Annotated in this window: 42 protein-coding genes and 1 pseudogene (1 of these 43 running past the window's edge); 21 read left to right on the top strand and 22 right to left on the bottom strand. The window is 45.5% G+C overall.

Annotation, left to right across the window (positions count from 1 at the left end):
• Positions 1 to 224: 224 nt before the first annotated feature.
• The 4 genes from R7P74_RS16195 (at position 225) to R7P74_RS16180 (ending at position 3,873) form a co-directional block, all read left to right on the top strand.
• Complete coding sequence (locus R7P74_RS16195; RefSeq protein WP_318122972.1) at positions 225 to 2,678, top strand: S-type pyocin domain-containing protein; 2,454 nt, start codon at positions 225 to 227, stop codon at positions 2,676 to 2,678.
• A complete protein-coding gene (locus tag R7P74_RS16190; protein ID WP_225473908.1) occupies positions 2,678 to 2,923 on the top strand; it encodes a DUF7683 domain-containing protein in 246 nt (81 codons plus the stop codon). The genes R7P74_RS16195 and R7P74_RS16190 overlap by 1 nt, the downstream gene beginning before the upstream one ends.
• Positions 2,924 to 3,266: 343 nt before the next feature.
• Complete coding sequence (locus R7P74_RS16185) at positions 3,267 to 3,515, top strand: bacteriocin immunity protein (RefSeq protein ID WP_225473906.1); 249 nt, start codon at positions 3,267 to 3,269, stop codon at positions 3,513 to 3,515.
• Between the two features lie 127 nt (positions 3,516 to 3,642).
• Positions 3,643 to 3,873 (top strand): hypothetical protein, encoded by a 231-nt coding sequence (locus tag R7P74_RS16180; RefSeq protein ID WP_262634373.1) that lies wholly within the window; start codon positions 3,643 to 3,645, stop codon positions 3,871 to 3,873.
• Between the two features lie 185 nt (positions 3,874 to 4,058).
• Here R7P74_RS16180 and R7P74_RS16175 read toward each other — a convergent pair whose 3' ends face one another.
• From R7P74_RS16175 to R7P74_RS16160, 4 genes and pseudogenes are all read right to left on the bottom strand, one after another.
• On the bottom strand, positions 4,059 to 4,388 hold the full coding sequence (locus tag R7P74_RS16175; protein ID WP_225473902.1) for a hypothetical protein: 330 nt from the start codon (positions 4,386 to 4,388) through the stop codon (positions 4,059 to 4,061).
• On the bottom strand, positions 4,346 to 4,777 hold the full coding sequence (locus R7P74_RS16170) for a hypothetical protein (protein WP_225473901.1): 432 nt from the start codon (positions 4,775 to 4,777) through the stop codon (positions 4,346 to 4,348). The genes R7P74_RS16175 and R7P74_RS16170 overlap by 43 nt, the downstream gene beginning before the upstream one ends.
• 287 nt (positions 4,778 to 5,064) lie before the next feature.
• Positions 5,065 to 6,045: a porphobilinogen synthase gene (gene hemB, locus R7P74_RS16165; RefSeq protein WP_225473899.1), complete on the bottom strand. Its 981-nt coding sequence runs from the start codon at positions 6,043 to 6,045 to the stop codon at positions 5,065 to 5,067.
• A gap of 336 nt (positions 6,046 to 6,381) precedes the next feature.
• Positions 6,382 to 6,707, bottom strand: a pseudogene (locus R7P74_RS16160) (transposase); the annotation flags it as partial.
• Between the two features lie 395 nt (positions 6,708 to 7,102).
• Between R7P74_RS16160 and R7P74_RS16155 the strand changes: the two are divergent.
• Positions 7,103 to 8,707 (top strand): S8 family peptidase, encoded by a 1,605-nt coding sequence (locus R7P74_RS16155; RefSeq protein WP_318122971.1) that lies wholly within the window; start codon positions 7,103 to 7,105, stop codon positions 8,705 to 8,707.
• Positions 8,708 to 8,964: 257 nt separating this feature from the next.
• On the opposite strand, the gene fabG is transcribed toward R7P74_RS16155, so the two are convergent.
• From fabG to R7P74_RS16135, 4 genes are all read right to left on the bottom strand, one after another.
• Positions 8,965 to 9,684 (bottom strand): 3-oxoacyl-ACP reductase FabG, encoded by a 720-nt coding sequence (gene fabG / locus R7P74_RS16150; RefSeq protein WP_225473895.1) that lies wholly within the window; start codon positions 9,682 to 9,684, stop codon positions 8,965 to 8,967.
• Between the two features lie 299 nt (positions 9,685 to 9,983).
• Positions 9,984 to 10,778 carry a metal ABC transporter permease gene (locus R7P74_RS16145; protein ID WP_225473893.1) on the bottom strand — a complete coding sequence of 265 codons (795 nt, stop codon included), beginning with the start codon at positions 10,776 to 10,778 and terminating at the stop codon, positions 9,984 to 9,986.
• Positions 10,779 to 10,781: 3 nt separating this feature from the next.
• Positions 10,782 to 11,708, bottom strand: a complete 927-nt coding sequence (locus R7P74_RS16140; RefSeq protein ID WP_213866908.1) for a metal ABC transporter solute-binding protein, Zn/Mn family — start codon at positions 11,706 to 11,708, stop codon at positions 10,782 to 10,784.
• Positions 11,698 to 12,840: a hypothetical protein gene (locus tag R7P74_RS16135; protein ID WP_054577734.1), complete on the bottom strand. Its 1,143-nt coding sequence runs from the start codon at positions 12,838 to 12,840 to the stop codon at positions 11,698 to 11,700. Before R7P74_RS16135 ends, R7P74_RS16140 begins: the two co-directional genes overlap by 11 nt.
• A 208-nt stretch (positions 12,841 to 13,048) precedes the next feature.
• Here R7P74_RS16135 and R7P74_RS16130 point away from each other — a divergent pair, with 208 nt between their 5' ends.
• Positions 13,049 to 13,720 carry a cupin domain-containing protein gene (locus tag R7P74_RS16130; RefSeq protein ID WP_213961044.1) on the top strand — a complete coding sequence of 224 codons (672 nt, stop codon included), beginning with the start codon at positions 13,049 to 13,051 and terminating at the stop codon, positions 13,718 to 13,720.
• Positions 13,721 to 13,793: 73 nt separating this feature from the next.
• Here R7P74_RS16130 and R7P74_RS16125 read toward each other — a convergent pair whose 3' ends face one another.
• A complete protein-coding gene (locus R7P74_RS16125; protein WP_005373737.1) occupies positions 13,794 to 14,033 on the bottom strand; it encodes a YdcH family protein in 240 nt (79 codons plus the stop codon).
• A gap of 232 nt (positions 14,034 to 14,265) precedes the next feature.
• On the opposite strand from R7P74_RS16125, the gene R7P74_RS16120 reads away from it, so the two are divergent.
• On the top strand, positions 14,266 to 15,303 hold the full coding sequence (locus R7P74_RS16120) for a DUF4382 domain-containing protein (protein ID WP_225473891.1): 1,038 nt from the start codon (positions 14,266 to 14,268) through the stop codon (positions 15,301 to 15,303).
• An 80-nt stretch (positions 15,304 to 15,383) separates the two neighbouring features.
• On the opposite strand, the gene R7P74_RS16115 is transcribed toward R7P74_RS16120, so the two are convergent.
• Entirely contained in the window at positions 15,384 to 16,280 is an 897-nt protein-coding gene (locus R7P74_RS16115; protein WP_225473888.1) for a LysR family transcriptional regulator, read from the bottom strand.
• 80 nt (positions 16,281 to 16,360) lie between these two features.
• Positions 16,361 to 17,230 carry an AraC family transcriptional regulator gene (locus tag R7P74_RS16110; RefSeq protein ID WP_005387011.1) on the bottom strand — a complete coding sequence of 290 codons (870 nt, stop codon included), beginning with the start codon at positions 17,228 to 17,230 and terminating at the stop codon, positions 16,361 to 16,363.
• A gap of 124 nt (positions 17,231 to 17,354) precedes the next feature.
• On the opposite strand from R7P74_RS16110, the gene R7P74_RS16105 reads away from it, so the two are divergent.
• Together R7P74_RS16105 and R7P74_RS16100 are read left to right on the top strand one after the other, a co-directional pair.
• On the top strand, positions 17,355 to 18,503 hold the full coding sequence (locus tag R7P74_RS16105; RefSeq protein ID WP_206949421.1) for an aminotransferase-like domain-containing protein: 1,149 nt from the start codon (positions 17,355 to 17,357) through the stop codon (positions 18,501 to 18,503).
• Positions 18,504 to 18,912: 409 nt separating this feature from the next.
• Positions 18,913 to 19,941 carry a hypothetical protein gene (locus R7P74_RS16100; RefSeq protein ID WP_225473885.1) on the top strand — a complete coding sequence of 343 codons (1,029 nt, stop codon included), beginning with the start codon at positions 18,913 to 18,915 and terminating at the stop codon, positions 19,939 to 19,941.
• A gap of 79 nt (positions 19,942 to 20,020) precedes the next feature.
• On the opposite strand, the gene R7P74_RS16095 is transcribed toward R7P74_RS16100, so the two are convergent.
• Positions 20,021 to 20,347 (bottom strand): DUF4156 domain-containing protein, encoded by a 327-nt coding sequence (locus R7P74_RS16095; protein WP_025767966.1) that lies wholly within the window; start codon positions 20,345 to 20,347, stop codon positions 20,021 to 20,023.
• Positions 20,348 to 20,571: 224 nt separating this feature from the next.
• Between R7P74_RS16095 and R7P74_RS16090 the strand changes: the two genes are divergently transcribed.
• On the top strand, positions 20,572 to 21,282 hold the full coding sequence (locus R7P74_RS16090; protein ID WP_225473883.1) for a lipoate--protein ligase family protein: 711 nt from the start codon (positions 20,572 to 20,574) through the stop codon (positions 21,280 to 21,282).
• A gap of 52 nt (positions 21,283 to 21,334) precedes the next feature.
• On the opposite strand, the gene R7P74_RS16085 is transcribed toward R7P74_RS16090, so the two are convergent.
• From R7P74_RS16085 to R7P74_RS16075, 3 genes are read right to left on the bottom strand one after another with little or no spacing between them, the layout of a single operon-like run.
• The gene (locus R7P74_RS16085) at positions 21,335 to 22,372 is read right to left on the bottom strand and encodes an HlyD family secretion protein (RefSeq protein WP_225473881.1); all 1,038 of its coding nucleotides are present in this window, start codon (positions 22,370 to 22,372) and stop codon (positions 21,335 to 21,337) included.
• 1 nt (position 22,373) lies between these two features.
• Positions 22,374 to 23,690 (bottom strand): glycosyltransferase family 2 protein, encoded by a 1,317-nt coding sequence (locus tag R7P74_RS16080; protein WP_318122970.1) that lies wholly within the window; start codon positions 23,688 to 23,690, stop codon positions 22,374 to 22,376.
• The gene (locus R7P74_RS16075) at positions 23,677 to 25,032 is read right to left on the bottom strand and encodes a diguanylate cyclase domain-containing protein (RefSeq protein WP_225473879.1); all 1,356 of its coding nucleotides are present in this window, start codon (positions 25,030 to 25,032) and stop codon (positions 23,677 to 23,679) included. The genes R7P74_RS16080 and R7P74_RS16075 overlap by 14 nt, the downstream gene beginning before the upstream one ends.
• Before the next feature lie 718 nt (positions 25,033 to 25,750).
• Here R7P74_RS16075 and R7P74_RS16070 point away from each other — a divergent pair.
• The gene (locus tag R7P74_RS16070) at positions 25,751 to 27,319 is read left to right on the top strand and encodes a DEAD/DEAH box helicase (protein ID WP_225473877.1); all 1,569 of its coding nucleotides are present in this window, start codon (positions 25,751 to 25,753) and stop codon (positions 27,317 to 27,319) included.
• Between the two features lie 104 nt (positions 27,320 to 27,423).
• Here the strand turns inward: R7P74_RS16070 and R7P74_RS16065 are convergent, their stop codons facing one another.
• Positions 27,424 to 30,303 carry an amylo-alpha-1,6-glucosidase gene (locus R7P74_RS16065; protein ID WP_225473876.1) on the bottom strand — a complete coding sequence of 960 codons (2,880 nt, stop codon included), beginning with the start codon at positions 30,301 to 30,303 and terminating at the stop codon, positions 27,424 to 27,426.
• A 220-nt stretch (positions 30,304 to 30,523) separates the two neighbouring features.
• Between R7P74_RS16065 and R7P74_RS16060 the strand changes: the two genes are divergently transcribed.
• Positions 30,524 to 31,435 carry a LysR family transcriptional regulator gene (locus R7P74_RS16060; RefSeq protein ID WP_213866902.1) on the top strand — a complete coding sequence of 304 codons (912 nt, stop codon included), beginning with the start codon at positions 30,524 to 30,526 and terminating at the stop codon, positions 31,433 to 31,435.
• Here R7P74_RS16060 and R7P74_RS16055 read toward each other — a convergent pair.
• Complete coding sequence (locus R7P74_RS16055; RefSeq protein ID WP_213866901.1) at positions 31,388 to 32,323, bottom strand: LysR family transcriptional regulator; 936 nt, start codon at positions 32,321 to 32,323, stop codon at positions 31,388 to 31,390. The genes R7P74_RS16060 and R7P74_RS16055 overlap by 48 nt on opposite strands.
• Before the next feature lie 216 nt (positions 32,324 to 32,539).
• Here R7P74_RS16055 and grxB point away from each other — a divergent pair, with 216 nt between their 5' ends.
• Complete coding sequence (gene grxB / locus R7P74_RS16050; protein ID WP_029825713.1) at positions 32,540 to 33,169, top strand: glutaredoxin 2; 630 nt, start codon at positions 32,540 to 32,542, stop codon at positions 33,167 to 33,169.
• Positions 33,170 to 33,179: 10 nt separating this feature from the next.
• Positions 33,180 to 34,304: an alkene reductase gene (locus tag R7P74_RS16045; protein WP_225473874.1), complete on the top strand. Its 1,125-nt coding sequence runs from the start codon at positions 33,180 to 33,182 to the stop codon at positions 34,302 to 34,304.
• 82 nt (positions 34,305 to 34,386) lie between these two features.
• Here R7P74_RS16045 and R7P74_RS16040 read toward each other — a convergent pair whose 3' ends face one another.
• From R7P74_RS16040 to R7P74_RS16030, 3 genes are read right to left on the bottom strand one after another with little or no spacing between them, the layout of a single operon-like run.
• Positions 34,387 to 35,445, bottom strand: coding sequence for a zinc-binding dehydrogenase (locus tag R7P74_RS16040; RefSeq protein ID WP_225473871.1), 1,059 nt, complete (start codon positions 35,443 to 35,445; stop codon positions 34,387 to 34,389).
• A 4-nt stretch (positions 35,446 to 35,449) separates the two neighbouring features.
• Positions 35,450 to 35,962 carry a 2,4'-dihydroxyacetophenone dioxygenase family protein gene (locus tag R7P74_RS16035; protein WP_025509742.1) on the bottom strand — a complete coding sequence of 171 codons (513 nt, stop codon included), beginning with the start codon at positions 35,960 to 35,962 and terminating at the stop codon, positions 35,450 to 35,452.
• Between the two features lie 40 nt (positions 35,963 to 36,002).
• Complete coding sequence (locus tag R7P74_RS16030) at positions 36,003 to 36,764, bottom strand: SDR family NAD(P)-dependent oxidoreductase (RefSeq protein ID WP_225473869.1); 762 nt, start codon at positions 36,762 to 36,764, stop codon at positions 36,003 to 36,005.
• Positions 36,765 to 36,895: 131 nt separating this feature from the next.
• Here R7P74_RS16030 and R7P74_RS16025 point away from each other — a divergent pair, with 131 nt between their 5' ends.
• Positions 36,896 to 37,918 (top strand): helix-turn-helix domain-containing protein, encoded by a 1,023-nt coding sequence (locus R7P74_RS16025; RefSeq protein WP_054576148.1) that lies wholly within the window; start codon positions 36,896 to 36,898, stop codon positions 37,916 to 37,918.
• A 20-nt stretch (positions 37,919 to 37,938) separates the two neighbouring features.
• Here the strand turns inward: R7P74_RS16025 and ehuR are convergent, their stop codons facing one another.
• Positions 37,939 to 39,372 (bottom strand): MocR-like ectoine utilization transcription factor EhuR, encoded by a 1,434-nt coding sequence (gene ehuR / locus R7P74_RS16020; protein ID WP_081008262.1) that lies wholly within the window; start codon positions 39,370 to 39,372, stop codon positions 37,939 to 37,941.
• Positions 39,373 to 39,643: 271 nt separating this feature from the next.
• Here ehuR and doeA point away from each other — a divergent pair, with 271 nt between their 5' ends.
• The 6 genes from doeA (at position 39,644) to R7P74_RS15990 (ending at position 46,311) form a co-directional block, all read left to right on the top strand.
• Positions 39,644 to 40,831, top strand: a complete 1,188-nt coding sequence (doeA, locus tag R7P74_RS16015; RefSeq protein WP_005387041.1) for an ectoine hydrolase DoeA — start codon at positions 39,644 to 39,646, stop codon at positions 40,829 to 40,831.
• Positions 40,832 to 40,885: 54 nt separating this feature from the next.
• Complete coding sequence (doeB, locus tag R7P74_RS16010) at positions 40,886 to 41,893, top strand: N(2)-acetyl-L-2,4-diaminobutanoate deacetylase DoeB (protein WP_258634252.1); 1,008 nt, start codon at positions 40,886 to 40,888, stop codon at positions 41,891 to 41,893.
• A gap of 123 nt (positions 41,894 to 42,016) precedes the next feature.
• Positions 42,017 to 42,496 carry an Lrp/AsnC family transcriptional regulator gene (locus R7P74_RS16005; protein ID WP_005387046.1) on the top strand — a complete coding sequence of 160 codons (480 nt, stop codon included), beginning with the start codon at positions 42,017 to 42,019 and terminating at the stop codon, positions 42,494 to 42,496.
• Between the two features lie 155 nt (positions 42,497 to 42,651).
• Positions 42,652 to 44,172, top strand: a complete 1,521-nt coding sequence (locus R7P74_RS16000) for an NAD-dependent succinate-semialdehyde dehydrogenase (RefSeq protein WP_031781093.1) — start codon at positions 42,652 to 42,654, stop codon at positions 44,170 to 44,172.
• A 41-nt stretch (positions 44,173 to 44,213) separates the two neighbouring features.
• Positions 44,214 to 45,617, top strand: a complete 1,404-nt coding sequence (locus R7P74_RS15995; RefSeq protein ID WP_262634387.1) for an aspartate aminotransferase family protein — start codon at positions 44,214 to 44,216, stop codon at positions 45,615 to 45,617.
• 172 nt (positions 45,618 to 45,789) lie between these two features.
• Complete coding sequence (locus R7P74_RS15990) at positions 45,790 to 46,311, top strand: DUF2058 domain-containing protein (RefSeq protein ID WP_017633576.1); 522 nt, start codon at positions 45,790 to 45,792, stop codon at positions 46,309 to 46,311.
• 92 nt (positions 46,312 to 46,403) lie between these two features.
• Here the strand turns inward: R7P74_RS15990 and R7P74_RS15985 are convergent, their stop codons facing one another.
• Positions 46,404 to 46,655 carry the final stretch of a LysE family translocator gene (locus R7P74_RS15985; protein ID WP_017633575.1) on the bottom strand. 363 nt of this gene lie beyond the right edge of the window, so 252 of the gene's 615 nt are visible here — the last part of the coding sequence; its start codon lies beyond the right edge, outside the window; its stop codon occupies positions 46,404 to 46,406.

The raw sequence follows: 46,655 nt of genomic DNA, 5'->3' as shown, positions 1-46,655 counted from the left end.
ATGAGTAGTTTTACAGGCAAAGCCGAAACGGATGATAACCACCTACTGAAGTAGGTGGTTTAGGGCTGAAAACAAAAAATTGTATCGGCGTATACTTCTATCGTCCTACCTAGCTGATTTTTTCAGAAGAAAGTTAATGGCATGCTTACTGCTTATTTCCGTGATAACTAGTATTTACTTTAGGTATTTGTGTGTCCTATAAAGTCCTCCCTCTTTCGGAAGTGATGTCTCATGAATTTGGATTGATAGAGGGCAACTTCCATAATATTTCGAAAGCAGATATCGCCTCTGCTATTCCTTCACATCTTACTTTTGAACAGCTAAAACAGCATCTCTACGAAGGCAATCTCGCACTCGTGAGTGATACGCCTCAAACTCCCGCTCTGCTTAGTTACAACGACCCAATAGGTCCTAAAACTTGGCGGCTGAATTCTGAGGTTATCTCTGAGCTTTCGGATGATGCGGCTAATAATTTGTTAGCAATAACGAAAACCACCAGAGCAACGGGAGGTTACCGCTCTTGTATCGGGGAAACCTCGACGCCCGAACGAGTTTACACGCCGCCGCCAATCACAACCGCAAGTGAAGAGGAACTAATCAAGGAGTTTGAGTACAGCTTCGAAGTCGGATGCTCGGATACCACCATAAAGAAAATGGTGCACAGTGACTTTGCTTTAGCGAAAACTGAAAAAGAGAACGCGGTGACCCGTTGGGAGCAAGCCAATACCGAGCAAGGCACCCGCTACACAGCGTTATGTGTGTTTGATGAGCCAAAGCGTTTAAATATCCACATCGCTGATGACAATCTCGGACTGACACCATTGGAAGCCGTCACATTACAAAAAGCCGGCAGCCATAAAGCTGAGGAAGGTTTTATACCTGTTGTCCCTGCAGTGCGATTGGGTGAACGTTTAGGTTTGCCTACAGAAGGCTATTACTACCACTTTAATGATGGCGAACTTGTCCAAGAATACAAAATTCTTGGGGAAGAAAAGTGGGCGTTTTACGCTACGCAATCGACACAAGACAAGCTCAATGACGAGCGTGGTTTTACTAAAGACCAAAGCGCTATTTTGGTGTATTGGAAATTAGCCGATCAAATCATCGAAAATCAATACATCATTTATCTTGAGCGACAAATCACGCGTGAAGAGCTCGATAATCTCAGTGAAGATTGGCTGTGTGAAAACGGGATAAAGTTGGATATCCCCGCATTGTTTGATACGGTCAAACAGCCGGAAGAAGCGCGCTCAGAAGTTAACAACGATGAGACGCAAGCGGAACAAACCGCAGCGACGCACACCGTAACAGCAGGGGAAGACTGGCAAAGCATCGCTGAACTATATGGTATGGGAGCTAAAGCCTTGCTCTTGCTTAACCCAGTGTTTGAGGCCGACCCTCTGTCACTCGCGGTCGGTGATGAAATTACTGTTGCTGAGAAACAGCAACAACAAGCACCGGACAAAAAGAATACCTTTCCGCCGCTGCGCCCACAAACTTACAACCACATCCGCAACAGTCATTATCAGCACAGTGATCCATTGCTCGGGTTGACCAAATATAGAGCCATTAACACTGCCGATTGCATAGAAGGCGATGTGGTAATCCTCAATTTAAAAGACGCCACAAGCTTGCTCGTGTTCGCTAAATCCTGCACCAGACCAGAGGGATGTATTGAAATTGGCGACCAACAAGAGTCAATAAGTAACTTTGGTCCTTGGTCATTCTTCTTTGCACAAGCCAATGCAAACCCAGCTGCTGTCATACCCGCCATTCAAGCGACACAAGCACAAATGGCTATGGGCAGTTCCGCAGCTGTCGCCGGTTCCCCAGAGCAAATGCAGCAAACTCAAACCGCAGCGATGCAGTTAGATAAACTGGCCGGCACATTGAAAGACAAAATCGTCGAGGGCTACCGCTGGCAGGTCGAGGGCATTGGCGCTTTGTTTGCCATGCAGCAAAGCTTGTTTGGTGATAACACCCAATACACAGACCAAGATTTACGCCAAGTGACCACAGCGCAAAGCCGTGTTCGTGTCCACATTACCGAGCCCCAAGATGGCGAGTTTTATCCGCACGTACAGGGCTATCATGTAGATGACACACGAATCCCCATCAAATATGTGAAACAGGGGAACAATGGTCAGTTGTTCGTTGCGATTGAAGAGAACGGACCAACCATCTATTGGACACCAGAAGAAAACGGTGAAGCAAGTTGGCAAACTACCCCCGATCATAGTGATGGGTTTGAAAAAGACGATATACTGGTCACGCCAATCCACTCGGGTAGCGATGCGAACGTCACCGTTACGCCTGCGCCAGAAGAAAAAGACTGGCGTGATGCGATTTTAGTGTTCCCTGAAAGCTCAGGTATTGCTCCGCTCTATGTGGTTTACAACAAACCGAATAGCGATATTAAGTACATTCCAGCCCCTAAGGGGAGCCCACCATTACCCGTTTTCCCTGATGCAATTAAAGCAAAGAAAAAAACGTCAGTACAAGGTGGAGGGAAACTAAGAGAACGGTGGAAAGATAAAAAAGGACGAATCTACGAGTGGGATTCTCAGCATGGAAAAGTCGAAATTTATACGAAAAATGGTAAACATATCGGCGAGTTTGATCACATATCGGGAGAGCAAACAAAAGAAGCAGACCCGGCTAGAAAGGTAGAGAAATAATGAAAATTGTTATTGAAAAGTTCGACAAACAGACTGAGTTACTCGTTTCAGAGTTAGCCATTGAACAAGAACACCTCGATGGAATTGCTCAAGTATTAGGGTTAAAAGAAGATGATATTCAGTTCCTAACAAGTGGGGTTGGCGGATTTGATATTAGTGACGCGCAAGCTTTAGACATAGAGAAGTTGATTGATAAATACTTCTATGAACCAGAGTATGATTATCAGTTAGGTACTGCCGACTAAATATGAGAAAACCTCGGCTCCGATGAATCTATCACAAATAGTACAAAACAATAGGCATTTACATTTAGATCCTGACTTAACTATTTACATTGACAGTACATGGAATCCTGAATCCCATATTTTACTTTGCACAGAGCCAGAGGATGGAGGCTTACCGAAGGGGTATGACTACTTCTTAAAAGTATTTATACTGCAAGAATTACTTGAAGGTGTCCCTGAAATCACCGTCGAGCGAATCATCAAATATGCTCAAGTTAATGCTTAATATCAGCTCAAAACTCTCTTGTGACACTTTCAAAGCGGACATTTACTACTGTTGCTGAGATACATAAGGTTCAATAATATGAAGCTTGTGATTAAAGATGCCTTACAAGACTACACCGAGGCGGAATTGTATCGCTTCTTAGAAGAATTTTTCGAAGATACCGACACTAACGATTTAGATGATGAAGCTTATGACTTGCATATATCAAATCTATCCGCTCATTTTTCAGAGTTAGTATCTCACCCTGATGGTAATGCTGTGATCTTCCACCCTTCCCCAGGTAGAGATGACTCTCCTGACGGTGTTATTTTAGAAATAAAAGAGTAGTATACTAATCAAGGAAAACCTTGCTTAAAAGAGTAAAAAGCAAAAGGAGTCACGATGACGCCTTTTCTTATTCACACGATTCAATCTGTTCTAAAAACAGTTCAAAGTCCTCTTGTGTCAGAACCTTATGGCTGTTCTCGGTGAACATAACATTTTGTCCATTGCGATTGAAGATAACGGACCAACCATCAATTGGACGCCAGAAGAAAACGGTGAAGCAAGTTGGCAAACTACTCCCGATTCAAGTCAATTTATACCTGAGAACCTTAAAAAGATGATGGATGGCAAAGCTCCTCAAGCAAGGTTTAAGGGTGCCGTTGGGGGAAGACGTTCTTTCGAAATGCACCATTTTGAATAAATACAACATGGCGGTTCTGTATACGATGTAGACAACTTAAGAACCCCCCCCCCGTAATACAACACGAGGATTAACAACGAACAGAATTAGAAGAATGGATTACTTTTAGTAAGGCAAAACCCAATTAACAGGATATGAATGAGTATTTACTCTGTCTTATAATGGGGAAAAAATAAGCTATTTTGTTACAGCCCATCAATTAAGTAATTTGGAAAATGACCGATATCCCATGGCTTTTCATTCTTTGCTTCGAAGTCATTCATGACGCTCTCGAGCAAAGTATCACATAGTTTAGCCAAAAATTGAGTAGGGTAAATAAGTTCTAGTTGACCGCCATTCTCAAGTTTATTCCAGAAAATGTAATGTACGTTTTCTTGTTCCTTCGGAAATAGAGGCAAGCCTTTAGCAGCATACTGTTGGTGTAATAGTCCATTTCTCATACCGTATAGTAAATTTGCGTAAGTGAAATGACTTAGTGTTTTTTTATGATGTTTTTTTCTCCATTGTCCGGCCATAATACCGCTATTTCAATTTTGGTCGGAGCTAAATCTAGAAAAATCATACCATCCTGGTTGCTTCTCCAATCATCGATTAAAAATGCCAAGTGTTGTGTTAGTTTGGGCAAGCCTGGTGAGATGTCCAAAAAACGATGTAGATGCATTGGGCATATTTTTTCAGCTTCGAGCCAATTGCCATGTTCTATGATTACACGAGTAAAGCGTTCTCGAGTGTCAACATTACTACCATATCGTGTAGCCCCTAATGCATCTATAAAGGATGAGTACAATACAGCCTGCATTACGGGGAGGTTGTCCGGATGTGCTTGAATCTCATGTATATCAGTTAATCGTACTTGCAGAAAGTAGCGAACTTCTGTAATACGGTCTTGAATTGCCGCTACCATAGCTACCTCTTTAATCGGCATTAGAGTGATATATAGTTGCATATTAAGTGTATTAGATTAATTGAGTCAAAAGAGAACTTTCGCAAATGTTGCAACCATGAGTTCTAACACACTTAGGGGCAGAAATGTTTCAGCCAGAACGGGCTGAAACCTTAAAGCTTTAAACACTTGGGAATATGCCAAATCTGAAAGTTGAATAATGTGGACGAAGAGCATTCCTTTAGTCCACAGTCCTGTTGCGGCAGAGAACTTATGTTACTTATTAAAATTCATAGTCAAATATTCAGCTAAACTTCTTCACTTAACCATTTCGCATACTGCTTGGTGTAGTAGCTGACAATTAAATCTGCTCCCGCTCGTTTTAGCCCAATAAAAGTTTCGTTCACCACTAACTTTTCATCTAGAGCACCAGCCAGAGCCGCAAATTTAATACTCGCATACTCTCCACCTACTTGATAAGCTGCTAACGGTAAATGAGTCTCTTGTCTTAAGCGGGAAAGCACATCTAAATAAGGTGTACCTGGTTTGACCATAAGGATATCAGCACCTTCAGCTTCATCAAGTGAAGCTTCGAGTAAAGCTTGTCGACCGTTGGCATAGTCAAGTTGATAGTCTTTCCTATCACCATTGAGTTCACAATCTACTGCCGTTCTAAATGGCCCGTAAAAGGAAGAAGCAAACTTAGCTGAATGTGCCAAAATTGCCACGTCATGATAACCGGCAGCATCAAGACCCAGACGAATCGCTTTTACTTGACCATCCATCATTGCTGAAGGGGCTAACATGTCAGCACCCGCTCGAGCTGCTGCTAAAGCTTGCTTGACCAAGTTTTCAACCGTAAGATCGTTACACACTTTACTACTCTTTATTGCTCCACAATGTCCATGATCAGTATATTCACAGAAACAAATATCTGGAATGACCATCATATCTGGCACAGCAGACTTTATTATTTTAATCATACGTGCAAGTAAACCATGATCATTCCATGTGTCGCTTCCTTGCGCATCTTTAGTATGAGATATACCAAAAGGCATCACATAGCGTATACCTAAAGCATAAAGTTCTCGGACCTCATCCGCTAAATGAGACTCTGGGATTCTGCTTATGTTAGGTAGAGTAGAAATTGGCACAGCTCGCTCTATATGTTCCTCGACAAATATAGGATGAATTAAATCACCTAGCTGCACATAATTTTCTCTTAATAAATCTCGCATAGCTTCGGAACTGCGGAGGCGTCTAAGGCGTCGTATTGGGGCCGTATTCAAAATATCATATCCTAATTTAAGTTACTCGATGAAAAGATTCGTTAGTCAGATCTTATGATTTCTCTTTAGCAACAAATCACTTTTTGATCTAAAAATGCAGTTTTTTCACTCTGCTCTTCAATACAAAATCAGTCAATAGTTATTTAAGAAATGAGGTGGCAGCCCGTAACGCAATACTTTTCTATATTTAGGATTCGTATAACTTAAGGTATGGAAAACATATGCCCTCAAAGTTTAAAAGAGTATTTGCACCAAATGATTTTGGGGCAAAAGTGTGTTTCAGTTCTTAAATGGGGAAGTGTTTTCCTCATATTCCTCAACCAATACAGCTAGCCTTTCAAGTTTACAAATTAGTCTTATATTTGCTTTATCGAAAGGCATTGAGGTTACTTACCTTGGCGAGATTTTTTAAAGTACTCAATACCGTGTTGTAAGCGAAATTCAACACTTTTACTGTTTCCCTAACGCCAGAACTATTCGTTGACATATCGACAATTTTTTCTTTTTCATCTGGCTTGCAGGCTTCGTAAACTTAATCGAGCTGAAAGCTCTTTAGACACTCGATACATCTGGAGCGAGGAAAGCCAGAATGCCCTTTTCCATGTTCACGAACGGGCTCTAGTTTTATTATAGAAACGACATTGAACTTGGATAGTAACCATGAGTTAAAAAACATCAGAAATCAGGTGGCTATATTAACATCTATCAACCGATTTGAGTTATGACCAATAAAAGGATAATTAGGTTTTTATTGCGTAAATCATCGGTAAGATGAAGTCATATAACAGGCAATATGTCAGGTGTGTAGAATTATTCTATTTTAGGGATTTTGCTCTAAGTCTAAATGAATCTTTGCATTTCAATTTCAATAAAGCTTGGTTATTGATCATGTTTCTGAGTATGCGAATTATTATCGGTTATGCATATGATTGCTCATTGTCTAGTTTGACTTGTGTAACGTCACTTCAGCACGTACTACGCTGATTGTCTGTGTTTTCGTGTTGACAGTTTGGTACTAGGTAAAAATCAACAAGACTATGATTTCAAGGAATATTTTATGTTAAAGAAACTACTAAGTTGTTGTATCACCTCCGCGCTCTGTTTTCATTCTTCTCTCGCTTTTTCGCAATCCAATGAGATTGTGTACAGTACAGAGTTACAACAAGCTCCGGACATATTACCAGCCACATTAATGCTCGCACCGGACGAGATCGCCATTGCAGATCGCTACATAGTGGTATTTCAACAACCACAAATGATGGCGAGCAACTCACCGGAACTCGAGCAATTCACGCAACAATCCGTAGACCGCATGTCTGGTTTGTATTCGATACAAGTGGAGTCGGTTTTTGACCACTCGATAAGTGGATTTGTCGCTAACTTGAGTCCTGAGCAACTAAAAGATCTGCGTTCTGATCCTCGTGTGGACTACATTGAGCAAGACAGAATCCTATCGCTTGACCCAATAGTCTCGGAAGACGCAAATCAAACCAATGCCATTTGGGGACTAGACCGAATCGACCAACGAAACTTGCCACTCGATAACAACTACAGTGCCAACTTTGATGGGACTGGGGTAACGGCTTATGTTATCGATACTGGTGTGAATAACGCGCATGTTGAGCTCGGTGGTCGCTCAGTTTCAGGGTATGACTTTGTCGATAACGATGCAGATGCAAGTGACTGTAATGGACACGGCACACACGTAGCTGGCACCATTGGCGGCAGCTTGTATGGTGTTGCAAAAAACGTCAACCTTGTCGGCGTGAGAGTATTGAGCTGTACCGGATCGGGTTCTACTTCTGGTGTTATTGCCGGTGTGGACTGGGTGGCTGCGAACGCTTCCGGACCTTCAGTCGCCAACATGAGTTTAGGCGGCGGTCAATCCGTCGCTCTGGATAGTGCGGTGCAAAGTGCGGTTCAGTCAGGTGTCAGCTTTATGCTTGCAGCAGGTAACTCCAACTCCGATGCGTGTAACTATTCTCCAGCACGCGTTGCTTCCGGAGTAACTGTCGGATCGACCACTAGCACGGATGCACGTTCGAGTTTTTCAAACTGGGGCAGTTGTGTGGACGTGTTTGCGCCAGGTTCACAAATCAAATCCGCATGGTATGACGGTGGCTACAAAACCATTAGTGGCACTTCGATGGCGACGCCACATGTGGCGGGTGTAGCAGCATTATATCTTCAAGAAAACCGTTCACTGTCTCCAAGCCAAGTAGAGGCCTTGATCGTTAGCCGCGCAACTAGCGGAAAAGTGACGGACACAAGAGGCAGCGTGAACAAGCTACTTTATAGCTTAACGGATGCAGATTGTGGCCAAGACTGTGGTGGCCCAGATCCAACACCGGACCCAGAAGGCAAATTAACCTCGGGCGTGCCAGTAAGTGGTTTAAGTGGTTCAACTGGTCAAGTAGCGTATTACTATGTTGATGTAGAAGCTGGGCAGCGCTTAACCGTACAAATGTATGGTGGCAGTGGCGATGCGGATTTGTATCTCCGTTTTGGAGCAAAACCAGCACTGAATGCATGGGACTGCCGACCTTTCAAATACGGTAACAATGAAACATGTACGGTCAGTGCGACGCAAAGTGGAAGTTATCACGTCATGATTCAAGGTTACTCAAACTATAGCGGTGTCAGCATTCAAGCGAGCTACTAGTTATTCTTCTCTTTACTAAAAGAGAACAAAGCCCGCTTTTCGGTGGGCTTTTCTTTTGGGAATACGGTGCTTTAGGGAATGCAGTGTTTAAGAGGAGACGCTATTCAAACGTATTGGCCTTTTGCTTCAAAAACTCAACTCGAAGCGGCATCGAAGCTTTCTATTAGTTAGTAGTACTCGCATAAGTCGGGTTCCTCAAACAAAAAAGCCCTTTACATAAGTAAAAGGCATTTTTAATTTAGTTTTTGATTAACGAGCTATAATACCAACCCACCGTCAATCTTGAGCACTTGGCCTGTGATGTAGGCGCTCTTGTCTGAGGTTAGGAAAGAGACGCCATTGGCAATATCTTGCACTGAGCCCATGCGCCCTAAAGGGGTTTTGCCTTCCATCATTTGAATGACTTTCTCTGGCAGGTTCTTGGTCATGTCGGTGGCGATAAAGCCTGGAGCGACACAGTTGACGCGTATCTGTGCACCCTTTCTTGAAAGTTCTTTCGCCCAGCCTTTGCTCATTGAGATGACGCCGCCTTTACTTGCGCCATAGTTGCTCTGGCCGATGTTACCATCCGTTCCCACTATAGAAGAAATGCTAACAATACTGCCTGTGCCCTGCTCTAGCATGACAGGAGCAACACGTTGGGTGAGTAAGAACACCGCTTTTAGGTTCACGTCGATCACGCTGTCCCAGTCTTGCTCTAACATATCTGGCAACAATGCATCTCGAGTGATGCCCGCGTTGTTAACCAGAGCATCGATTCTTCCGTGCTGCTCTACAACACTTTCTACTACTTCACTGACGGCTTCGGCATCACACAAGTTGACTTGATAACTGCTTAGCTGCGCCGACTGGCTCCATTCCACGGGCGATATATCTAGCCCGACAACATGGAATCCATCCTCCAGTAATTGTTCACAAATCGCTTGGCCAATACCACGAGCCGCACCAGTGATTACTGCTACTTTTTCCGGTTTCATCTTGGTCTTCCTTAAATGTTGAGATTACAAATTCGCTTGTATCCCTAGCGTTTTTGTTTTTATGCCTAATCGCGTTACAGCTGCGCTTCTCATACGCAGGGTCTTTTATATCTTATAAAAACTATAGAAACAGTCTGGGAGTCGGATGTGAACTAATCAAGGCAACTTGATGACTATGGCAAGATCAACGTAAGAAAGTGTGTTGGAAGGCGCAAAGTTACACGATTGGAGGACTTGGATAGAAAAGTATTGGTCTGATTAATCAAATACTACTTCATCAGACCAATATTACTTGTCTCTTAATCTCTTACAAAAGCTGGTTTTGTTATTTTCACCAGAAAAGGCTGAAGCAAGAGATTAAACAACATGCCAGCAATAAACAGGGTGATCACAATACTCGCACCACTCGGTAAGTCATAGCGAGCCGATGCGGCAATACCCGATAAGATCCCAACAATACCAATGCTGATACCGGCGACAAAGAATCGAGTTCCCTTCAATGCTGCCGCACATAAAGCTGGAATCACCAACAAAGCAAATTCTAAATAAATGCCGGTTAACTTGACCGTAATGGGCATCAGAATAGCAAAGATCAGATAAAAACCACTACCGCGCATAAACGCAGGTTTTAACCAAACTAATAGCAACATCGCAGCGGTAATGAGTGCCAAAGGCCAAACGTCTGCCCAAGTCGCCCATAACAGTTGCCCACTAAGAATGCCTTGAATAAAATCTCCGCCGTGTGGGTCTTTGCTCACCAGCAGGATCGCCAGCGATGCAGACACGACAAACAAGCTGCCGATCATGGGCTCTAAATGCTGCTGGTATCGTTTCTCCATTAAGGCGATCAAACCGCAAAGCATCAAAGACATCACCCAAGGGCCAATCATTTCGCCAAAGAATGAGCCTGAGAACAGCGCGTATTGGCTCAACCAGTAGTGGCTTAGTGCTGCCCCCAATGCCGCGACTTGCGCCACCGCCAAATCTATAAAGATGATCTGACGATTAAGAACTTGTTGCCCCAGAACGATGTTGCCAACTAACGCAATTAAACCACACAAAACCGCAGGTAAAAGCCATGCATAATCCGCCATGGCTTAGATCTTCACAGGAACGGGCGGCACTAACACATCCAGTAAATCATCAATGACCTGATCGTACATCTCATCCAAGCTTTCACCCTCAGAAACGGTCAATGGCAGTTGAATCACAGGTTTGTCAGTATGATCTTGCAACCAGTTCGCTGGACGCTGATCCTGATGGGAGGAGTAAACAATCGCATCAAAACTGTCAGCATCTAACTTGGTAAGCGATTGCAGGTGAGATGTGGTCGGTGAAATGCCCGGTTTAGGTTCGAGATCGGCAATCTGCTTCATTCCGAGCCAATCGTACAAATAACGATACGTCGCGTGATAACCGACAACTTGCTTACCCTTTAAAGCAGCCCCTTTCTCATTCCATTCTTTAAGCTTTTTACGCCAATGAGCACGAAACTTCATACCATTCACTTGGTAACTTTGTGCGTTGTCGGGATCAATCGCTTTTAGGCGCTCCGTGACTTTACGAGATAATGGAATCATGTCATTTGCCGCAAATTGAACATGTGGGTTACCGTGAGCGTGTATATCTCCCATGCTACGGTCAACGTGAGCATGAGTATCTAACATGCGCACGAAGTCCGTCGCGTAGATCATGCTCGGCGCACCATTTTGCACCGCCGCATTGCTGCTACGAACTTGCAGCATAGGTAACCACCCCACTTCTAGTTCTGCACCCGAGCACATTGCCATGTCCGCTTGGCGCATCTTCGCAATCAAAGAAGGACGAGCTTGTACGTAATGTGGGTCTTGCTTAGCCGTTGTCGCTGAATAAATACTGGCATCTGGCGCGTGGCTTTCAAGAAAGGCTTTCCATTCTGGCTCACAAACGAAAATGTTGAGAGCCAAAGCAGGCGAAGAGATGATGGCAGCTCCTGCTGCCATCATCACCAAACTGCATTTATTCAATGTTAGCTTAGAACGCATGAGCACCGTGCGCTCCAAATGTCATCACGTATTGCAGAGTGAACACGTTGTCTGTCTCGCTGTCTTGGTTATCAATGCGAGTGTATTGCGCACGGATAGTACCGAAATGAGAAGAATCCCATGCGATCATCGCATCCATTTCTTTATCATTCAGCTCAGTGAAATGCATGTGGTCGCCGTGTGCATGACCATCGTAGCTTTCTGCTTCGCCGTAACGTAGACCTGCTGACCAGCTTGGGTTGAAGCGATAAACACCCGAAACATAGTAAGCGCTTAAGTTGTCTGGTGACTCTGCATCGTTTTTATATTTGCTGTCTACCACACCGTCTAGCAGCATGTATTCAGCCGATAGCGTGAAGTTGCTGTATTTGTAATTACCGTCTGGTGCCCATTTCCAAACAAAATCAGCCCCGTAAAGGTTCGCACCTGTCACTGCTGCGCCATGATGGTGATCGTGATCATGCTCTTCTTCATGACCGTGGTCGTGATCTTCGAACTCTTTAACCTTGCCGTTTTCGTTGCGCAGGTAACTTAAACCAAACTGCCAACTTGAAGATTCGGAGAAGTCATTCCCAAGCTTCAGCGTCGTGGTGTACACGCCAACTTCAGAACCATCTTCGACAGAAGACATTTTGCTACCACTAAGCGCTTCTACACCAAATTTTACGTAAAGGTCGGTTGGCAACACGATGTTTGCACGTACACCATCATCGTAGTAGTGCGAGCCAAGGAAAGTACGATAAGCAATTGGACGCTCGACAAAGCTATCGGTGTGCATGTGTTGGTTATTCAGATAACCAAAGTCAGATAGGAATCGGCCAGCGCGCACATTTACACCATATGGCAATGCCAAAGTTTCGATGAATGCCTCTTCAAGCTCTAATTCTGTCTCATCACCGTGACTTTCAAGAACCGCGGTCAATGCGCCGTAAAACTTGTCGTCGATATTCGATGAGAAGTTTAATTCCGTATGGCCTAGACCAAAGCCTTCTTCGCGCTCAGAATTATGACGTTGGCCATCTTGGTAGTAGCCATCAACAACAACACCAATCTGTGGGTTCGATAGTGTGTCGGCAAAAACAGGGGATGCAAAAATGCTACCGATCACGAGAGACACCAATTTCTTATTCACTACTTTTTCCTTTTTGTTATATTATAACATTTAATTTTGCGATGTTATAATATAACAATTCTCATTACACAAGCAGAAATTTAAATTAGGCTCCGATTTCATGTTCGTACTCAATCCATGAATTAGGCTATCAACAAATGAATCAATTGATGTTTTTTAAACGTATACTAATGAGAATTAGTAATTAAATAAGTAACGGAATTTCAATATGTTGAATATGGATTTTTCAAAAAGAATCGTGATAGATACTGCTCAACAGGAATGGATCGCCAGCCCTTCCAAAGGTGTGTGGCGCAAACCTTTGGAAAGAGAAGCCAAAGAATCAGGGCACACCACCAGCGTAGTGAAGTATGAGCCAAACTCGCACTTTTCGACTCATCCTCACCCTCAAGGAGAAGAAATATTAGTGCTCGAAGGAGTGTTCTCTGACGAAGATGGTGACTACCCTGCTGGAACCTACTTGCGTAACCCTCCTGGAAGTAAACATGCGCCCTATAGCAAAGAAGGCTGTGTGATTTTAGTTAAACTAAATCAATTCAATTCTGATGATCTTGAAACAGTTCGCATCAACACGAACGAAGCGAATTGGTTACCTGGCATCGGTGGGCTGAAAGTCATGCCATTGCATGATTTTGAGCACGAACATGTCGCGTTGGTTAAATGGCCAAAAGGTGAGAAATTTCAACCACACCGTCACTTTGGTGGTGAAGAAATTTTCGTATTGTCAGGCGAGTTTAGAGACGAGCTAGGTACCTATCCCGCTCTCTCTTGGATCCGAAGCCCACATATGAGCGAGCATTTTCCTTTTGTAGAGCAAGAAACGATCATTTGGGTAAAAACTGGTCACCTGCCGCTCCAAGCTCCTGCTCAGCACTCCTAATGTTTGCACACTTGGCATCGTCCATTGGAACTAAAATCGGCCCGCTATTTACGAGCCGATGATCATTTCGTCACTAAGAACCCATTATTCGCGAGTGGAGCCAGTCTTTGAGCTCAGCCCGGTTATGTTTTAACACGTTCATTTCGTGATCATCAATCGGGCTTCCTTGAAGTTCTAGTACGCGGATTTCCTTATCTAAAGCATTGTAGTTTTTAACGGTTTCAGCAAATGATGCATCGTTTTCGGTAAGCTGGGTAATGGTATCCAAATGTTCTGGGAATTCATGAGTTAATGAGTGATTTTCACCTAACATAGAGACCTCTTGGCTAGAGTTGTTGATGTATTTATCCGCTCATTTTTTGAGCGACACATTTCTAACCATAGCACTTCAAATAGCACAATATCGTCGATTTGAGCACACTTTTACTGAACTTCTTAGTCATGGTTTATCACTCTTTTAACCGCGCGACTCCGCTCGTTATTATTCTGTGTTTTATCAATAATCGACTACATTTAATACACTTCTCATAAAAAGGTACATCTAAATGAACAGCATGAAAATTGGCTTGATCAGTGCGTCAATAACAGTTGCGTTGATTGGCTGTAATTCAGACAGTGACTCTGTCAGCACAATGACTCCGGTTACCTTGTCTGTATCAGATGCCCCTATTGATGACGTATCAGAAGTGGTTATCGCATACAACAAAGTGGCATTTCTCCCTTTGGATGGTGGTACACCACAAGTTTTCGATGTGTATAAAACCGACGAAGACGGAAATTTCGTTGACGAAAATGGTAATCCTCTGCTCGATAATGAAGATCCAATACCATTAAGCGTTAACTTACTCGACTTCCAGGGCAGTAACGCTCAAGAGTTAGTGGACGACGAGCTGATACCCACTGGCAATTACAAACTCTGCGTGTTTGCGAATGATGGCGATCATCCGGATTATCCATCCTATGTTGTTGATGAAGCGACCGGCAATCAAATACCACTGACCGTAAAAGGTAATGGGGCTTGTCCGCAGGGGGTCGGAAAAGATCCGAATTCTGGGGTACTGTTCTTTAATGATACCTTCGCAGTCAACCCTGACAACAACGAATTTGTGGTGGAGTTTGACCTGCGTCGTGGCTTAAAAGACGGAACTGGGCAAAACGAGGGCTACAGTATTCAGCGCACCTCAGTCACTTTAATTAACACGGTTACAAGGGGTGAAATTCAGGGAGATATCGCAACATTAACCTACCAAAACTGCGAAACGGATACCCCAAGCGCAAATGGGTATGCACACGCGGTCTACCTATATGAAGGAAATATCGCCGAAGAGAACATGGGGCCATTTGCAGGCGCAGAAGGCCAAATAATGCCAATCGCAGCGGCGAACGTAGTGGAAGACATTGATGAAGCAAATTACGAATATGAATTTGGCTTTGTAGAGCCCGGTACGTACTCCGTCGGCTATACCTGTACCGCAAATGACGATTCTGTAGATGGTATTGTTGCAGGTGAAACCTTTAGCATTTATCAATCTACCAGCGGAATTAGCGTCTTTGTTGGTACCGATACAAACGCAGACTTTTAATCTCTCTAACACTGCAGACCCTGCATGGGTCTGCTTTTTTTGCTATTCCAACTGAGCACGGATCATGGTCTTTGTGACTTTTAAACCTCTTCCCAATAAGGTGGCGTGCCATAGTATTCAGCAAAGTAATCAATAAAAGCACGCACCTTAGGCGCAATTAAACGAGAGCTTGGGTACACAGCCCAAATCCCAGCATCCATCGCTAAAGGGTGATCTTCGAGTACTTCCACTAGCTGACCACTTTGTAATTCTTGATAAACACTCCAAACCGAGTTGATAGAAATACCTAACCCGTTTACCGTCGCGTCTCTCATCGCATCACCATTATCGGTTTTAAAACGACCAGAAGTTCTTACATTGAACATTCCATCTTTTGTATTGAATGACCAATTATTCATTCCAACTAAGTTAATACATTCATGATTCGTCAAGTCTTGGGGCTTGTTAGGTCTCCCAAATTGTTCAATATAATCTGGTGATGCAACGATAATACGACGATCTGGCGCAAGCTTTCTTGCGACCAATGAAGAATCTTTCAACTCAGCGACACGAATGGCGACATCAAAACCTCCCTCAACCAGATCAATAATGTAATCAGAAAATCGGCAGTCCACGGTTAACCCTGGGTAACGCGCCATAAAACCTTTTAATGCGGGCACAATATGTAAGCGACCAAAAGTTGCAGAGGCGGTTATACGTAATACTCCCGTTGGCGCACTCTGCCCTGATCCAACAGCTCCCCTTGCTGCCTCCACTGTTGCAAGGACCTCCTCCGCGTGAGGTAAAAAAGCCTGCCCTTCTTCAGTTAAGGAAACTTTGCGTGTGGTGCGATGAACTAAACGAACTCCTAAGCTGTCCTCAAGTTTGTTGATGTGCGCACTAGCGACAGCAGGAGAAAGTCCAAGCTCCTGACCAGCCATGCTGATGTTGTGTGTCGAAGCCAAACGGACAAATAGCTTTACATGATCGATGTTCATTTAATTTTCAATTATTTGTAAAAAATCATCATATAGAGCTTAGCATTTTATTCCTTACGGATAGTAAATAAAGACTCCAATTAGAAAAAGCTGATAGGCAGATAGAAGTCCAGCTCAAACGCCTCATCATGGCTAAGGAAATGGTTTTTATGATAGTGAACATAAGCGGGAGTAGAACGCTGCTTAAAGCCTGAATTCGGCAACCACTTCTCTAACACCATACTCAATTGAGGAAGAAGCTCTCCATATACCCCTGTTAAGCGAAAAACAGCATGCAAACCACCCGGAATCGTCATTTGATTCACGACACCGCGTACTTTGAGCGGCTTATCAATCGCCATACAAGCCACATAACGACACTTGTCGAGCTCAACCCAGGCGGGGTTGGAGTGATGCAAACCGTATTGAACCGAAAAGTCCCGATTCTCAGAGCTTGCCCACGCCTTCAAAATCAGCCACGCATTGCGAATGGAACGGCTATAACCCTCATGCCGCACATAAGCCGCAAAGCGTTGTGGAACCTCCATAATTTTAGGTTCTGGCAACTCGCGTTTAGCAACCCGATGATAACCCGCAGCCACTTCCGGATCTTTTAGATACGGCTTTTCTGCGACTTGTAAATCATGCTTTCGCCACGCACCAGGAGACATAGCGAACGTTGCTTTAAACGCTCGGCTAAAAGAAGACACCGAGCTAAAGCCGCACTTGTTAGCAATGTCTAACACCGATGAGCTGGTATCAAACATCAGTTGATTGGCGGCGTATTCCATTCTTGTGCGACGGATATATTGATGGACAGACTCCCCTACCACATCTTTAAAAATACGATGGAAGTGCTGTTCAGAATAGGCTGCTACATCTGCTAGCTCTTTAGCCGATAAATCTCTGCTAATGTCCTGGTGAATGTAAAACAGCACGTCATTGATTCTGGAAACTTGTTGATGGCTCACGGAGTAAACTTTCGCTTAAATAGCATAAACAGACATGTTTAACAGCATAAATGGACACACCAAGCTTGGCAATTTACCTATACTATTTCTGACATAAAAAAGACAATTACGAGAAGCACAGCACATGGAAATCGCACAGTCATTACAACAAACTAAGTCATCCTACATCCGAGAGATCCTCGCAGCAGCGAGCGATAAGAACGTTATTTCTCTTGCAGGTGGCTTGCCGGACGAAAAAACCTTCCCGATCGACTTAATGAAACCGACTCTCGAAAACCTCGCGAATATGCCAGAGGTGTTTCAATATGGCGCAACAGCAGGCTACGCCCCGCTACTTAACTTTTTGACCGATTATTACCAGCTGCCAGAATCTCATTTGGCGATGATCACAACGGGCTCTCAGCAAGGGCTAGATTTGATTGCGCGTGCGTACGTGAATCCGGGCGATAAAGTGGTGATGGAAGCACCGAGCTACCTTGGTGCTATGCAAGTATTCGGTCTAGTGCAAGCCAACATCGTGACCGTTTCACAAACCGAGTGTGGCCCAAACCTTGAAGAACTCGAACAATGCTTTGCCACGCAGCAACCAAAAATGTTCTACGCCGTACCCGATTTTCACAACCCAACGGGCGTATGCTGGGCGCTAGAGACTCGCCAAAAAGTTGCCGAGCTTTGTATACAATACGACGTGGCGTTCATTGAAGACGCACCATACCGCGAGCTGCGTTTTTCTGGTGAAGCACTGCCGCTAGTTTCGGACTTCTGCCCACAGCACTCCATCGTATTGCGCTCTTTCTCCAAAATAGCTTCACCAGGCTTGCGTATTGGTGTAGTTACGGGCAAAAACAGCTACCTTGAGCCACTCATCAAAATTAAACAAGGTGCCGATCTGCACTCTAGTATTCCTATGCAAGCTTTGCTGCATGGTCTACTGCAACATGACAACTTCGAAACGCACATTTCAACCATCTGTGCGCTTTACAAATCACGTTACGATGTCATGTTTGCTGAACTGCAAAAACAGCTGCCAGAAAGTTGCGTACTCAAACCCGTCGATGGTGGTATGTTCGTTTGGGTCGAGATTCCAGAATGCGACACCTTCGAACTGGCGAAAAACCTTCTCGCAAACTGGGTTGCCGTAGTGCCGAGCCCGGTCTTTTATCCAGAAGGTTCAAAGGTAAAAGCCGCTCTGCGTCTTAACTTTACCAATGCTACACCAGAAGAACTGACGACAGCTGTCTCTCGACTCGCGGATGTCCTCAACACGTTGTAATTGAGCGCGAGTGTAAGAACCTGCCTTTGAGATTCGAAAAAGTCTCAAAGGCAGCATCAAAAAAGTTCCCCAAAAAATTTATATTTTTCCTTCAAATCAACTCTCTACAGTAAGTGCCTGTTTTCTCTTGAACCTCTCACTCATATAAAAATGAGAACTCAATCACGTATTTGATGGTTAGAAAAGTTACGTCTATCTTTCAGTCAAAGACATCAACTTCGCAGCGTTAATGCTCTCAATTTCAGACACTTTATCTATCGTGGCTTAGCGGTTGATAAACGACTAAAAAAGCATCTGTGGGCATACCCACTACGAAGGGTTGACCAGAACCATTCTGAATGTCGCGAGCCAATCTTTTGATTGGCAATTACGTCAGCGAATCGCACCAAATGACAGAGGGGTTATCAGGATGAATACTCGAACCACGACAGGACTCGTCACCATCGGCTGGTCCGTTACACTTTCACTTTTTACCGCATTCGCCGTGTATGCCAATACGTCGCCAAACTGTAGTGACGTATTAGCGGGCAACACAAGCGCCGCATCGCAAAAAATGATGGTTTTATTGGGCGAAGACATCACCAAATCCAACCGTATAACTACGGTGATTCCAGCCGAAAACAATCCATTTGTGACCGAAGAACTGGTTTCGGTTTCTAACGACGTATCGCCAAACGGTCGTCTTTCACAAAAGAGTTTGGAAGAGATTCGGAAAGTCCGCTCAAATCTAGAGAAAGCAGCACAGGAAGTAAGCCGATTACAGGGCACTTTTGAAGTGGCTTTCATCAGTTTGATTGATGGTTACTGCCAATTTTCTAATCATAAACGTACTCAACATGCCAAAATCGACTTTGACCATTTGGAAGGCCTCACTTTGTATTCAATCCCCGCTTTAATAGCAATGGTCGATCAGTCGTACTACATGGCAAAGAATCGAATCGCTAATGAGCAGAAACAGTTAAGCGACATTGAAAAAGAGAAACAGCGGCAGAAACAACAAGCAACCGCGGCAGCAGCCGCTCGTTACCAAGACGGTAACGTACTCGTAAGAGTCGAGAACTTTGATGGCGCTAATGTGACATTTTCCGTTACTAACATTGGATCACAAGGATCATTACAACCAAATTTCAACACGTCTAATGCCTATCGCACAGAAAGTGGAGAATTAATCTACAATTCAGAATCTTTACTACACCTGGCGGATACTGCAGGTAACACACTTGAAACAATGGGTATCGCTGAGCTCTCATCACAAGGTGGAAGTGACATATCGATCTCTCCTGGAGAAACCCGAAAATTCGTTACTAGCATTGCTTCAGAAGTCGCGCCACATACACAGTTGAGCTTAGAGTTTCCAGCCAAAGTACTTAATACCGAGCGAGACTTTACGTTGTCGTTTTCTGATACATCAGCGGTGGCGACAGCAAACGTCAATTAACGCAAAGTCTCCAGTATTTGTAGAGCGCATCAAAGACAGGCGAGCAGCGCCTGTCTTTCAATTATGATCAAGCCAATAGCTACTGTTTGCACTTGTAAGCATTTGCAAACATCGTCACTGACGTAGAAAAGCTCAACGGTTGATATAAGTACAAGGTATCTGCGCCTAAATCCGCCGCCTTGATGCGCATTTGGTTTAGCGTCCCCCAAACCATGTCTTTATCGGCGTGAAGCCAATAGTCGTAAAAGTGTCCTTCTGAGCCGATCACGGTACCCATTAGTTCACAGTTTTCAATCGCATTCACATTGTCCCAAAGCACCTGTACTTGCTCAGATTCTTGAGTTGGGAACGTCACACATCCCGTTAATGATGCCGCTAACGCGAGAGTCATCACTCGCTTTTTCATACTTATATCGCCAAAAATTTTCATAGATGGCAGATTTTATGAATGGCTGATGTGATGACTAGCAAAAACTTTTTATCGCGTGTTCAAGCAAACTTAATGGACAACGGAAAAGACTCAAAAGGTGATCATGCAACTAGCGAGCAAAAACCTAATCACTCAAACCTAGCAATAAAGCTGTATCTGAGATACAACAGTAATGATTAAATAGCCGCGAGGGATAGAGTTTGGTTGCTAAAAATAAGCTAATTCGCTACACAGCTACGGAAGTCGCTGATGCATTTGACAAAGAAGATGAGCTCATTAAACAAGTTCAGTCCAACCAACTCTCGCAAGTGCTATTGCTTTGGCAAGTAAAAAGTCCAACGCTCGTGCTTCCCGCGGGTAAGAAATGGCCAGTGTCTAATGAGTTAGAACATGCGTTAAATACGTCTGGCTGGAAGCTCTTTTCTCGTAAAACCGGTGGTGCCCCAGTCCCTCAGGTGCCAGGTATTATCAATCTATCCCACATTTACCACTGGCCAGAAGGCGAGCCTTACAACATCAAAAAAGCGTATCTCGATTTATGTGCGATATTAACGGTTTTCTTTAAACAGCTCGGCGTGAAAGTGGATGTTCATGCTACGCCTTATTCCTACTGCGATGGCGAGTACAACCTCAACATTGGCGGGCAAAAAGTCGTGGGAACCGCGCAGCGTGTTTTACTTAAAAAAGGCGGCGGACAAGTGGTATTGTCACAAGCATGCATTCTGATTGATGCCGACGTCGAGAAGATTGTCGAACCAGTACGAATGTGTAATCAGCTTTGCGGTCACAGCGATGATATTCGTGGTGATGTCCACACACCACTCTTCTATCATATATCCGACCGCCCATCGGTAGATTCGCTCTTTCAGCAATTGACGAGTGCGTTTTTAACGCATGCAAAAGCGGAGTAAAAATCAGTGTAAACAAAAAGGGAGCAAAAGCTCCTTTTTTTGTTTAACGATATTAAAAGCGAACTTCGACTTCTACGCCTTCAATCCAACGGCTTTTTTCTAGAGCTTCATCAAAACTCAGCGTCACCTTCAAATACGCAGGTTGACCTTCGAATGGGCTTTGCAGTTCAGAAGGCAATTTGTTCACAACCTCAACTGGCTTCGATACCGTCGCTCTAAACTTTCGACCATCAGGAAATACAACTTTCGCTTTAGTATCCATCTTACTGTATTGGAGATATTTAGGGTTTAAGAAAGCGGTTATCTCCGGCGTAACATTGCGAGCGATCGTAAGTAAGGGAGTATTTTCAGAGACATTTTGCCCTTCGTGTACATGAACATCGAGCACTCGCCCTTTCATAGGAGAACGAAAAGTTAAATTTTCTTGTTGCGCGCGTTTGACTACCAATTCACGCATTAATGATCGGTACTCTTGAGTTACCGGACCAGCAAGCTCCAGTTCTTCTAAATCGCGCATCGCATCTACGTAAGCAATTTTTTGACTACTCAATTGATTACTCAAAGAGTTATTTACACTAACAATTGCAGCATAATCGACCTCTGAAACCTGTCCCTTTTTTCTATACACGTCATATTTTTTTTGAATTTCTTGTACTTTTTTCAAGCCCTCTTCAGAACTTGCAATCGCATTTTTATACAGTTCATCCGTACTCTGAACCTGATTTTTAGACAATTTAATCAACTCTTCTTTTATAAAATCAATCTCCTTGTTCAGAGCATTGTCTTTTAACAGCAAGAGCGCTTGGTCCTGAGCTACTTCCGTACCAACATTGAGCGGAATAGGGCCAACAATCGCTGAGCGAGTTGCGGTTACCGTTAATGGGTAAGAAGTAATTATCGCTGGCGCTGTCACTAACACCTGAGTTCGAAACAAGTAATATGCCATGAACAAGAGTGGACTGACTACAATGGCTAAAATCAGGTACCAACGAAGACGATAGCCGCCACGTTTTGCCTGTCCATAGACGACTTTCATACCGCTCTCAGACTGCGGTTTGTTTTTCTTATCTAAGTGAAAGTTAACTTTCATACTAAAACTTTTTACCTCGCTTCAATACCCACCAAGGTGCCATACTTGATTCTTCATGACTTCTCCTCACAACCTCGTTAACCATTGAGAAAGCGGTAATCAAACGCATGAAAAACTGGTAGACAGGGTAAAGAAATAACCATTTCGCTGACTTCAGATCCTCTTTTTTTCTCTCTGATACAAGCCCAATGTAGACAACAAAAATCAGAGCAGATAAGAAGAGGTAGACAAAATAGAGCATTAGCATCAACGCCAATACAAATTTAAGTGGATAGACAATCACCATGTACACGCTAAATATCACCACAAGCAGCGGCAATAAAACGTTTTGAATCACGCCATAAGCCAAAGTGAATAAGAAGTTTCCCCAACCAAGTAACCGTGGAGACAACCCTTCATTGTGTTTACGCAAAAACAAAAACAATAAATCGCCATCCCAACGCAACCGCTGCAATACCAAACCTTTCAACGTATCTCGTACATCAGTATGGCCGATGGAGTGCGTCGAAAAGGCCAATTTATTATCAGGGTAACGACGTTTGTATTGCTTCAAGCGCATGGTTAAGTCGAGATCTTCTGCGGTATGCGTATCCCAGCCCCCCACTTGCTTAAGCAGGTTCTTCCGAAACGCTCCGAAGGCGCCAGAAATGTTATTGAGCACTCCCCACGTCGCCATCCCCGTTTTACCGGCTTGCATCGACAGCATGTACTCCAAGGATTGCATTTTGGTCAACAAGTTGGCGTTATGGTTGCGAACTCTTAACGCACCACCGCTCGCAATCACATTTTTATCCGCAAACTGTTTCATCATGGTGAAGACCATGTCGTTATCGAATGACGTATCTCCATCCACGTTAATGACGATTTCACCACTAGCCATTGATAAGCCGGCATTCAGTGTTGAGACCCTGCCTCCTCGTTGCCATTTTGGCAACACGCGCACTTTACGATTACGAACGCCTGCATGCCTTTTCTCACCATTTAACGCGGCTTGATAGGTATCTTGGTTTTGTACCGCCCCATCAACCACAGCAAGTACTTCAATATGACCTGGGTAAACTTGCTCAACTAACGTATCGATAGTGATCCCAATCGCATCACCTTCACCATAACAAGTAATAACGAAACTCACTGAAGGAAACCGCTTTAATTCTCGGTCTTCTTGCGCATATGACCAACGAAATATCCCTGTTAGCACCAGCAAATATAGAGGTAGCTCGATAATGATCATGACGGGAAACAGTAATAGCCATAACTCTTCATTGTGAAGTAGCATGCCTCGAAGATAGTCGAGCAGAACGAGACTATCTTGCAGCATAAATCTCACCCATCAGCGATTCCATCCAAACAGAAACACCGTCTTCAATGATCGGATCGGGCAGGTCCCAAGCAAAGGCATCCAACTCAAACTCTTCGTCTTCAACTAGTTCACCCAGATCCGATAATTTTTGCTGTAAAATGGACAGGCTCGCGTTGGTCGTATTTGGCATTAGGACAAGCAAAACATCCTGTTTGTACTGACAACAGATATCGGTATCTCTAAACAAGCCGCTAAGACGACGCGTCAGTTGATCCATCAATGAGAACAATCTTGCATCGCCATATTGCTTACCGTATTCATCTATCGTCGGTAAATGCAGTCCAAGTAGAAGGTGCTGTTCTTTGTGTCTCAGCGCGACTTTATTTAACCATGCAAGCAAATTTTGGAAAAAGCTGACTTCCACTTTGCCTTTGATCGAGAGTTCAGGAGCTTGAATGGACTTACCGTGTTGGAAAATGTATTCACCCACTTCACCAAGTCGATATTGGTAAATTTTACGGACAACAAGCTCTTCAACCTTGATCTTTGAGTCACAACTTAAACATTGACTGATCGTCGCCGCTTCAACAAATAAACTGGAGCAACTATTACAAACGTGGTTTTCAAGCGGGCGATCATAATCAACGCCGATATGGCGCAGCTGAGTCAAACATTTGGGGCACTCGAGCTTTCCACGGCGCTGAAAGCTGTGTTGTTCACCAACATGGCCACAAGTGAAGCAGTGCAAAGAGCTTTGAGAGTCGATATCGATGCTGCTGCAATCCGGGCACACCTCTACATAATTCAAGTGCCCGCTATTACATTGAGAACAAACACGAATTCTGTCGATCAGTACTTCTGCTTCTAATACTCCGCGACCTTGCTCTGAGAGTACGTATCGATAAGTCGAATAAATATCAGGAAAGAACATATCGATAATTGGATACGAATAAACCGACATAGACTCTAAGCTTTTTAAAGCAGTCACTCTTCGCTGACGATTGACCCCAAGCCAACCAATCAAAGGGTCTAACACTTCCGGTTCATCAATGGCATCGAGCTTATTTTGAATAGATCGCCAAATTTTTATTGATTCTCTAACTTCAAATACACCGTCGGTAACGCATCGAGAATAAGGGGTTTCCACGGAGACATAAACCGCCCAAGACCAACGTCCTTTCTCCTGATAAAACGCTTTCAGCGCGGTATCTATTTGGTGTGAATCTTGATAAGCAATACACACCATGCCACCGAGTCCCGTTGCCACCTCATCAATATGATTAACCAAAACCATATCTTCAGCTAACTCACTGACAGGCTGTTCACCAACCCAGTAGAAATTGTTATTTATTGACGACATTTTATTAGTTCTCACAACCACAAAATTAATTCATAACATCAGAAATATAGAACTTGCAGTAACAAGGCACTCTAGGTAGACAAACCTTGCCACCGTTAAATACAACAATAGAACAAATATTTAGAGAGCTTTAACTCAGGCAGTAAAAGCAGAAAGATCTCTGAATAAAGTGTGAAGGAGTCTGTGAGTAGAGAAATCGGACAGCAAAGCGCATAGTACAACCTTTTGTTAGCAAGCTGGGATAATAGTGCGATTTGATGCAGAATTAGATCCTTGCATTCACATAAAGCTCATTGTTTTATATCAGTCGATTCCTTTCTGCTCAGCATTTAACCATACCGTCATGTATCAAATCTGAGACTTGGTAATACTTTACCAACTAATTTCCATTAAAATTGAGTGGCAAAACACTGAATAACATTCAATCATTCTGATTATTTATCAAATAAGTATTTTTAAGCCGTTTGAGTGATTAATAATCACCATTTTTCTCGCTGTTTTTTCCGAAAGAACACGTAACACATTCAAACTACAGAATGAATCTACGTCACTTTTCTATGCTCTTTTTTGTTCAAAAAATAAATGAGATCCAGTTCAAATATTTATCCATGACGGAATTAGTTGAAGCCTGCGCGTAAAAGCCTCAGAATGTCGCACTTTTCGCACCGATTTATTTTCGGCGCGTTGTTATCTAACTCTACAATTGAGAATCATACATATGGGTTTTACCTCGTTAGGTCTATCTGCTCCAATCCTTAAAGCTATTCAAGAGAAAGGCTACGACACCCCTTCGCCAATTCAGGCAAAAGCAATTCCTGCTATTTTGGAAGGGAAAGACGTAATGGCAGCAGCGCAGACTGGTACAGGTAAAACCGCAGGCTTTACGCTACCGATTCTTGAGCGTTTATCGAACGGCCCTCGCGTTCGTGCTAACCAAGTTCGTGCACTTATCCTGACGCCAACGCGTGAACTTGCGGCTCAGGTGCAAGAAAACGTGTTTATGTACAGCCGTCACCTTCCACTAAACAGTGCAGTTGTTTTTGGTGGTGTGAAGATCAACCCGCAAATGCAGCGTCTTCGCAAAGGTGCGGATGTGTTGGTCGCGACACCAGGGCGCCTGATGGATTTGTACAACCAAAATGCAGTGAAATTCGACCAACTGGAAGTGCTAGTGCTGGATGAAGCAGACCGTATGTTGGATATGGGCTTTATCCGTGACATTCGTAAGATCCTAGCTCTGCTACCAAAACAGCGTCAGAACCTACTTTTCTCGGCAACTTTCTCGGATGAAATCCGCGACCTTGCGAAAGGCTTGGTGAACAACCCGGTTGAGATTTCAGTGAACCCGGCGAACTCGACGGCGAGAACGGTTGAGCAAAGCATCTACCCTGCAGACGTGAAGAAAAAAGCACCGATGTTGGTTAAATTGATCAAAGACGGCGATTGGAAGCAAGTGCTGGTGTTTACGAAAACGAAACACGGCGCAAACCGTCTGGCGAAGTTCCTGATCGAACAAAATCTACCGGCTGCTGCCATCCACGGCAACAAGAGCCAAGGCGCACGTACCAAAGCACTGGCGGATTTCAAATCGGGTGAAATTCGTGTGTTGGTCGCGACGGACATTGCTGCGCGCGGTATCGATATTCCGCAATTACCGCAAGTGGTGAACTTTGAGCTACCGAAAGTGGCAGAAGACTACGTTCACCGTATTGGTCGTACTGGCCGCGCGGGCGAAGTAGGTAAAGCGATTTCACTGGTGTGTGCGCTAGAAGCATCTGAGTTGTTTGCGATTGAACGTTTGATTCAAGAAGTACTACCACGTAAAGAGTTGGAAGGTTTTGCGCCAACCAATGTGGTGCCAGAATCTAAACTGGATACTCGCCCAATCAAACCGAAAAAACCTAAGAAGCCGAAAAAACCAAAAGCGCCAAATGCTGCAAGTGAAAACGCCCCAGCAACCAATAAGAAAGCAGGCAATGGTGCAAACAAACCTAAGCGTCGCTTCAACGGTGGTAACAACGGCAACAAAAACAGCACCAACCAAGGCGGTGTGGGTAAGCCTAAAGGTAACCGTGAAGGCCAAGGTCGTGCACACAGCAAACCAGATGACCGTAAACCTAACGGCAACAAGCCAAATGGCAATAAACCGAGTGGAAATAAACCAAACGGTAATAAGAGTGGCAACGCTGGTAAACCGTCTGGTAACCGCAAGCCAAACAATGCTAAGCCTGCAGGAAACAAACCGTCAGGTCAGCGCCGTAAACCTCGTCCGCAGGCTGCAAACTAATCTGTAAACGGCCACCGATAGCAAATACAACAAAGCCGCTGATAATCTCAGCGGCTTTTTTTCTTAAAACACAGTTTTTTAGAATACAGCTTTGTTAAAACAGTCTACATTAAAGGTGTGATTCGAATATCTGCGATTTGCGCTTCGTTCTTTTCACCCTCAATACCACCAGCGTAGATGTAGGTTTCATTCGATTTGAGGTAACTCATATTGAAGTGGTCCTTCAGCGCGATCTGATAGGTTTTTCCCTGCTCCAACGCTACTTCAATTGGCGTTGAGTAACGCATACCTTGGTTTTCACCAATATGGCCCATCTGCAAGTAACCTTGGCCAACCACCTTACCTGCATCATCCAATACCTCTAACAATTTCACGGTGTTCGTGATGCCAGTATTAAGTTGCCCTAGGTTATTGTTGTACCAAGCATCGAACTGGTAAGTGCCCGTTACAGGGGCTGTAAACGACTCTGCACCTTTTACGATGCCACTGTCTTTACTCACCGTAACCACTGAGACATTATCTTTGAGTGGCTGATATTCGCCATCGAGTTTGATGCGGATCTCTTCACCGACACAAACTGGTTGGCTTGGGTTAGAACGGAAGCCTTTATCGTTAATGCTTTCAGCCAAATAACAAGCAAAACCTGTTGGCGTATCGGAATAAGATTGAGCAATCACGTTCTTTTGAATCAGCTCGCCATTGCGATACAAGTTCACGTTGTACTTACTCGTCACGTCAATCGAAACCGAATTATCAACGCTTTTTACCACCAATGTTGGCTCTTGCGGAGAATAAACGCGACTATCTTCACTTGCGTACGGTTTCACACCAGAAACTAAAGTAATGCTGCTATCTACATTCACAAGCGCGCCCAATGTCACGTGGAAATGCCCCTCATCGTCCATCGTGACATTTTCAACTGGGTAGTAACCTGTGTCATCTTTGCTTACTTCAGGCAAGTCAATCGTTACCGAGTAGTTCTTTCCTTTGAAGGCAAAGTTTTCCAACGTAATTTGTTCAGACTGAGCCAACAAGTTATTGCGCACCCAACTTGTGATAAACGGCTTCACTTCCAACTTACCCGTTTCGGTATGGATGCCGAATAGGGTCTCTACCACCATGTTCAAGTAGCCACCCACAGACCAAAGCTGACGCTGAGAGTTAATCACTGGGCCATCAAAGCTCGGATCTTCGCCATGATCACTATGGATGATGAATGACTTACCAGAAAGCCACTCTAAGTTCTCCATGTTGGATAAGTTGGTTGCCGTACCACGAACCAACGATTGAATGGCATTGTTCGCTGCTGCCACGTTTTGTGTTTGATGCGCGGCGCGCAAGCTGTACGCGGTAACAAATGGCCAAATTGCGCGGTTATGGTACACAGGCACGTCTGGTTGTTGAGGGAAATAAACCGGCACGCCAAACTCACTGTGTGGGTAATTGGCCATGATTTGTTTCGCCTGCGCATCACTTGCCACACCACTGATGATCGCAAGTGCTTCGCCCAACATGTCATATTTGTCGACCGCGATGTCTTTGCCATTATCAAACAAATAACTTACGTACATACCGCGTTCGGCATTCCAAAACTGCTCGTTGATAGCGGTTTTTAGCTGTGCAGCCCACTCGGTGTATTTGACCGCATTGGTTGAATCGTACTTCTCTGCCAACTTAGCCGCGAGCTGAATCGCGCGGTAGTGAACCACGTTTGTCGATAACGCTTTACTGCTACCAATCGCATTGACATCGTTTGGCGTCCACGTTGAATACGTTTGCTCACGCCAATCGAGGAAGGATTGCTCACCAGTGTATAAACCAGATTTCGCATCAAAAGCCGCCAGGCGATCGGCTTCAAGTGTATTACTGATAGCTTTATATGCGCGCTCAGCAAACTGGTTGTACTCTTCCCCATCCAATGCCGAAAGTAAGCGTTCTGCACCAAGCGCCCAAGTCGTGCGGTCGGTACTGATTGGCCAGCTGCCGCCAGTGCCCGTATCTTGCACAATCTGCTCGCCATCGTATTGCTGATCGGTCGTATCGCGGAAAGCGGACAATTTGAAATTCAAACCATTTTGCACCCGAGTTGGATTCATCAATGCAAGCGAAAGGTCTGCTGCGTACGCCAAATCACGCGTCCATACGTAATGCCACTTCGCGCCCGTCTCAAAAACTTCCGCTTTGATTGGGTTGTTGTAGTTGTAATTGCCGTCTTTGATTTCAGAAACGGCAAGCTGGTCTAGCTCTTTCATCGTCAACGCAAACAACGCATCAAACGCGACATCGCCCGACACCACTCGCGGCCCTGTTTGTTCATTAATCACTAAGCCTTGGTCGAGCGCATCACGCAATTCTGTCGTCGTTGAAATACCAAATTCACGCAGCTCAGCTTTAGGATCTTTCACCGAAAAAATCACGGTATCACTCGAGTCATCGTAATTGGCGAACAGTTTCACTTCTTTATTCTGATGCCCTTCATGCACCATTGCAGGGTCGAGAATCGCATCAGAGTAGTATTTTTCCGCTTCTTCTTGCGTTGCTTTCGTCACAGTCATTGTCGCGCGACTTTCATCGGCAAAGCTCACAGAAAACTTGTAATACCCTTTGTCTTCAAACGTGATCTCAGAGTTGCAATCATCGTTCATACACGCTTCATTCGTGTCCGGTTTTGGCAGGTACTCTTGAGCTTTATCGAACGCCGCGGGCTCCTCAAAATAGGTGTATTGGATCTGCCAACCCGGATCAGCAATCTTGAACTGATTGCTACCTCGAGCGACGCGCAGTACGGTTTCGTACTCGTTATTACCCAAATAGTTTAGCTTGGCATGCTCTGCCGTGCCCCAATCCCCATTTAAACCACGTAAATATAAGTCGGCTGAAATAATTGGTTTGTCGACCGGCACAGGCGCATCAGAGGAATCTGACCCACATCCAGCAAGACCAATATAAGACGCGACAGCAAGCGCAATAAAACTCGGTTTCATGTTCATCCCTTAGATTGTTGTTTTGGCGACAGTCTAAAGAACACCCTTTTGATGGGAAAATAGGAAGTCAGGAGCGAGCTATAGATAACATCTATACGTCAAACCCTAACAGTGATGTAGATCTATGAAATGCGCATAATTTCAATCAAATGAGATTACAGATTTGTGATTTATAAATGAAATTGTGCAAAATACCCCTCGTTCTTAGAGGGGAAAGAAAATGGACAAATCTCTGCAGCAATTTTTACTGGTTGCACGCTGCCAAAGCATCAGTGCTGCGGCAAGAATGGCAGGGTTAAGCCAGCCAACGGTAACAAGCAATTTAAAGAAGCTGGAAGAGAATCTCGGCGTGACGCTGTTTGAACGTCATCCTAATGGCATGGTGTTGACCGAATACGGACGCATCCTCTATCGCCATAGCAACGCGATGCAGCATGAATACAACCAAATGATGCAAAGCATTGATGAACGGAAACAGTACCAAGTCGGAAAAATTAAAATGGGTACTGGCGATGCGTGGTGGCCGCTGTTCGTCAAACAAGCACTCAATGACCATCTGACCAAGCAACCATCGGCATCTACGCACGTCGAATTTGGCAACCACTTAGGCTTGATGGATTCATTAATCAACGAACAGATTGAATTCTTCATCGGCCACGAGATTGTCGGCTTGTCGTCTAAATGCGATGTTACGTTTATTCCACTATTTCAAACGGTTGATGCCTATTTTGTTTCCCCAAGCCACCCACTTCTAGGGAAAGCCGTCACCGAAGAGATGCTGCACGAATACCCCGCTCTTTCGGTCACTTATGACGCTAAGAAATTCGCTCACGTCATCGATAACCCAATCCCGAAACAAAATGAACGCGAAAGGCAGCAACTGGATGACAGACCGACTTACGAAGTGGATTCTCTGCTCGCCAGCATTGATGTACTGAAAGAAAGCGTCGCGGTGATGTCTTATACTCGCCATCTGCAACCGTATTTGGAATCCTTTGGCTTACGATGCTTAACCATGGAAAAAGAACCAAACCCTGGCACCGTCGGGATTTATCGCCACCGCAGAGAAACCTCTGAATCGCATCTAGAGCTGATTGCTGGCATCACTCAGCGCGCTAAATTGCTCAACTAGAAAGTCCAAAAACAGGCGAACTCTTTTCGGTTGATATTGACGGCTTTGATAAATGACATGCAGATCCGCTTCAGCGCCTTGCGAGAAGGCGCTGAAGTTTTTCATATACCCATCCAAAACCGTTACTAAACGTTGCTGTTTGAGGTCTTGCTGAATATCTAAAATCGATTTCAACGCAATCCCCGCCCCCTCCAACGCCCATTGTCGAATCACTTCACCATCATCAGAAAAGCGCTTTGGCGTGACCATGATCGTTTGGTGAGACTCTTCATCTTTAAAGTGCCACGTTTTTAATTCTTCATTGCTACGCACCATGGCTAAGCAGCGATGATCCGCGAGATCTTGTGGACAGTTTGGGACACCTTGCTTCCCCAAATAATCAGGTGACGCACACAGCACACGTTGACTCGATGCCAGCTTGCGCGAAATGAGATTACTGTCCGCTAACTCGCCGTAACGAATCACCAAATCGAGCCCCGATTCAGCCAAGTTCGATAAATTGTCATTAAGATAAAGATAAGGCGTCATATCCGGATATTGCTCAGAAAAAGCCGACACCATCGGCGAAATAATTTGTTTGCCAATATCTCGTGGAGCTGAAATTTTCAACGTTCCGCGCACTTCCGAAATACCCGTTTGCAGCAAGTTTTCCGTCTCTTTCACACTATCAATGATGTTCAGACAAGCTTGATGGTACATTGCCCCTGCGTCCGTGAGTGATACGTGGCGTGTGCTTCGGTTGAGCAGCTTTACGCCATAGCGTTCTTCTATCGCTTGCAGCCTTGCCGTTACCGTCGCCGGAGACAAACCTAACTCCCTTCCCGCCGCTGCCAGACCTTGATGTTTAACGATGCTGACAAACAACGTCATATCCGAAAACTTATCCACCTTCGCGCCCTTATTATTTGGAAAAACTGAATAATCAATTCAGATATTACCCAATTATCAAATTAAGTCGAATCCATATACTGACCCTATCGACATTGTTTAGACCCAGAACGTTATGTGACAGGGCAAAGTTAAACGCCGTCACGCTGTATTCGGCGTCACTGTGTTCAACGCACAACAACACGCCCTGCCCAGCCAAGAGATAGGAAACAAAAAATGAAACTGTACATTTATGAACATTGCCCCTTTAGCGCCCGCGTCCGTTTTGTTGCAGGCATGCTGAATATTCAGCTCGACGTCATCAACATTGCTTATGACGACGAGAGCACTACCACAAACATCATCGGCGCAAAACAAGTTCCTCTTTTGATCAAAGACGATGGCGAAGCGATGGCGGAAAGCTTAGACATCATCAACTACTTCCTTGAATTGGCATCTTCCAATGAAAGCAGCCAACCCTCAGCACCGGTTTTAGACTGGCAAAAACAGGCGTTTTTACCGCTACAAAAAGTCGGGTATCCGCGTTGGTCAAACATGACGTTACCAGAATTTGCAACAGAAACAGCTAAACAAGCATGGCGTGCAAAAAAAGAAACCGAAGCGTTAAATTTTGAAGCCTTGATTAACGATACACCTGCGATTGCGAAAGAAGTCGCCGCTTTGATAGAACAAACCAAACCCTTGCTCAACCTAAGTTCAGAAAAGCAAACGTCACTGGTTGATCAAGCCATTATGTTTTCCATTCTACGCGGCTTTTTCAGTGCGCCCGAAGTGCAATGGGATCCAGCCGTACTTCACTGGATGGCAACCGCTCGTAAAGCGACCAACGTGCCAGTGCTTATCTAAGGAGCGCATCATGAAACAAAGAACAAATAAGCTGTTTGAACCAGCTCAACTGAAAGCGTTGTCACTACAAAACCGCATTGTCATGGCACCAATGACCCGCGCACGCACCACTCAGCCGGGCAACATCCCGAATGAGATGATGGCAACGTATTATCAACAGCGCGCTTCTGCCGGGCTGATCATTTCCGAAGCCACACAAATTTCGGACGATTCTCAAGGCTATTCGTTCACCCCTGGCGTTTACACCGATGCGCAAGTGGCGGGCTGGCAAGGTGTGACCCAAGCGGTCAAATCACAAGGCGCAGCGATGTTTTGTCAGCTATGGCATGTGGGCAGAGTGTCTCACCCAACATTCCAAAATGGTGAACAGCCTATCGCGCCATCTGCGCTCGCTCCGGTAGAGACGCAAGTTTGGATTGCAGATGAACAAGGCAACGGCAATATGGTCGATTGTGTTGAGCCACGCGCCATGACACAAGCGGATATCAACCGAGTTGTCGGTGATTTCGCGAACGCAGCCAAACGCGCCATTGAATCGGGTTTTGATGGTGTAGAAATCCACGGCGGGAATGGGTATCTGATCGATCAGTTCTTAAGAACCAACTCAAACCATCGAACAGACAACTACGGCGGTTCACGAGAAAATCGTATCCGTTTTCTTATCGAAGTAGTGGAGGCAGTTATCGCCGCTGTTGGAGCGCATCGAGTTGGAGTGAGACTGGCACCATTCATTACGTTTAAAGATATGGACTGCCCAGATATCGTGCCAACAATCTTGGAAGCATCAAAGCAACTACAGGAGCGCGACATTGCCTACTTGCACTTGTCCGAGGCCGATTGGGCCGATGCACCAACCATTCCAGAGACGTTTCGAGTCGAACTTAGAAAGCGCTTTCGCAACGCTATCATTGTTGCAGGTCGCTACGATCCTCAACGAGCAAACGAAGTGTTAGAGAAAGGCTACGCGGATCTTGTCGCATTCGGACGACCATTCGTAGCAAACCCAGACTTGGTCTCTCGATTGCAACATCACCATCCGTTGGCAGAACTCGATGGCTCAACGTTGTTTGGCGGAAACGAACGAGGCTACACCGATTACCCTGCTCTGCAACAGGAATGCGCAGAACAGGCCTAACAAAAAAGCCCCAACCTAGCAGCTACGGTTGGGGCTGTCACCAAACTAAAATTGGTTTTAGCTAGCTTAATCTGGCTAAGAGTTAAATCACTTCTAACGCGCCGCAGCGCCAAGGTTCGATAACGACTTTGATGTGGTCATTTGGCGTCATTAACTGTCTAAACGCGTCTTCGACACCGTCGATTCCCACTTTGGCGGTGAGCATTTTCTGCCAAGGCAACTTGTGTTCGGCAATCGCTTGTAGGCATTGCTCAAACTCGTGCGGTTGGTAGTAGTAAGAGAATCTCAAGTCGAGCTCTTTTACCGTCGCGTACGCGTAGTTAATGATTGCGGGTGTCGTATGGATACCCGAGATGACGATTCGCGCTCGGGCAGGGGCGCGGCGCATAAAATCGTCAATCAAGGTATGCTTGCCCACACACTCGTAAATGACCAGACGTGAGTTCATCGCGTACTGCTCACCAACGGCGATCTCGTCTTCCTTGGTCGAGTTGATCAATCGATTTGCGCCAAACTCGCTGGCAAGTTGCAGCTTTTCTTCCTGAAGATCGACCGCAAGAATATTGCTGACGCCACGTTGTTTCAGTGCAGCAATCACAGCCAGCCCTATAGGACCGCAACCGACAACCAGCGCGGTTTCTTCCGTTTCGATTTCACTGCGGTTGACCGCGTGCAAACCGACCGCTAGTGGTTCGGTTAATGCCGCCGCCTCAGACGGCATTCCGTCTGGCACAGGTAGCAATAACGCTTCATCAAGCAGAAAGTACTCAGAGTAAGCGCCATAAGTACCCGGAGTAACACCAACGCCCGCGCCATTTTGACTAAGCAACATCGGCACAGAGGTGACTCGGCTACCAACGGACAACGTTTGCTGCGTACCGGCGCCGTATTCGACAATTTCCGCGCAGAACTCATGCCCCAACATCACTTGAGCGTGCTCACCGGCTTCATCAGGCATCAACCCGAGCTGGTGGAATACATCAAATACCTCATCCGCGTGTCGAGTAATGTGAAGGTCGGAGCCACAAATGCCACAAGCTAGACTACGAACCAACACTTGTCCCGCTGCGGGTTTGGGGATTTCGACTTGCTTCAGGCGGACACTACCATTCTGCATTACGATACTGTTCATCTGTTGCATGGGGTTACTCCGCTAGCTCATCGCTTAGGCCAGCAATCGCACCCGGTTTGATGTAGCGCGCGGTGAAGCCTTGTGCTTTCGCTGTTGCAATAACAACTTGCTCAATCCAACCCGCATCCATGATGTTGATGAAGTTACCATCTTCGTCAAAGTTAATGTTTGCACCTTGGATCACCATAAATCCGTCGGCACCGCCTGAGCTTTCAGGGCAGTGGAAGGTATGAATCGAACCGCCCGGCTCATATAAGTAGCTACCAGCGGTTTGGACTTGGTCTGGATACTCGATGTAGTGCCAAGCGCCGCTCAGGGTATAGAAGTGCACCACACCAGTGTGGTAGTGCTTAGGCAGAGTGATACCCGGTTTGAATTTGGCGCGAACCACCCAAGTACCGTTTTCTGGGTCTAGAAACAACGGGTAAACATCAACACCCGGTAGCGCGTCTTTGATGATCGACTCTTCATTGGTATTAAGAGTTAATAGGAAATCTTGATGCTGAATAACTTCTGGTAATGACATAACTTACATCCTCGCTATTGCTGTAATGTGGCGTGCTCGCCTATCCCATAAGTGGGTACTTAAAATTCTCGAAACCGTCAGACGCACTGACGGTGCAGCCGTTGATACAGTTGGCTTTCTCGCTGACCAGAAACGCCACCACATCAGCAATCTCTTCTGGTTGTGTGAAGTTTTGACGCATCTGTTCTTTGCGGATGTGGTCCCACAGGCCAATCTCTTCGTATTGCCTTAACATCGGAGTATCAACGCGTCCCGGAGCGACAGCGCAAACACGAATACCCAATGGTGCGAGTTCTAATGCGGCGCATTTGGTCATCATATCGACTGCGGCTTTACTGACGTTGTAGGTAAAGGTCATCTCAGACGCCATTCGTGCGTAAACAGAAGAAGTATTGAGGATCACGCCCGGCGTGCCTTGCGCTTGGAATTGTCTTCCAGAGGCAAGAATGCCGTAGTAAACGCCATTTTGGTTGACCTTAGAGATCGGCTCAAAATCGGCAATTGGGTCGTGGTCAAGCAGAGGTTTCGGTGCACCGATGCCCGCGTTGTTGACCATGATGTCAAGCGAGCCAAACTGTTCAACCGCGCACTTCACCATAGCTTCAACTTGTTGGTAATCGGTGACGTCCGCGACAAAGGTTCCCAACTGCTTTGGGTCAAAACTTGTGTACATTTGCAATGATTGTTCTGAAATATCGACAGCAAGCACTTTGGCTCCTTGCTCTCTCAGCTTTGCAATGATGGCTTGGCCAATTCCACCAGCCGCCCCAGTCACAATGGCAGTTTTATTGATAAGTTCCATACAGCTTCTCATCCATGCGTTGTTGTTATCGAAATGTAACTTAGATCAACTCACTGGCACTCACTTGACCTTTTACGAAGTAAATTTGATATATTGCGATTTACAACCTGTTAACATTTTAAAATCGAGACATGTATATCGTACGAAGTGGCGCTGCTGATAAATTTGATAGCTTGGTTTCAGAATTAGGTCAGAATCCGCAAGAGATAATGGCCGCTGTTGGCCTGTCTGCGGCGCAGTTTCGCAATCCCGATACGTATCTCGCCTACCCTAGGCTGGCTGAATTGCTGGAGGAAGCGGCTGCTCGTTGTCAGCAACCGCTGTTTGGCGTGTTGCTCGCCGAGCGTCAAAACCTACAGAGCTTGGGAGACTTACCAATGCTGGTTTCCCGGGCGCAAACGGTCGGTGAAGCCTTGGCGCGGGTGAATGATTTTCTCTATCTGCATTCGTCAGGGGTCACTCTCAACATGACGCCACAAGATGATTGGGTACGGTTGTCGCTCAATATTGATGTGCACAGCGAACGAGGTATCGCGCAGTTGATGCAGCTCAGTGTGTCGCATCTGGCGATGTTTATTGCCAGTCTGCTTGATATTGAAGCAAGTCACTTCGCGCTACATTTGACTCAACACGCAACATTGGAAGTAGAAAAAAGCAAGTTTGCCCAGCAGAACAAACTGCGTTTCGGTGATAAGTTTGACGGTATCCTACTTAAAGCGACTCTGCTTAACGCTAAGAACCACCAAGATGAAGACGCACTAGAGCGCCATTTTCAACAGCACCTCAAAGAGCTGCAAACCCGTTACCCCAACAATCTCAGTGACCAAGCAGCAAACATGATTGGCCGTCTGCTCTCAACCGGAGAATGCAGCGTTGAGCGCGTTGCAAGAGCATTGGACCTGCATCCGAGAATGCTGCAAAACAAGCTGAAACAACAGGGCACAAATTATCGGCAGCTTTTACAACAAGTGCGTCAGGATTTCGCCGAACAGCGATTGCATGAGAATATTCAGAGTATTACCGATATCGCGTTGCAACTGGGCTATGCAGAAACTGCGGTATTCAGCCGTCATTTTCGTCGCTGGACGGGAAAATCGCCAAGGCAATGGCGACAAGAAAAAACTCAGTTACAAACGTTTAAGCCCATCAGTTAAAAGCATAAATAACCTATCGTTCAAACCAAAAAGTGTGAGGTGGGAGGGTTGGTATCGAGAATTTCAGCAATCACAGATAACCCGTGTTTGATGTAGCCTCGGTTTGTTTCTGCTCCCAAGCTGATTCGCACGTAAGGCATTGGCTGATTAGTATCGAGAACAAACGGTTTATATCCAGTGATCTGCACCCCTGAACGCTTAGCCGAAGCAACCAGATCATCGCTATTCCACTGCTCGGGTAGTCTCAACCAAATGTGCTGTCCATTCGGGTGCGAGCTATAAACATGCCCTTCTAAAGCGGCTTTTGCTATTCGCTGTCGCTTAGCAAACTCATTGACTTGAAAGCGAATAAGTCGATTTAACGTACCGTTCTCGATCCACAAATGAGCGACTTCAAATGGTAATGGAGTCGCAGACCAACTCGTTGCCGCTAAACGACCAATCGCGTGCTGCAAAAAATGACGTGGGACCGTCAGATAGCCAGTGCGCATGCCTGGCGCTACAACTTTGGTTAAACTGGTGACATAGAAAGCTTGTTCGGGTAACAATGTGGCAAGGGGTGGGACACGGTTAGGTTCTAGTGCTCCATACACGTCATCTTCAATGACATAGATGTCGTATTGCTGTGCAATATTCGCTATCGCCTCTCGGCGTTCAACATCCATATGCGCACTAGTCGGGTTAGCCATGCTCGGTGTGCAACACAATACCTTGATTGGTTTGTGTTTACATGCCCATTCAAATGCATCCGGCGTTATACCAAACTCATCCATTTCAAGTGGTTGCAACTTAAATCCAAGCATTCTCGAGCGAGAGATCAAGCCATGATCAACCAAGTGACCACAAGCAACTAAATCACCGTGTTCAACAACTGTGCTTAAAGCCAACGTTAAACCATGGCATGCTCCATTTGTGAGTAATATTTGATCGGCACCCACATTCAGCCCTTGGCTACTTAGAAATCGAGCTCCTGACTCAATATGATGAGGCTGACCTGTTACCGGCTTTGCCTTACTGATCAAACCACGATTGTTTGTTTGCCCAGCAATCTCCATTAACGCCTGATTAAAAAGCGTAATGTGGCGATCGGTCACCACTGGATGTGCAATCGACATATCAATTTCATCCGGCGTTTCTTTCATCTCTTGTGTCAGCATGAACTCCGTGTCCGTACTTTCATCCACAAAACCTGATTTGACAAAAGTACCATTCCCAACCCAAGACTCGATCGCCCCTTTTTTCTCTGCATAACCATATGCATGGCTCACCGTTTGTACGCTGACGCCAATTTGCTCTGCAAACTCACGATGTGTGGGTAATCGAGTCCCCGGTTTTAGATAACCACTGCGGACACATTCGACAAGATAGTTACCAATGGAGATGTACTTAGCGGTGCCTGGCCGAATGATCGGGTTCAAAGAAATTGTCATGACACAATATTTTAATTGATTCATTTTTAAGGCTCATTGTAACTTCCATTTAACAAATGGCGAACTTTAACTCACAAAACGAGGTGAGATGCACAAAAATAAACCACAATTGTAATGATTGACATGAAATGTATGGGTTAAACAAACATGTTAAACAGCATCGTTCAATCCAAATACAACCCCAGAGGTAAATTGCAATCATTTTTAACGCAGATCTGGCTAGCTGGTAGAAGGTAGAAATACCTCAGCGTCTCCGAAGGCCCATAAGGCGTCGGATTTCTAACAAGGAGAAAATATGAGAGGCGTTGCTTTGCATTTTACACTGGATGAGTTCCAGGATCGGTTAACGAAAGTTCGGCAATCGATGGAAGAAAGAGAATTGGATGTCCTTATCATTCATGACCCTTCTAACATGGCGTGGCTGACAGGCTATGATGGGTGGTCTTTTTACGTGCCACAATGTGCCGTTGTTGGTCCATCTGATGAACCCGTTTGGTTTGGACGCTGCCAAGATGCCAACGGAGCATACAGGACTGCGTATATGTCGGCAGAAAACATCACCTACTATCCAGACCATTATGTAATGAATCCGCCGCTACACCCGATGGATTTCCTGGTCGAAGCCGTACTGGCTCCGCGCCTTTGGGATCGTGGTCGTATCGGTGTAGAAAAAGATAACTATTACTTTAGCGCCACCGCTTACGAATCACTCACTACGCACCTACCGAATGCTCAACTTCTCGATGCAACTGGACTAGTCAACTGGTGCCGCGCCGTTAAATCCGATCAAGAACTGGCATACATGTACCGTGCCGCTCGCATTGTTGAAAACATGCACCGTGTCGCGTTCGACATGATTGAACCAGGATTACCGAAACACCACCTTGTTGCCGAGATTAACCGCCAAGCCGTGCTCGGGCACGAAGACCACTTTGGCGATTACACCGCGATTGTGCCGCTTTTGCCATCAGGTTCTGATGCTTCCGCACCTCACCTGACTTGGGATGACAGACCCTTCAAGAAAGGCGAAGGGACGTTTTTTGAAATCGCAGGGGCGCACCGCCGTTACCATTGCCCACTCTCACGCACTATTTTTCTTGGCGAGCCTGACGACAAGTTTAAACGAGCCGACGAAGCCCTAACTCTAGGACTTGAAGCGGGCTTGAAAGTGGCAAAGCCCGGAAATACCTGCGCCGACATCGCCAATGCACTAAACCAGGTTCTCGATAAAGCGGGATTCTCACGCGAAGGTGCCCGTTGTGGCTACCCAATAGGTTTGAGCTACCCACCAGATTGGGGGGAACGAACCATGAGTTTGCGAGACACCGATAAAACCATCTTGAGAGAAGGCATGACATTCCATTTTATGCCGGGGCTGTGGTTCAAAGATTGGGGGTTAGAAACAACGGAAAGTATCGTCATTACCCATGATGGAGCAAAAACATTGTGTGATTTTCCACGCCACTTATTTGTTAAACACTAATTTTTCAAACCTTAAGCTCTGTTGAGCCAGGTCTGAGAACTAAAAGGACTTGATATGCAAAAAAGCTCGATCACAGCCACCATAGACTTTGACCGAGAAGGTGTACAGCACGGCTTTTTAACGCTGCCCTATTCACATGACGACTCCGCTTGGGGCAGTATTATGATACCTATCACCGTGATCAAAAATGGTCACGGACCAACCGCACTGCTTACTGGCGGTAATCACGGAGACGAATACGAAGGCATCACCAGCCTGCTAAAATTGGCAAACTCGCTGCAAGCAGAGCAAATACAAGGTCGCGTCATTATTGTGCCAATGATGAACTTACCTGCGGTACAAAATGCCTCACGTACGTCGTTTATCGATAAAGGGAATTTAAATCGCAGCTTTCCCGGCAATCCCATAGGCACAGTGACTGAGAAAATTGCGGATTATTTTACTCGTTACCTAGTTCCTAAGTGCGATTTTGCGTTAGACATTCACTCAGGTGGTAAAACGTTAGATATCGTGCCGTTCGCCGCTGCCCATCGTCTCGACAATCTCGATCAAGAAGAAGCCTGCATATTAGGTGCAAAACTGTTTGGCGCACCTTACACCATGATCTTGCTCGAAATGGACGCCACCAGCCTGTATGACACTGCCGTGGAGTCTCAGGGAAAAATCTTTGTTACCACCGAACTAAGAGGAGGCGGAACCAGCACTCCAGAAACCATCGCTTATTCCGACCGTGGCATTCGCAACTTCTTACGCTTCTCAGGCAACTTGCCCGGTGACTACGAACAACCAACCCAACCAACTAAGTTATTAGATATGCCTGATGCAAGTTGTTATGTGCAAAGCCAACACCACGGCATCACAGAATACTTATTTGATCTTGGCGATACCGTCAAAAAGGGCGATGTATTAGTGAGAATCTTCTCGACCGAGCGCACAGGTACCGCCCCCGTTGAGTACAAGTCACAGCGCAATGGTATTTTCGCGGCGCGTCGTTTTCCTGCTATGGTGAATATCGGTGACACTATCGCAGTTATAGCCGAAGACTGCGGCGAGATAGGCTGATTGAAAAGCCAACTAAAGAAATCAAAACAAATGGCATACCAGAAGCAAACTGGAAAGCACCTTATAACAGCGACCAGTCATCAGCCTTTATGAAATGATTAGTATTCAACAGGGAGACTCATAATGCGCCTCGATCGCTACGACGTAAAAATTCTACAAATACTTCATGATAATGGTCGTATCACCAAATCTCACCTTGCCGAGGCCATCAACCTATCCGTGAGCCCTTGCTGGGAGCGCGTCAAAAAACTGGAAGAAGCAGGCATCATTGAAGGTTACGGAGCAAAAGTAAATACCGATATTTTGTTCAAACGAACGTCGGTTATGGTTGAAGTTACGCTCAAAGAACACAACGCCCAAGCGTTCAAACGCTTCGAGCAACTGGTTCAACATTCACCAGAAGTCACTGATTGCTATGCCACGGGCGGTGGTATCGATTACATCCTTAAAATTCAGTCAGAAGATATCGACCAATATCAGCGGCTTATCGACAACTGGTTAGACTCAGATGTGGGCATTGAGCGCTACTTTACTTACATTGTGACAAAAACAATCAAACGTGATGCGGGCACATTCGAAGTAAACCAAAACGCTTTGTTATAAAAGGGAAAATGCGTATCAGGCGTGAACAGAAAAAACACCATATTTAACGGCACTAAAAAGAAAGTTCTGACGTTTTAAACCTCGGTATCAGAAATTATTTCGGTCACTTCTCCATTACAGTTTCATTATGGACAACGATGCTGGGAGAAGGACTCATGGCAGCACTGCACAGCTTACACACTGAAGAATTAAAAGCCTCACACGACATGATGGCGATAATGAAAGACGTACGTTTGGTGAGAGGTTTAGCGTACGTGAATGGCAAATGGGTAAGTGGTGATCAATTTCATCCGGTGGATAATCCAGCAGATGGCACGGTCATCGGTTACATCACTAAGCTATCTCAGCAACAACTCTATCAAGCGATTGATGAAGCCGACCAAGCCTTTCGTCAATGGCGAAAAATGCAAGCAGAAGAGCGCGCTGAAATTCTCATGCGTTGGCACGACCTGATTCTAGAATCAAAGCAAGACCTTGCTCATTTGATGGTAATGGAGCAAGGAAAAACACTAGGTGATGCTGTAGGTGAGATTGACTACGGCGCATCCTTTGTTCGTTGGTTTGCCGAAGAAGCACGCCGCTGTTATGGCGAAACCATCCCAAGTCATATTCCGAATGCGCAGCTATCAACGGTGCGCGAGCCAATTGGTGTCGCAGCACTGATTACGCCTTGGAACTTTCCTAATGCCATGATCACACGCAAAGCCGCTGCCGCACTAGCAATAGGCTGTCCGGTGATCATTAAGCCCGCCAGTGAAACGCCTTTTTCTGCGTTAGCGTTGGCAGAGTTAGCAGACCGAGCTGGCTTTCCACCTGGTGTATTTAACGTGATCACTGGCGATGCGGTGATGGTGTCACAAACCTTGTGCCACTCCGATAAAGTCAAAGCGCTCTCGTTCACAGGCTCAACTCGAGTAGGCAAACTATTGCTACGCGACGCGGCACAAACCGTGAAGAAGTGCAGTATGGAGCTCGGTGGTAACGCCCCTTTCATCGTGCTGCCAGATATGGATGTCGAGCAAGCAGCCAAAGCCGCCGTGGATGCGAAGTTTCAAACCGCAGGACAAGACTGCTTGGCCGCAAACCGTATTTTCGTCCCTGACGATAAGTACGAAGCATTTTTGGAAGCATTTGCCAAAGAAATGAGCCACATCGTTTTGGGCAATGGCTTAGACGAAAAAACCACCATGGGACCGCTTATTAATCGCACTGCGGTGGATAAAGCGCATGATTTGGTGCGTGACGCGCTCGACAAAGGCGCGCGATTGGTAGCGGGCTACCACCAGCCCGTACCAGGCGAAAACTTCTTCGCGCCGACATTGCTAGCCGATGTAACCCCTGAAATGGCGGTGTATCGCGAAGAGAATTTTTGTCCTGTGGCAGGCGTATTGCCTTACCAAGACTTAGATACCGTGATTGAAATGAGCAACGACACTGAGTACGGCTTAGCTGCCTATGTTTATGGTCACGATATTCACCAAATTTGGCACTGCATGCGCGGTTTGGAGTTTGGCATGGTGAGCGTGAACTCCGTCAAAATGACAGGGCACCCTATCCCATTCGGCGGCGTGAAACAGTCTGGTCTTGGACGAGAAGGAAGCCGTCACGGATTTGAAGAATACAGCGAAATCAAATACTGCTGCTTAGGCGCTTTACCAACCGTCAGTGGCAGTTGAGGCACGAAATATGGATATCCAATTATTCGAGGAGAAGGATCATGAGTAACAAAACCCAACAACTTATAGAGATCGATCGTCAGAGAGTATTTCATGCCTCAACCCACCTGAAGCAGTATGCGGCCGGGGAGCTTTCGGGAAGAATTATCTCGAGCGGAAGCGGAATACGCATCACCGATTCAGAAGGCATCGAGCTGATAGACGGCTTTGCCGGGTTGTATTGTGTGAACATTGGCTATGGCAGGACTGAAATGGCCGATGCGATTTATGAACAAGCCAAAGAACTGGCGTACTACCACACTTACGTCGGCCATACGAACAAAGCGCTCGTGACACTGTCAGATCGCATCATCAAAATGGCGCCTGAAGGCATGAGCAAAGTTTACTACGGCATGTCAGGCAGCGACGCGAACGAAACTCAACTTAAGTTGGTATGGTATTACAACAATGCTCGTGGTCTACCAGAGAAGAAAAAAATCATTTCGCGTGACCGCGGCTACCATGGTTCAAGTATCGCGTCCGGTTCACTGACAGGTTTACCGTTGTTCCACGCCCATTTTGATTTACCACTTGAGCGTATCAAACACACCATCGCGCCATATTATTATCGCCGTGAAGACGAAAGTATGTCTGAGCTCGAATTCTCTCAATATTGCGCAGATCAACTCGAAGCGATGATCTTGGAAGAAGGCCCAGAAACGGTAGCAGCAATGATTGCAGAACCAGTGCTCGGTACTGGCGGTATTGTGCCACCACCAGCAGGGTACTGGCAGGCGATTCGCAAAGTGCTCGACAAATACGATGTACTCTTGATTGCGGATGAAGTGGTGTGTGGCTTTGGTCGCCTCGGCTCCGATTTTGGCTCACTCCACTACGACATGAAACCAGATCTCATCACGGTAGCGAAAGGGTTAACCTCAGCGTATCAACCGCTGTCTGGCGTGATCGTCGGTGAACGAGTTTGGAGTGTGCTAGAAAACGGCACCGACCAATGGGGCGCTATCGGACACGGTTATACCTACTCTGGTCACCCAATGGGAGCGGCAGCCGCGAACTGCAACCTCGATATCATTGAACGTGAAGGCTTAGTGCAAAACGCGGCCGAAGTCGGCGCTTACTTGCAGCAACGTATGGCAGAGACGTTTAACGATCATCCATTAGTCGGTGATACTCGTGGCGTTGGCTTGTTGCATGCGTTGGAGTTTTCTTCAGACAAGCTTCGCCGAGCACACTTTGATCCAAACTTGAAAGTAGGTCCGCAAATCGCGGCAGCCTGTTTAGAGCAAGGCTTAATCGCTCGCGCTATGCCACATGGTGACATCCTCGGTTTTGCTCCACCGCTTATCGCGAATCGCAACGATATAGACACCATTGTCGACAAAGCGCATCAAGCGGTAAACAAAGTGATGGATAACCTCGTCACATCTAAACAGTGGCAGCCATAACCCACCTAGATTTCAGTAATGCTCGCGGGCTTTGGAGTAGGCCCGCTTTGCACTTTCCATTAAAGAGATAACAAGCCAACCAAACATTTTAGACCCATAGAAAGCACTATTATTTACTACAAGTGGCAATAGTGGGTAAAATGCCCAAAATTGCGCACTAACTGGATAAAACATGGCAAAACTTACCCTTCAAGAACAAATGCTGAAAGCTGGCTTAGTTAATGAAAAGAAACTAAAGAAAGCGAAGAAAGGCTCTAAAAAATCACGCGTTCAAGCACGCGAAGTAAAAGCGGCGGTTGAAGAGAATAAACGCCAACAGTTAGAGCGTGATAAACAATTGAGCGAGCAGCAAAATGCTGAGCGATTAAACAAAGAGATCAAAGCGCAGATCAATCAATTGATTGAGATGAACAAGATCGACTTAAAAGATGGCGACATCAAATACAACTTCACTCACGGTACGCTAGTGAAATCACTTTATGTAGATTCACTTATCCGCGAGCAGTTGATCAAAGGTATTTTGGCAATCGCAATTGTTGGTGAAAGCTATGTTGTCATTCCACGTGGAGTAGCGAATAAAATTGCTCAACGTGATGAGTCCGTCATCATCGAACAAAAAGAACCTGAATCGGACATTCCAGCAGAAGACGATCCATACGCAGATTTCGTCGTGCCTGACGATTTGATGTGGTAACAATAAATAATCGATGCATCAACTAAAAGAGCCGCTGATGTAACATCAGCGGCTCTTTTTATAGAAAAATAATCTACGGAGATGATGTGTTGTTATTGCTTACTTAGTAGCAAATTCGCACCTGATGCGGCTAAAAACAACGAACATCCGCGATTGAAACGTTTCGCCATTTTGGGGTTTGAAAACCAGTGTCTCAAGTACAAACCAAAGATGGCATAGATTGAAATGGCGACCATTTCTAATATCAAAAACGTGGAGCCAAGGGCAAAAAACTGCTCTTGAACGTTGGCATTGGCATCAACAAATTGCGGCAAGAATGCAGTAAAAATAAGAATCGCTTTCGG

This window comes from Vibrio sp. 2033, assembly GCF_033339735.1.
The sequence above is the reverse complement of the archived record's forward strand: the minus strand, read 5'-3'. Positions and strand labels throughout refer to the sequence as shown.

Bases quoted from the DNA above. Each gene is read 5' to 3' on its own strand.
- R7P74_RS16195 (WP_318122972.1), top strand. From the start codon at position 225: ATGTCTCATGAATTTGGATTGATAGAGGGCAACTTCCATAATATTTCG.
- R7P74_RS16190 (WP_225473908.1), top strand. From the start codon at position 2,678: ATGAAAATTGTTATTGAAAAGTTCGACAAACAGACTGAGTTACTCGTT.
- R7P74_RS16185 (WP_225473906.1), top strand. From the start codon at position 3,267: ATGAAGCTTGTGATTAAAGATGCCTTACAAGACTACACCGAGGCGGAA.
- R7P74_RS16180 (WP_262634373.1), top strand. From the start codon at position 3,643: ATGGCTGTTCTCGGTGAACATAACATTTTGTCCATTGCGATTGAAGAT.
- R7P74_RS16175 (WP_225473902.1), bottom strand. From the start codon at position 4,388: ATGGCCGGACAATGGAGAAAAAAACATCATAAAAAAACACTAAGTCAT.
- R7P74_RS16170 (WP_225473901.1), bottom strand. From the start codon at position 4,777: ATGGTAGCGGCAATTCAAGACCGTATTACAGAAGTTCGCTACTTTCTG.
- R7P74_RS16155 (WP_318122971.1), top strand. From the start codon at position 7,103: ATGTTAAAGAAACTACTAAGTTGTTGTATCACCTCCGCGCTCTGTTTT.
- fabG (WP_225473895.1), bottom strand. From the start codon at position 9,684: ATGAAACCGGAAAAAGTAGCAGTAATCACTGGTGCGGCTCGTGGTATT.
- R7P74_RS16145 (WP_225473893.1), bottom strand. From the start codon at position 10,778: ATGGCGGATTATGCATGGCTTTTACCTGCGGTTTTGTGTGGTTTAATT.
- R7P74_RS16140 (WP_213866908.1), bottom strand. From the start codon at position 11,708: ATGCGTTCTAAGCTAACATTGAATAAATGCAGTTTGGTGATGATGGCA.
- R7P74_RS16130 (WP_213961044.1), top strand. From the start codon at position 13,049: ATGTTGAATATGGATTTTTCAAAAAGAATCGTGATAGATACTGCTCAA.
- R7P74_RS16125 (WP_005373737.1), bottom strand. From the start codon at position 14,033: ATGTTAGGTGAAAATCACTCATTAACTCATGAATTCCCAGAACATTTG.
- R7P74_RS16120 (WP_225473891.1), top strand. From the start codon at position 14,266: ATGAACAGCATGAAAATTGGCTTGATCAGTGCGTCAATAACAGTTGCG.
- R7P74_RS16115 (WP_225473888.1), bottom strand. From the start codon at position 16,280: ATGAACATCGATCATGTAAAGCTATTTGTCCGTTTGGCTTCGACACAC.
- R7P74_RS16105 (WP_206949421.1), top strand. From the start codon at position 17,355: ATGGAAATCGCACAGTCATTACAACAAACTAAGTCATCCTACATCCGA.
- R7P74_RS16100 (WP_225473885.1), top strand. From the start codon at position 18,913: ATGAATACTCGAACCACGACAGGACTCGTCACCATCGGCTGGTCCGTT.
- R7P74_RS16095 (WP_025767966.1), bottom strand. From the start codon at position 20,347: ATGAAAAAGCGAGTGATGACTCTCGCGTTAGCGGCATCATTAACGGGA.
- R7P74_RS16085 (WP_225473881.1), bottom strand. From the start codon at position 22,372: ATGAAAGTTAACTTTCACTTAGATAAGAAAAACAAACCGCAGTCTGAG.
- R7P74_RS16080 (WP_318122970.1), bottom strand. From the start codon at position 23,690: ATGCTGCAAGATAGTCTCGTTCTGCTCGACTATCTTCGAGGCATGCTA.
- R7P74_RS16075 (WP_225473879.1), bottom strand. From the start codon at position 25,032: ATGTCGTCAATAAATAACAATTTCTACTGGGTTGGTGAACAGCCTGTC.
- R7P74_RS16070 (WP_225473877.1), top strand. From the start codon at position 25,751: ATGGGTTTTACCTCGTTAGGTCTATCTGCTCCAATCCTTAAAGCTATT.
- R7P74_RS16065 (WP_225473876.1), bottom strand. From the start codon at position 30,303: ATGAAACCGAGTTTTATTGCGCTTGCTGTCGCGTCTTATATTGGTCTT.
- R7P74_RS16060 (WP_213866902.1), top strand. From the start codon at position 30,524: ATGGACAAATCTCTGCAGCAATTTTTACTGGTTGCACGCTGCCAAAGC.
- grxB (WP_029825713.1), top strand. From the start codon at position 32,540: ATGAAACTGTACATTTATGAACATTGCCCCTTTAGCGCCCGCGTCCGT.
- R7P74_RS16045 (WP_225473874.1), top strand. From the start codon at position 33,180: ATGAAACAAAGAACAAATAAGCTGTTTGAACCAGCTCAACTGAAAGCG.
- R7P74_RS16040 (WP_225473871.1), bottom strand. From the start codon at position 35,445: ATGCAACAGATGAACAGTATCGTAATGCAGAATGGTAGTGTCCGCCTG.
- R7P74_RS16035 (WP_025509742.1), bottom strand. From the start codon at position 35,962: ATGTCATTACCAGAAGTTATTCAGCATCAAGATTTCCTATTAACTCTT.
- R7P74_RS16030 (WP_225473869.1), bottom strand. From the start codon at position 36,764: ATGGAACTTATCAATAAAACTGCCATTGTGACTGGGGCGGCTGGTGGA.
- R7P74_RS16025 (WP_054576148.1), top strand. From the start codon at position 36,896: ATGTATATCGTACGAAGTGGCGCTGCTGATAAATTTGATAGCTTGGTT.
- ehuR (WP_081008262.1), bottom strand. From the start codon at position 39,372: ATGAATCAATTAAAATATTGTGTCATGACAATTTCTTTGAACCCGATC.
- doeA (WP_005387041.1), top strand. From the start codon at position 39,644: ATGAGAGGCGTTGCTTTGCATTTTACACTGGATGAGTTCCAGGATCGG.
- doeB (WP_258634252.1), top strand. From the start codon at position 40,886: ATGCAAAAAAGCTCGATCACAGCCACCATAGACTTTGACCGAGAAGGT.
- R7P74_RS16005 (WP_005387046.1), top strand. From the start codon at position 42,017: ATGCGCCTCGATCGCTACGACGTAAAAATTCTACAAATACTTCATGAT.
- R7P74_RS16000 (WP_031781093.1), top strand. From the start codon at position 42,652: ATGGCAGCACTGCACAGCTTACACACTGAAGAATTAAAAGCCTCACAC.
- R7P74_RS15995 (WP_262634387.1), top strand. From the start codon at position 44,214: ATGAGTAACAAAACCCAACAACTTATAGAGATCGATCGTCAGAGAGTA.
- R7P74_RS15990 (WP_017633576.1), top strand. From the start codon at position 45,790: ATGGCAAAACTTACCCTTCAAGAACAAATGCTGAAAGCTGGCTTAGTT.